Origin of the sequence: Pseudomonas oleovorans subsp. oleovorans, from assembly GCF_002197815.1 — a bacterium.
In the GTDB taxonomy this organism is placed as follows: domain Bacteria; phylum Pseudomonadota; class Gammaproteobacteria; order Pseudomonadales; family Pseudomonadaceae; genus Aquipseudomonas; species Aquipseudomonas oleovorans.
In genome coordinates this window covers 56295-113965 of sequence record NZ_NIUB01000010.1, presented here as the reverse complement: position 1 = coordinate 113965, position 57671 = coordinate 56295, and the positions used below count along the sequence as shown (strand labels likewise).

At 61.9% G+C, this 57671-nt stretch carries 50 protein-coding genes, 1 other RNA gene and 2 pseudogenes (2 of these 53 cut by a window edge); 18 read left to right on the top strand and 35 right to left on the bottom strand.

Going from position 1 to position 57671, the window contains the following annotated elements:
- The 7 genes from PSOLE_RS08235 to PSOLE_RS08205 all read left to right on the top strand — a co-directional run.
- On the top strand, window positions 1–262 hold the 3' portion of the coding sequence (locus PSOLE_RS08235) for a GspH/FimT family pseudopilin (protein ID WP_003459414.1). 257 nt of this gene lie to the left of the window's left edge; only the last 262 of its 519 coding nucleotides appear in the window; its start codon lies off the left edge, out of view; it ends in the stop codon at window positions 260–262.
- Between the two features lie 102 nt (window positions 263–364).
- Complete coding sequence (locus tag PSOLE_RS08230; RefSeq protein WP_074855559.1) at window positions 365–829, top strand: GspH/FimT family pseudopilin; 465 nt, start codon at window positions 365–367, stop codon at window positions 827–829.
- Complete coding sequence (gene pilV / locus PSOLE_RS08225; RefSeq protein WP_003459409.1) at window positions 826–1287, top strand: type IV pilus modification protein PilV; 462 nt, start codon at window positions 826–828, stop codon at window positions 1285–1287. The genes PSOLE_RS08230 and pilV overlap by 4 nt, the downstream gene beginning before the upstream one ends.
- 2 nt (window positions 1288–1289) lie before the next feature.
- Complete coding sequence (locus PSOLE_RS08220) at window positions 1290–2315, top strand: PilW family protein (protein WP_244597251.1); 1026 nt, start codon at window positions 1290–1292, stop codon at window positions 2313–2315.
- Window positions 2316–2329: 14 nt separating this feature from the next.
- Window positions 2330–2788, top strand: a complete 459-nt coding sequence (locus tag PSOLE_RS08215; protein WP_055984721.1) for a pilus assembly PilX family protein — start codon at window positions 2330–2332, stop codon at window positions 2786–2788.
- Between the two features lie 41 nt (window positions 2789–2829).
- A complete protein-coding gene (locus tag PSOLE_RS08210; protein WP_074855555.1) occupies window positions 2830–6651 on the top strand; it encodes a pilus assembly protein in 3822 nt (1273 codons plus the stop codon).
- Window positions 6652–6690: 39 nt separating this feature from the next.
- Window positions 6691–7107 carry a type IV pilin protein gene (locus PSOLE_RS08205; RefSeq protein ID WP_003459398.1) on the top strand — a complete coding sequence of 139 codons (417 nt, stop codon included), beginning with the start codon at window positions 6691–6693 and terminating at the stop codon, window positions 7105–7107.
- A 133-nt stretch (window positions 7108–7240) separates the two neighbouring features.
- Here the strand turns inward: PSOLE_RS08205 and ispH are convergent, their stop codons facing one another.
- The 6 genes from ispH to murJ all read right to left on the bottom strand — a co-directional run bounded on the left by ispH (window position 7241) and on the right by murJ (window position 14659).
- Complete coding sequence (gene ispH, locus PSOLE_RS08200; protein ID WP_074855552.1) at window positions 7241–8185, bottom strand: 4-hydroxy-3-methylbut-2-enyl diphosphate reductase; 945 nt, start codon at window positions 8183–8185, stop codon at window positions 7241–7243.
- Window positions 8186–8323: 138 nt separating this feature from the next.
- Complete coding sequence (locus PSOLE_RS08195; RefSeq protein WP_074855550.1) at window positions 8324–8761, bottom strand: FKBP-type peptidyl-prolyl cis-trans isomerase; 438 nt, start codon at window positions 8759–8761, stop codon at window positions 8324–8326.
- Entirely contained in the window at window positions 8758–9267 is a 510-nt protein-coding gene (lspA, locus tag PSOLE_RS08190) for a signal peptidase II (protein WP_074855549.1), read from the bottom strand. Before lspA ends, PSOLE_RS08195 begins: the two co-directional genes overlap by 4 nt.
- Complete coding sequence (gene ileS / locus PSOLE_RS08185; RefSeq protein ID WP_074855548.1) at window positions 9260–12091, bottom strand: isoleucine--tRNA ligase; 2832 nt, start codon at window positions 12089–12091, stop codon at window positions 9260–9262. The genes lspA and ileS overlap by 8 nt, the downstream gene beginning before the upstream one ends.
- Entirely contained in the window at window positions 12088–13038 is a 951-nt protein-coding gene (gene ribF / locus PSOLE_RS08180) for a bifunctional riboflavin kinase/FAD synthetase (RefSeq protein WP_074855546.1), read from the bottom strand. The genes ileS and ribF overlap by 4 nt, the downstream gene beginning before the upstream one ends.
- Window positions 13039–13117: 79 nt before the next feature.
- Window positions 13118–14659 carry a murein biosynthesis integral membrane protein MurJ gene (gene murJ, locus PSOLE_RS08175; protein WP_074855544.1) on the bottom strand — a complete coding sequence of 514 codons (1542 nt, stop codon included), beginning with the start codon at window positions 14657–14659 and terminating at the stop codon, window positions 13118–13120.
- Window positions 14660–14849: 190 nt separating this feature from the next.
- Between murJ and rpsT the strand changes: the two genes are divergently transcribed.
- Window positions 14850–15128 (top strand): 30S ribosomal protein S20, encoded by a 279-nt coding sequence (gene rpsT / locus PSOLE_RS08170; protein ID WP_003243036.1) that lies wholly within the window; start codon window positions 14850–14852, stop codon window positions 15126–15128.
- Between the two features lie 291 nt (window positions 15129–15419).
- On the opposite strand, the gene PSOLE_RS08165 is transcribed toward rpsT, so the two are convergent.
- Window positions 15420–15707, bottom strand: coding sequence for a PA4642 family protein (locus PSOLE_RS08165; RefSeq protein WP_072423017.1), 288 nt, complete (start codon window positions 15705–15707; stop codon window positions 15420–15422).
- A 172-nt stretch (window positions 15708–15879) separates the two neighbouring features.
- Here PSOLE_RS08165 and dauA point away from each other — a divergent pair, with 172 nt between their 5' ends.
- The gene (gene dauA, locus PSOLE_RS08160; protein ID WP_055983847.1) at window positions 15880–17607 is read left to right on the top strand and encodes a C4-dicarboxylic acid transporter DauA; all 1728 of its coding nucleotides are present in this window, start codon (window positions 15880–15882) and stop codon (window positions 17605–17607) included.
- 141 nt (window positions 17608–17748) lie between these two features.
- Here the strand turns inward: dauA and PSOLE_RS08155 are convergent, their stop codons facing one another.
- A complete protein-coding gene (locus PSOLE_RS08155) occupies window positions 17749–18306 on the bottom strand; it encodes a hypoxanthine-guanine phosphoribosyltransferase (protein ID WP_003459387.1) in 558 nt (185 codons plus the stop codon).
- A 239-nt stretch (window positions 18307–18545) separates the two neighbouring features.
- Between PSOLE_RS08155 and upp the strand changes: the two genes are divergently transcribed.
- Entirely contained in the window at window positions 18546–19184 is a 639-nt protein-coding gene (gene upp / locus PSOLE_RS08150; RefSeq protein ID WP_003459386.1) for a uracil phosphoribosyltransferase, read from the top strand.
- Window position 19185: 1 nt separating this feature from the next.
- Window positions 19186–20448, top strand: coding sequence for a uracil-xanthine permease family protein (locus PSOLE_RS08145; protein ID WP_074855542.1), 1263 nt, complete (start codon window positions 19186–19188; stop codon window positions 20446–20448).
- A 55-nt stretch (window positions 20449–20503) separates the two neighbouring features.
- On the opposite strand, the gene PSOLE_RS08140 is transcribed toward PSOLE_RS08145, so the two are convergent.
- Both PSOLE_RS08140 and PSOLE_RS08135 read right to left on the bottom strand, forming a co-directional pair.
- On the bottom strand, window positions 20504–21517 hold the full coding sequence (locus PSOLE_RS08140; protein ID WP_074855540.1) for a DUF481 domain-containing protein: 1014 nt from the start codon (window positions 21515–21517) through the stop codon (window positions 20504–20506).
- 144 nt (window positions 21518–21661) lie between these two features.
- Window positions 21662–22653: pseudogene (locus PSOLE_RS08135) on the bottom strand (DUF481 domain-containing protein).
- Window positions 22654–22669: 16 nt separating this feature from the next.
- Between PSOLE_RS08135 and PSOLE_RS08130 the strand changes: the two are divergent.
- Entirely contained in the window at window positions 22670–23044 is a 375-nt protein-coding gene (locus PSOLE_RS08130; protein WP_055983859.1) for an MGMT family protein, read from the top strand.
- Window positions 23045–23086: 42 nt separating this feature from the next.
- Entirely contained in the window at window positions 23087–24883 is a 1797-nt protein-coding gene (locus PSOLE_RS08125) for an AmpG family muropeptide MFS transporter (RefSeq protein ID WP_074855537.1), read from the top strand.
- Window positions 24884–24934: 51 nt separating this feature from the next.
- On the opposite strand, the gene PSOLE_RS08120 is transcribed toward PSOLE_RS08125, so the two are convergent.
- Window positions 24935–25762, bottom strand: a complete 828-nt coding sequence (locus PSOLE_RS08120; RefSeq protein ID WP_074855535.1) for a mechanosensitive ion channel family protein — start codon at window positions 25760–25762, stop codon at window positions 24935–24937.
- Window positions 25763–25864: 102 nt separating this feature from the next.
- Window positions 25865–26344 (bottom strand): YajQ family cyclic di-GMP-binding protein, encoded by a 480-nt coding sequence (locus tag PSOLE_RS08115; RefSeq protein WP_017678988.1) that lies wholly within the window; start codon window positions 26342–26344, stop codon window positions 25865–25867.
- A gap of 135 nt (window positions 26345–26479) precedes the next feature.
- On the opposite strand from PSOLE_RS08115, the pseudogene PSOLE_RS08110 reads away from it, so the two are divergent.
- The 4 genes and pseudogenes from PSOLE_RS08110 to PSOLE_RS08095 all read left to right on the top strand — a co-directional run.
- Window positions 26480–27445: pseudogene (locus PSOLE_RS08110) on the top strand (response regulator); the annotation flags it as partial.
- Window positions 27442–28353 carry a putative 2-dehydropantoate 2-reductase gene (locus tag PSOLE_RS08105; RefSeq protein WP_039964328.1) on the top strand — a complete coding sequence of 304 codons (912 nt, stop codon included), beginning with the start codon at window positions 27442–27444 and terminating at the stop codon, window positions 28351–28353. The pseudogene PSOLE_RS08110 and the gene PSOLE_RS08105, both read left to right, overlap by 4 nt.
- A 125-nt stretch (window positions 28354–28478) precedes the next feature.
- A complete protein-coding gene (locus PSOLE_RS08100) occupies window positions 28479–30497 on the top strand; it encodes a HAMP domain-containing sensor histidine kinase (protein WP_074855533.1) in 2019 nt (672 codons plus the stop codon).
- Between the two features lie 3 nt (window positions 30498–30500).
- Entirely contained in the window at window positions 30501–31076 is a 576-nt protein-coding gene (locus PSOLE_RS08095; protein ID WP_074855531.1) for a cob(I)yrinic acid a,c-diamide adenosyltransferase, read from the top strand.
- A gap of 104 nt (window positions 31077–31180) precedes the next feature.
- On the opposite strand, the gene PSOLE_RS08090 is transcribed toward PSOLE_RS08095, so the two are convergent.
- From PSOLE_RS08090 to PSOLE_RS08065, 6 genes are all read right to left on the bottom strand, one after another.
- The gene (locus tag PSOLE_RS08090; protein ID WP_074855529.1) at window positions 31181–31636 is read right to left on the bottom strand and encodes an REP-associated tyrosine transposase; all 456 of its coding nucleotides are present in this window, start codon (window positions 31634–31636) and stop codon (window positions 31181–31183) included.
- 103 nt (window positions 31637–31739) lie between these two features.
- On the bottom strand, window positions 31740–32690 hold the full coding sequence (locus PSOLE_RS08085; protein WP_074855527.1) for a Nudix family hydrolase: 951 nt from the start codon (window positions 32688–32690) through the stop codon (window positions 31740–31742).
- Window positions 32687–33319 carry a glutathione S-transferase family protein gene (locus PSOLE_RS08080; protein ID WP_074855525.1) on the bottom strand — a complete coding sequence of 211 codons (633 nt, stop codon included), beginning with the start codon at window positions 33317–33319 and terminating at the stop codon, window positions 32687–32689. The genes PSOLE_RS08085 and PSOLE_RS08080 overlap by 4 nt, the downstream gene beginning before the upstream one ends.
- Before the next feature lie 132 nt (window positions 33320–33451).
- Complete coding sequence (gene argJ, locus PSOLE_RS08075; protein WP_074855522.1) at window positions 33452–34669, bottom strand: bifunctional glutamate N-acetyltransferase/amino-acid acetyltransferase ArgJ; 1218 nt, start codon at window positions 34667–34669, stop codon at window positions 33452–33454.
- Between the two features lie 159 nt (window positions 34670–34828).
- Complete coding sequence (gene secA / locus PSOLE_RS08070; protein WP_074855518.1) at window positions 34829–37564, bottom strand: preprotein translocase subunit SecA; 2736 nt, start codon at window positions 37562–37564, stop codon at window positions 34829–34831.
- Window positions 37565–37800: 236 nt separating this feature from the next.
- Complete coding sequence (locus PSOLE_RS08065) at window positions 37801–38721, bottom strand: M23 family metallopeptidase (protein ID WP_003459348.1); 921 nt, start codon at window positions 38719–38721, stop codon at window positions 37801–37803.
- A gap of 78 nt (window positions 38722–38799) precedes the next feature.
- Between PSOLE_RS08065 and PSOLE_RS08060 the strand changes: the two genes are divergently transcribed.
- Window positions 38800–39255, top strand: a complete 456-nt coding sequence (locus PSOLE_RS08060; RefSeq protein WP_003459346.1) for a DUF721 domain-containing protein — start codon at window positions 38800–38802, stop codon at window positions 39253–39255.
- A 154-nt stretch (window positions 39256–39409) separates the two neighbouring features.
- On the opposite strand, the gene lpxC is transcribed toward PSOLE_RS08060, so the two are convergent.
- The 17 genes from lpxC to rnpB all read right to left on the bottom strand — a co-directional run.
- A complete protein-coding gene (lpxC, locus tag PSOLE_RS08055; protein ID WP_017678975.1) occupies window positions 39410–40321 on the bottom strand; it encodes a UDP-3-O-acyl-N-acetylglucosamine deacetylase in 912 nt (303 codons plus the stop codon).
- A 111-nt stretch (window positions 40322–40432) separates the two neighbouring features.
- Window positions 40433–41626, bottom strand: a complete 1194-nt coding sequence (gene ftsZ, locus PSOLE_RS08050) for a cell division protein FtsZ (protein WP_017678974.1) — start codon at window positions 41624–41626, stop codon at window positions 40433–40435.
- 42 nt (window positions 41627–41668) lie between these two features.
- Window positions 41669–42916, bottom strand: coding sequence for a cell division protein FtsA (ftsA, locus tag PSOLE_RS08045; protein WP_017678973.1), 1248 nt, complete (start codon window positions 42914–42916; stop codon window positions 41669–41671).
- A gap of 15 nt (window positions 42917–42931) precedes the next feature.
- Entirely contained in the window at window positions 42932–43798 is an 867-nt protein-coding gene (locus tag PSOLE_RS08040; protein WP_017678972.1) for a cell division protein FtsQ/DivIB, read from the bottom strand.
- Window positions 43799–43801: 3 nt separating this feature from the next.
- Window positions 43802–44743 carry a D-alanine--D-alanine ligase gene (locus PSOLE_RS08035; RefSeq protein ID WP_074855515.1) on the bottom strand — a complete coding sequence of 314 codons (942 nt, stop codon included), beginning with the start codon at window positions 44741–44743 and terminating at the stop codon, window positions 43802–43804.
- Entirely contained in the window at window positions 44740–46140 is a 1401-nt protein-coding gene (gene murC / locus PSOLE_RS08030) for a UDP-N-acetylmuramate--L-alanine ligase (protein WP_217639416.1), read from the bottom strand. The genes PSOLE_RS08035 and murC overlap by 4 nt, the downstream gene beginning before the upstream one ends.
- 34 nt (window positions 46141–46174) lie before the next feature.
- Window positions 46175–47245 carry an undecaprenyldiphospho-muramoylpentapeptide beta-N-acetylglucosaminyltransferase gene (murG, locus tag PSOLE_RS08025; RefSeq protein WP_074855511.1) on the bottom strand — a complete coding sequence of 357 codons (1071 nt, stop codon included), beginning with the start codon at window positions 47243–47245 and terminating at the stop codon, window positions 46175–46177.
- Entirely contained in the window at window positions 47235–48443 is a 1209-nt protein-coding gene (ftsW, locus tag PSOLE_RS08020) for a putative lipid II flippase FtsW (protein ID WP_074855508.1), read from the bottom strand. Before ftsW ends, murG begins: the two co-directional genes overlap by 11 nt.
- The gene (murD, locus tag PSOLE_RS08015) at window positions 48443–49795 is read right to left on the bottom strand and encodes a UDP-N-acetylmuramoyl-L-alanine--D-glutamate ligase (protein WP_074855504.1); all 1353 of its coding nucleotides are present in this window, start codon (window positions 49793–49795) and stop codon (window positions 48443–48445) included. The genes ftsW and murD overlap by 1 nt, the downstream gene beginning before the upstream one ends.
- Window positions 49796–50878 (bottom strand): phospho-N-acetylmuramoyl-pentapeptide-transferase, encoded by a 1083-nt coding sequence (gene mraY / locus PSOLE_RS08010; protein ID WP_074855501.1) that lies wholly within the window; start codon window positions 50876–50878, stop codon window positions 49796–49798. It abuts the gene before it with no gap.
- Entirely contained in the window at window positions 50879–52249 is a 1371-nt protein-coding gene (locus PSOLE_RS08005; RefSeq protein WP_074855497.1) for a UDP-N-acetylmuramoyl-tripeptide--D-alanyl-D-alanine ligase, read from the bottom strand.
- Window positions 52242–53705 (bottom strand): UDP-N-acetylmuramoyl-L-alanyl-D-glutamate--2,6-diaminopimelate ligase, encoded by a 1464-nt coding sequence (locus tag PSOLE_RS08000; protein WP_074855495.1) that lies wholly within the window; start codon window positions 53703–53705, stop codon window positions 52242–52244. Before PSOLE_RS08000 ends, PSOLE_RS08005 begins: the two co-directional genes overlap by 8 nt.
- Complete coding sequence (locus PSOLE_RS07995; RefSeq protein ID WP_074855492.1) at window positions 53705–55432, bottom strand: peptidoglycan D,D-transpeptidase FtsI family protein; 1728 nt, start codon at window positions 55430–55432, stop codon at window positions 53705–53707. The genes PSOLE_RS08000 and PSOLE_RS07995 overlap by 1 nt, the downstream gene beginning before the upstream one ends.
- Window positions 55429–55722, bottom strand: a complete 294-nt coding sequence (gene ftsL / locus PSOLE_RS07990) for a cell division protein FtsL (protein ID WP_003459318.1) — start codon at window positions 55720–55722, stop codon at window positions 55429–55431. Before ftsL ends, PSOLE_RS07995 begins: the two co-directional genes overlap by 4 nt.
- Window positions 55719–56660: a 16S rRNA (cytosine(1402)-N(4))-methyltransferase RsmH gene (gene rsmH, locus PSOLE_RS07985; protein ID WP_088339304.1), complete on the bottom strand. Its 942-nt coding sequence runs from the start codon at window positions 56658–56660 to the stop codon at window positions 55719–55721. Before rsmH ends, ftsL begins: the two co-directional genes overlap by 4 nt.
- 2 nt (window positions 56661–56662) lie before the next feature.
- Entirely contained in the window at window positions 56663–57118 is a 456-nt protein-coding gene (mraZ, locus tag PSOLE_RS07980; RefSeq protein WP_074855485.1) for a division/cell wall cluster transcriptional repressor MraZ, read from the bottom strand.
- A gap of 308 nt (window positions 57119–57426) precedes the next feature.
- Window positions 57427–57671: RNase P RNA component class A (gene rnpB / locus PSOLE_RS07975), an RNA gene on the bottom strand; it runs 103 nt beyond the window's last position.

Sequence of the window (57671 nt, the reverse complement as noted above, 5' to 3'; positions counted from 1 at the left end):
CTTCGTTGATAGCAACCAGAACGGACGCCTGGATGACGGTGAAACGATCTTGCGCACCGTGCAGATCAGTCCACCATACAGCTGGCACTGGTCCAACTTCCGTAGCCAGAACCATATCGCCTTCAAATCAAACGGCATGACTCACAGCCTCAACGGTACCTTCACACTGTGTCGCGAGAACACGGCAGAGCGCGCCATTGTGATCAACGTCGCAGGTAGAGCGAGACTTGAATCTCCCCCTGACGATGGCCGCTGCGAATGAACGACCACTCAGCCGGACGAACCAACCGGATATCCCTCTGCGCCTGTCTTGGCAAACTGCAAATTGCGATCATTTGCTGGCCGAAAACCAGCGAGACTCGCCATGCGCCTTACCCGAGGCTTCACTTTGATCGAATTGATGGTAACGATTGCCGTATTGGCAGTCGTGATAAGCATTGCCGCGCCCTCCTTCAGCAACATCCTGCAGGAAAACCGCAAGCTGCAAGGCGCGCTGCAACTGGCGCGCTCCGAGGCGGTGAAACGGCGCAAGGACATCACCATCTGTCGTCGCAACGCCGCCGGTAATGGCTGCCAGAACGGTACCGACTGGGCAGGCGGCTGGATCATCATGGCAGGCAATGTTGTTATCAAAAGCTGGGATGGCGTGGCCAGCATGGCCGTTGCAGGCCCTGATACAGGCCTGACCTTCAGGCCAAACGGTATGACTTCGGCAGCGGCGGCTACCGTATTTTCCGTCAACGCCAGCACTTGCATAGACCAGCAGAAACGCCGCCTAGAGGTTTCCGTTATTGGCACAACCAGCACAACCAAGGTGAACTGCTCATGACAGGATTGACCCATCGTGCGCAAATAGGCGCGACCCTGATCGAAGTGCTGGTGGCGATCGTAGTGCTCTCCATTGGCCTGCTCGGCCTGGCCGGCCTGCAGGCGACCAGCATCCAAGCCAACCAGGGAGCCTATTATCGTTCTCAGGCTTCGATATTAGCAGCAGATATCACTGATCGCATGCGTGCAAATCGCAAAGCAGCCCAGGCTGGCGCCTACAACCTCAGCGCCCTTACCAGCGCCTATACGGCAACGACAACTCGCAAGGATAAGGACTTGAGTGAATGGATTCCCCTTGTCGCGAAACTGCCCAACGGCAAGGCCCGGATAGAAAGAGACAACGCTACCGGCCTCGTGACCATCACCATCAATTGGGACGAAAGCCGTAGCGCGATCAAGAAGGCCGATGGCACCGCGGCAGATGCAACCGCCAATTTCGTTTACCGAACAGAGATATGAGAATGCGCACAGCCTATTTACAACGCGGCCTTTCGCTTATCGAGCTGATGATCGCGATGGCTCTAAGCCTGCTGCTAATGCTGGGCGTACTGCAGATCTTCCTGTCCAGCAAGCAAACTTACGCGGCCAATAGCGCACTGTCCCGGGTGCAGGAAAGCGGTCGTTTCGCGATGGATTTCATTACCTATGATCTGCGCAATGCGGGATACAAGGGCGAGTGTTTTACCGATGCAGTCGGCAGTTCGACTGATGACCGGCTGAATATCAATAATGCGATAAAAGGCTGGGAAGCGCAGACTGGTCTGCCAACCTGGCCCGAGAATATTGGCACCAATAAAGAAGTGGGCACTGACAGCATACTGATCAAACATGCGGCAACCAGTGCTGGGGCTTTGGGCACTACAGATATTCCTGTCAATGCTTCGAGCATCACTATGGCCAGTACCAACGGTGAGGCCAAGGAAACCAACGTACTGATCAGCAACGCACTAGGTTGCGACATGTTCCTGAGCGGCAATGTCACGGCGACCGCAATCGTCAAAGACAGTAGAGGAAACCTCAGCCGATCCTATACACCAGCCATCACCAAAGTATTGGTATTTCAAAGTAACCAGTACTACGTCAGGAAGGGAGAAAACGGCAAGCCTCCCTCACTCTGGCGGACTAGCTGGCGGAAAGGCACCAGCACTCCCTTGACGATGGAGTTGATCGAGGGTGTTCAAGATCTGCAGTTCGAATATGGCATCAGCACTGGTATTGGCGAAAACCGTGCAATCGCCAATACCGCGTTCGTAAAAGCCAACGCGGTAACCGACTGGAATAATGTGGCAGCAGTAAAGGTACGACTCCTCGCGCTTAGTAACGAAGCCAATATATCACCCGACCTTCAGGTTTATGACCGGGAAAAGGGTTTGATTTGCAAGAAGGGTGACAGCACCTGCACTGCCGCCAACAGCATCGATATTCCCGATCGCCGACTTGGCCAAGTTTTCACGGCCGTCGTAAGCCTGCGCAATAAATTGCCATGAACAGGGGCCCGTTTATGAATACCAGAAAACAAGACGGGGCCATTTTGATAGTGGCATTGATCATGTTGCTGCTCGTCACCATTATCGGTCTGGCCAGCATGCGCGGAACCTCGCTGCAGGAGCGCATGGCCGGCAACCTTCGCGACCAAGAGTTGGCGTTACAAGCCGCAGAAGCGGCTCTGCGCAGGGGCGAAGCCCGTGTAACGACTAAATTCGAAGCCAATACCCTCAGCACCCTCTCGGTTGCGGACGAAGATGGAAGCTACGCCGACTTCCCTGGCGTAGCCAAAGATCCAACCTATACCCTCCGGCAACTGGCCACTCTACGAACCAGTACCGAAATCGGCGTTCCGACCGACGAGGAAGGCACCATCGTACGTATTACCGCCACGGGCTATGGCATGGCGAAAGATGATGCTAGTACCCCCAGCACTACGAGCGAATTGAGCTCCGTATTTCTGGTTGAGCAATGAAACGCTCAGCCCCTCTCCAAATTTCATGTGGAGCCCCCAACATGAATCGCCTTGCGATTACCCTCAAAGCAGCCAAGACGACAACAGCATTTCTGCTGACGAGTGGCATATTGATTTCAGCGCCCGCCTACTCTGCTGAAGTGTCCCAAGTTCCGTTGCTGCTAGGCGGCGGTAGCGTGCCTGGCAATCTGGCGCTGGTGCCTTCGGTTGAGTGGCCCACATTGGTCAGTGTCGCGAACTTGGGCAGTTATAGCTCGAACAACATCTATGTCGGCTATTTTGACTCGAACAAGTGCTACACCTACAACAAAACCGAAGAATGGTTTGAGCCAGGCACAAACAATTCCGCCACGAATAGAAGGTGCGGCGGCGCCTTTCAATGGAGCGGTAATTTTCTTAACTGGGCAGGTACGCCAACTATCGACCCATTTCGCAGTGCGCTCACTGGTGGCTACAGGGTCAGAGATGAGAATAATCTGACAGTTCTCAGCAAGTCGAGAAACCCTGGTTACGACGCAGGCAACCGTCTCAGTGATACCCAAGGCCGAGTACCTACCGGTGAAATTCAGGGAGCAACGCCCGCGGACTCAAACTGGAGTAACTTCAATATTCGCCAGCAAGGACTGGGCACCTACATTTACTTCTCCAACTGGAGCGACAAGCTCTGGGACGACGCCAACTCCATTCTTGAGCAAACTGACTATGACCCTAACGTTAAGGCACAATTCAACAACGGGAGACTTGTCACCAACTATGGCAACCGCCCTAACCTGAAAAGCGTTTACCGGATAAACATGCGCGTCAAAGTTTGCGTGTCGGACCGACTGGAGGCGAACTGCGAGCTTTACCCTAATGGCAACTACAAACCAGAAGGTCTACTGCAGCAGTACTCGGGCAATCTGAGGTACAGCGCCTTCGGTTATCTTAATGACCCATCGTCCACCCGCGACGGTGGCGTGCTGCGGGCGAACCAGAAGTTCATTGGCGACAAAAAGATCACACCCAACGTTGGCGAGGAAAGTAACGCCGCAGCCAGAGAATGGGACCCACAAACAGGGATCCAGGTCAGAAACCCGGACGGCATTACCAGCGCCATGGGCGTGACTATTGCTGATAGTGGAGTACTGAACTACATCAATAAATTCGGCCAGCTGAATAGCAACGACTACAAGAGTAACGACCCGGTCAGCGAGCTCTACTACACCGCCATGCGCTATTTCAGGGGACTTGGCCCTGTTGCGGCCTACTCCAGCCAAAACGGCGCCAATACCAGTACACGCACACGTTGGGCAGACAATTTCCCAGTAATCACTACCTGGCAGGACCCCGTCCAGTACGCATGCCAGAAAAACGTGATCCTTGGTATCGGCGATGTCAATACGTGGAGGGACAAGAACCTGCCCGGAGCGACTAGTAGTTTTGAGAAACCGAGTAAACCTAGTGAAGTCAGTAGCGACACGGCACTCAATGACGATACGCCAATGGATGTTGTGCGCGCTACCCAGACGCTCTTCAATCTCGAGGGTATTACCACCAGCGCCTCGGCCCAAGACTTTACCGGGCGTGGCAACTCGGCTTATATCGCAGGGCTAGCCTATCTGGCCAATACCTCCGATATACGTCCAAGCATAGCGGGCAAGCAAACCATCTCCACTTTCTGGGTGGATGTGCGGGAAAATCAGTTCTTGGAACCAAAGAATAAAAACCAGTACTGGCTGGCAACTAAATATGGTGGTTTCAAAGTACCCGACAACTTTGGTGACCCCTACGCGCGAAGCACTGCGCTGCCAGAAGCCTGGTGGCACACCACTACGGACATGCTGGGTGATAACTACCCGCGCCCCGACAACTTTTTCGTCGCCAGCGATGCTACGCGCATGGTTGAAAGCCTGAAGATCGCTTTCGCGAAGATTGCAGAGGAAGTGAACAGCACCACTACCACTCTCGCAACCAACTCAACTCGCCTGGAAACCGATACTGCTGTGTTCCAGTCCTCACTGGACAGCAAGTTGTGGAGCGGCGACCTGCTGGCCAAAAAGGTCAACACCAATGGCACGGTTGAGGCAGATGCGGCTTGGAGCGCGGCAACTGCACTCGATGCAATGAGCACCGGTAACCGCAAGATTTTTACGCCGGTACCTCTGGTTAACGCCAGTGCAGCCGGCGACGGCACGATCAGCACCAGCGCCACCGCATTCACTTGGAATAATGGAATAGGCACCGCTCTTAAAAGCCTGCTTCACACAGACAGTGAGCGGACTGCAGGCGATGCAACCAACGCGGAGAGACGACTCGAATTCCTGCGTGGGGATCGTAGCCGGGAGCGTACTGCTTCAGATCAGAGCAAGCAATTTCGCCAGCGTGCGAGCCGTTTGGGCGACATCATCAACTCTGATCCTCAGTTCGTCGCAAATCAGGATTACGGCTACACTCGCCTGACGGGTAGCAGTTGGACAAGCGCGCGAAATGCTTACGCACAGTTCCGTAGCCATAATGCCAACCGCACACCCATGGTAGTGGTTGGCGCCAACGACGGCATGCTGCATGGCTTCAATGCCAGCATGGCGGAGAATGGTAATGGTGGTCAGGAGCTTTTCGCCTTTATTCCCAACGGCGTGTTTGCCAACTTGATCAACCTGACGAGCCCGACGTACTCCCACCGTTATTATGTAGACGGCACTCCGCGCGTTTCCGATGCCTGGCTGGGAAATAGCTGGAAAACCATCGTCGCCGGCACTACCGGGGCAGGGGGGCGCAGTGTGTTCGCTCTAGACATCACGGAGCCGACCAATATGTCGGCCAGTAAATTTCTCTGGGAATTCAGCCATCCGGATATGGGCGCACCGATTGGCCAACCAGCCATCGTGGCATTGCCCAACGGCAAGTTTTCGGTCGTAGTTACCAGCGGCTACCGGAGCACCGAGCAGAGCACGGCGAAAATCTGGTTCCTTGACGCTGCCAACGGCAGCGTGCTGAGAACCATCACCCTCAATACCACTGGTGACCTGGGCTCTCCACTGCTGACGGACCTGGATGGTGATCAGGTGGCCGACCGTCTGTACGTTGGTGACACCAAAGGCAATCTGTGGCGCATCAATCTGAGTGATGGTAATGCCAGCAATTGGTCAACACCTAGCGCTCCGTTCTTTGTTGCCACTGACGGCAGCACCCGACAACCGATAACAGCCCCACTGGCATCGACCTTCAATGAAAAAGGTCAACACATGGTGCTGTTCGGCACAGGTTCCTACATGAACGTTGGCGACAATGAAATTTCCGACTCGCCGCCCATGCAGAGCTTCTACGCGATCATTGATGACGGCACCACCGTAACCAGATCCCAGTTGCTCGCTCAGGAGATTCTCTCGGAAGTCCAAGCCAATAACTTCCAGGGGCGCGCGCTCAGCAACAACAACCTGACCAACCAGAAAGGCTGGTATTTGGATTTGGCATGGAAAGCTAGCCGTGGCGGCGCAGGGGCTAAAGGTGAGCGGGTAATTTCCAAGGCCACATTGCGTTCGGACAGGGTCATCTTCACCAGCATGACGCCGTCGCGAGACCCCTGTAAGGCAGGTGGTACAAGCTGGGTCATGGCGCTGAATCTCTCCAGCGGGTCTCGGCTCAATTACACCTACTTCGATACCAACAACGACGGCAGCCTGAGTGAGGCTGACAACATCACCATAGGAGATGAGAAAATTCCTGTTTCCGGGATCTCTGACCCTGATATCGGCGTGATCAAAGGCGCTACCCCTCTCTACCGATGGCTGTGCTATGCAGGCTCAGCGGGAGCCGCACCGCAATGCATTATGGTTGCAGGGTCACAACGCTATGGACGCCATGCCTGGCAGGAATCGCGATGACAGCTACTCAACCTCGTACGCACACAAGAGATAAGTGCAATGAACAGGAATAAAGGGTTCACCTTAATCGAACTGATGATCGCGGTTGCCGTCATTGGCATTCTCGCGGCGATCGCGTACCCGTCTTACCAAGAACATGTGCGCAAAGGCAAAAGGGCCGATGCGCAGGCTGCCCTTATGGAGCTCTCCCATTTTATGGAGCGCTACTACACAGCCAACGGTAAATATCTTAAAGCTGACGGCACTAAACCAGACTTGCCTTTTACAAAAGCCCCGAAAGACGGTGCAGCAGAAAATTACGGGCTCACTTTGAGCGCGGTGGATGCATTCAGCTACACGCTCACAGCTACCGCAAAAAACTCAATGGCAGACGACAAATGCGGAAATCTAACGCTGACAAACACCGGCGTCAAAAACAGCAGCAAAGGAAATATGGCAGACTGTTGGCGACGCTAGAGCAAAACAATCACCCATATCGTGGCAACCAGATTGAGCCGTAGGACCTACTGCTTGCCTGTTACTGCGTCTCGCAGCTTCTTCAGCTTGGCTGAAGAAGCTGTTCGTGTCGTTCCTAATCATGAGGCACGATCTAAACTTGCTTCACCCGCAACTCCTTCGGCATGGAGAACGTAATGTTCTCTGGCCTACCGTCCAGCTCCGTCTCTCCTTCTGCGCCCCAGGTGCGCAGTTGCTCGACCACGCCACGTACCAGTACTTCCGGCGCGGAAGCGCCCGCGGTGATGCCGATGCCACTCACGCCATCGAACCACTCACGCTTGAGATCTTCGGCGCCGTCGATCAGATAGGCCGGAGTCCCCATGCGCTCGGCCAGTTCGCGCAGGCGGTTGGAGTTGGAGCTGTTCGGGCTACCGACCACCAACAGTACATCGCAGTCGCTGGCCAGCTGCTTGACCGCGTCCTGGCGGTTCTGTGTGGCGTAGCAGATGTCGTCCTTGCGCGGGCCGCCAATGGCGGGAAACTTGGTGCGCAGGGCGTCGATTACCTTGCTGGTGTCGTCCATGGACAGGGTAGTCTGGGTGACGAACGCCAGATTTTCGGGGTTGCGCACCTGCAGATCGGCGACGTCCGCCTCGTCTTCCACCAGGTAGATGGCGCCACCGTTGCTGGCGTCGTACTGGCCCATGGTGCCTTCGACTTCCGGGTGGCCTTCGTGGCCGATCAGGATGCACTCACGGCCCTCGCGGCTGTAGCGCACCACTTCCATATGCACCTTGGTCACCAGCGGGCAGGTGGCGTCGAATACCTTGAGGCCACGACGCGCCGCTTCATCGCGCACGGCCTTGGAGACGCCATGGGCGCTGAAGATGACGATGACGTCGTCCGGCACCTGATCCAGCTCTTCGACGAACACCGCGCCACGGGCACGCAGGTCTTCGACCACGAATTTGTTGTGCACCACTTCATGGCGTACATAGATCGGCGGGCCGAAGACTTCCAGCGCGCGGTTGACGATTTCGATGGCGCGATCGACACCGGCGCAGAAGCCTCGGGGATTGGCGAGTTTGATATGCATGCTGGCTGTCTCGGTATTGATCGGGGATCGCACGACGCTATGGTTCGATCCCGGAAAGGTACAGCCTGCGCGGGATAAGCACAGGCTGCAACAAGAGCTTCGCGGCTGAAGCCGCTCCTACAAGAGCGGCAGCACGGGCTAGAGCGCCTTGACCTCGATGATTTCTACATCGAAGTCCAGCACCTTGCCGGCCAGCGGATGGTTGAAGTCGATGGTGACCTGCTTGTCGTCGAACGCCTTGACCACGCCTGGCAGCTCGGTATTGGCGGCATCGTTGAAGATCACCAGCAGGCCTTCGGAGAGCTCCATGCCCTCGAACTGGCTGCGCGGCATGATCTGCACGTTCTGAGGATTGGGCTGGCCGAAGCCCTGCTCCGGTTGTACCTGCACGCTGCGCTTGTCGCCAGCCTTGAAGCCGTACAGTGCCTGCTCGAAGCCGGGCAGCAGGTTGCCATCGCCGACCTTGAAGGTGGCCGGCTGCTTGTCAAAGGTGCTGTCGACCACATCGCCGTTTTCCAGCTTGAGGGCGAAATGCAGGGTCACTTCCCTGTCCGGACCGATGCGTACGTCTGTCATTGCGCAGCCTCCTTCACGGACTTGTCGCTCTTGAACATATCCAGCGCCAGCAGGATGGCGCCAATGGTGATAAAGGTGTCGGCCAGGTTGAAGGCCGGGAAGAACCAGCGGCTCTGCCAATGCACCAGAATGAAGTCGACCACGTGACCAAGCACCACGCGGTCATACAGGTTACCCAGCGCACCACCCAGGACCATGGCCAGCGCCACGGCCAGCAACGTCTCGTGACGCTTGAGGCGCTTGAGCCAGACTACTAGCACGACGCTGACGACGATGGCGATGGCGGCGAAGAACCAGCGCTGCCAGCCGGCGGCATCGGCCAGGAAGCTGAATGCCGCGCCGGTGTTGTAGGCCAGGGTCCAGTCGAAGTAGCCCGGAATCACTTCGATACGCTGATACATGCTCAGCGTGCCCTCGAAGATGTCCTTGGTCACCCGGTCGGCGACCAGGATCAGCAGGCTCAGCAGCAGCCAGGGCAGATGCCCGAAACGCGAGGACTCAGGCATGCTTGCGCACCTCACCTTCGCCTTCGATGTTGCTCACGCAACGGCTGCACAGCTCCGGATGATCAGCATGACTGCCGACATCAGCGCGGAAGTGCCAGCAACGGCCGCACTTGGCGTGGGCGGATTTGAGGATCTTCAGCTTCAGACCTTCGACCTCGGTCACCACCGCATCGGCCGGCGCGTCGGCCAGCGGTGCGGTTTGCGCCGCCGAGGTGATCAGGGCGAAACGCAGCTCGTCGCCGAGCTTGGCCAGGTCAGCCTGCTTGGCGTCGTCGCAGAACAGGGTGACCTCGGCCTGCAGGCTGGCACCGATGGCCTTGGCCGTGCGCAGGTTCTCCAGCTCCTTGTTGACCGCGGCCTTGACCTCCATGACGCGATCCCAATAAGCGCGATCCAGCTCGAAGCCTTCCGGCAGGCGCTGCAGGCCGGCATACCAGGTACTGAGCATGACGGACTCGTTGCGTTCGCCCGGCAGGAACTGCCAGATTTCCTCGGCGGTGAAGGCCAGGATCGGCGCGATCCAGCGTACCAGCGCCTCACTGATGTGGAACAGCGCGCTTTGGCAGGAGCGACGCGCCACGCTGTCGGCGGCGGTGGTGTATTGACGGTCCTTGATGATGTCCAGGTAGAAGCCGCCCAGCTCCTGCACGCAGAAGTTGTGCACCTTGGAATAGACGTTCCAGAAGCGGTAATCGGCGTAGGCCTCGATGATCTCTTCCTGCAGGCGCAGGGCTGCGTCCACCGCCCAGCGGTCGAGGTCGAGCATCTGTTCGGGCTGCAGCAGATCCTTGGCCGGATCGAAGCCATTGAGGTTGGCCAGCATGAAGCGCGCGGTGTTGCGGATACGGCGGTAGGCATCGGCGCTGCGCTGCAGGATCACCTTGGACACGGCCATCTCGCCGGAATAGTCGGTGGAGGCGACCCACAGGCGCATGATGTCGGCGCCCAGGCTGTCGTTGACCTCCTGCGGGGCGACCACGTTGCCGAGCGACTTGGACATCTTGCGGCCGTTCTCGTCGACCACAAAGCCGTGAGTCAGCAGCGCCTTGTAAGGCGCGTGGCCATCGATGGCGCTGCCAGTCAGCAGGGACGAGTGGAACCAGCCGCGGTGCTGATCCGAACCTTCGAGGTACAGATCGGCGCGCGGGCCGTCGGTGTGGCCCATGCCGTGCGAGCCACGCAGCACGTGCCAGTGCGTGGTGCCGGAGTCGAACCACACGTCCAGGGTGTCGTTGATCTTGTCGTAGTCAGCCGCTTCGGCGCCAAGCAGCTCGGCGCCGTCGAGTTTGAACCAGGCTTCAATGCCCTCTTGCTCGACACGCTTGGCCACTTCTTCCATCAGCTCGACGGTGCGCGGGTGCAGCTCGCCGGTAGCCTTGTGCAGGAAGAACGGGATCGGCACGCCCCAGTTGCGCTGACGCGAGATGCACCAGTCGGGACGACCGGCGATCATGCTGTGCAGACGCGCCTGGCCCCAGGCCGGGACGAACTGGGTCTGCTCGATGGCGGCCAGCGCGCGCTCACGCAGGGGAGCGCCCTGCTTGGGCTGGGTGTCCATGCCGACGAACCATTGTGCGGTGGCGCGGTAGATCAGCGGCGTCTTGTGGCGCCAGCAGTGCATGTAGCTGTGCTGGATCGGCTGATGCTTGAGCAGCGCGCCGACTTCGGCCAGCTTCTCGACGATGGCCGGGTTGGCCTTCCAGATGAACTGGCCACCGAAGAACGGCAGGTCCGGGGTGTAGACGCCATTGCTCTGCACCGGACTGAGAATGTCGTCGTTGCTCATGCCATAGGCTTTGCAGGTACGGAAGTCGTCCTCACCATAAGCCGGCGCCGAGTGGACGATACCGGTACCGGCGCCCAGCTCGACGTACTCGGCCAGGTACACCGGCGAGAAACGCTCGTAGAACGGATGACGGAAGCGGATCAGCTCCAGTGCGGCGCCGGGGGCGGTAGCGATCACCTGACCTTGCAGGCCGTAGCGCTGCAGGCAGGATTCGACCAGCTCCTCGGCCAGCAGCAGCAGGCGCTCACCGGTGTCGACGAGGGCGTAGGTGAACTCCGGATGTACGTTGAGCGCCTGGTTGGCCGGGATGGTCCAGGGCGTGGTGGTCCAGATGACGATGGCGGTCGGCTTGCTCAGCTCGCTCAGGCCGAAGGCGGCGGCCAGCTTGTCTACGTCTTCGATCGGGAAGGCGACGTCGATGGCATCGGATTTCTTGTCCTGATACTCCACCTCGGCCTCAGCCAGCGCCGAGCCGCAGTCGAAGCACCAGTTCACCGGCTTCAGCCCCTTGAACACGAAGCCCTGCCTGACCATCTCGGCCAGGGCGCGGATCTCGCCGGCCTCGTTGGCAAAGTCCATGGTCTTGTACGGATTGTCCCAGTCGCCGAGCACACCGAGGCGGATGAAGTCGGCCTTCTGCCCTTCGATCTGCTCGCCGGCATAGCTGCGGCAGCGCTCGCGGGTCAGGTCGGCCGGCTGATTCTTGCCGAAGGTGGTTTCGACCTTGTGCTCGATCGGCAGGCCATGGCAGTCCCAGCCCGGCACGTAGGGCGCGTCGAAGCCGGCCAGGGTCTTGGAGCGGGTGATGATGTCCTTGAGGATCTTGTTCACCGCATGACCGATGTGGATGCTGCCGTTGGCATAGGGCGGGCCGTCGTGCAGGACGAACTTCGGCCGATTTTCGCCAATCTTGCGCAGCTTGCTATACAGGCCAATCTCGTTCCAGCGCTGCAGGGTCTGCGGCTCGCGTTGCGGCAGGCCGGCCTTCATCGGGAACTGGGTATCGGGCAGGTTCAGCGTAGCTTTGTAGTCGGTCATTTCGGGCTCTTCATCAGCGGGTGGCTCTGCCAATAATCACGGGCAGCGGCGATATCGGCGGCAATCGCCGCCCTCAAGGCCTCCAGCGAGGCGAAACGCTGCTCATCACGCAGCTTGTGGTGGAAAGCCACCGAGAGACGCCGGCCATACAGATCGCCGGCAAAATCCAGAAGATGCACTTCCAGATGGGCGCTGCCGTCACCGGCAACGCTGGGGCGCACGCCGATATTGGCGACGCCCGGTTGAATCACGCCATCGATTTCACAGCTCACCAGATAAACGCCGGTCAGCGGCACCTTGCGCCGCTTGAGCTGGATGTTGGCAGTGGGCGCATCGAGCTGGCGACCGAGCTTCTGCCCGTGCAACACCCGCCCGGCGATACGAAACGGCCGCCCGAGCAAGGCTTCGGCCAGTTCGAAATCGCCATCGGCCAGCGCCTGACGCACGCGCGTGCTGCTGACCCGGCCACCGAGCACTTCGACCGTGGTCGAAGCATCGACGCTGAAGCCGTGGCGCTGGCCGGCAGCCTGGAGAAATTCGAAATCCCCTGCACGGTCGCAGCCGAAGCGGAAATCGTCGCCGATCTCCAGTTCCTTCACGCCCAGGCCTTCGACCAGCACACGCTGGACGAACTCGGCGGCCGACAACTCACGCAAGCGGCGGTTGAAGGTCAGGCACAGCACCATGTCGACGCCTTCAGCGGCCAGCAGGGCGAGCTTGTCACGCAGACGGGTCAGGCGCGCCGGCGCCGTGTCCGGGCCGAAGAACTCACGCGGCTGCGGCTCGAAGATCACCACGCAGCTGGGCACGGCCAACTCCGCCGCGCGCTCACGCAGGCGCGCCAGGATGGCCTGGTGCCCACGATGAACGCCGTCGAAATTACCGATGGTGACCACACAGCCCCGCGCCTGGGGCTGCAGGTTATGAAGACCTCGAACCAGCTGCATAGCACGCTTCTTGTTCACAAAGTGGTCGATTATACGCACAGCAGGCCATGCACAACAGGCATCGCGATGCGTGAAACCGCTACAGGGCCCGCCGGGCAAAATCGCGCGGACGGAAGCCCAATATCAGCAGCATGCCGAAGTAGGCGACCAGCCCAGCGGCCACCAACGCGCCGAGACGCAACAGGCGCACGAGCATTTCCCCTTCCGCCCAGGCTGGCATGACCTGCAGCAACCCCAGCAACACGACAACCATCACCGCCACCGCGACCACCAGCTTGAGCAGAAACAGCCCCCAGCCCGGCAGCGGCTGGAAGATATCGGCACGACGCAGTTGCCAGTACAGCAAGCCGGCGTTCAGGCAGGCCGCCAGGCTGATCGCCAGCGCCAGGCCGACGTGCGCCATGTCCAGACCGAAGACGAACAGCGCGTTCATCACCTGGGTCGCCAACAGGCTGACCACAGCGATCTTCACCGGCGTTTTGATGTTCTGCTGGGCGTAGAAGCCCGGTGCAAGAATCTTCACCAGAATCAGTGCCAGCAGGCCGACCGCATAGGCCATTAGCGCCTGCTGGGTCATCAGCGAATCGTTGGCGGTGAATTTGCCGTACTGAAACAGCGAGACCACCAACGGCTCGGCGAGAATCGCCAGCGCCAGGGTGCAAGGCAGCACCAGCAGAAAGCACAAACGCAGCCCCCAATCGAGCAGGCGGCGGTACTCGTCACGATTCTTGCTCGCATAGGTTTTCGATAGCGCCGGCAGCAGGATGGTACCCAGCGCCACGCCCAGCACGCCCGAGGGCAACTCCATCAGGCGGTCGGCGTAATACATCCAGGACACCGAGCCAGCCACCAGAAAGGAGGCGAAGATGGTGTTGATGATCAGCGAGATCTGGCTGACCGAGACGCCGAAGATCGCCGGCCCCATCTGCTTGAGCACGCGCCACACGCCCAGGTCGCCGAAACTCAGGCGCGGCAGCACCAGCATGCCGATCTTCTTCAGGTGCGGCAGTTGCCAGAGCAACTGCGCCAGGCCACCGACCAGCACCGCCCAGCCCAGCGCCATGATCGGCGGGTCGAAATAGGGCGTCAGAAACAGCGCGAAAACGATCATGCTGACGTTGAGCAGCGTCGGCACGAACGCAGGCACCGAAAAACGGTTCCAGGTATTGAGCACGGCCCCGGCCAGCGATGACAGGGAGATCAGCAATATATAAGGAAAGGTCACCCGCAGCAGATCGACGGTCAGCTCGAAACGCTCGGCCTCATCGGCAAAACCCGGTGCCGTAGCCCAGACGATCCAGGGCGCTGCGAGCACGCCGATGGCCGTGACCAGCGCCAGCACCAGGGTCAGCAAACCAGAGACGTAGGCAACGAAAGTGCGCGTGGCCTCCTCGCCCTGCTGCATCTTGTACTCGGCCAGGATCGGCACGAAGGCCTGCGAGAATGCCCCTTCGGCAAAAATACGCCGCAGCAGGTTGGGCAGTTTGAAGGCCACCACGAAGGCGTCCGACGCCACTCCGGCCCCGAAGGTACGGGCGATGATGGTGTCGCGCACGAACCCCAGCACGCGCGACACCATGGTCAGTGAACTGACGGCAGCCAGGGACTTGAGGAGATTCATGGGGTATTTCGACTTCCATAAAAAGGTGCAGTAGCGGACAATCGCCACCCAACGAAGGCGTCGAGTGTAGCGAGCCACCACTGGTCAGGCCAGCACAGGAAAGCGTCATCAGACTTGACAGCAGGCAGATGGATCGGCATGATTCGCGGCCTTATTTGTCGTAACCCCCCAGTTTTCGAGGAGCTTGACGGTGGCCAACTCACCTTCTGCCAAAAAACGCGCCAAACAGGCTGAGAAGCGCCGTAGCCATAACGCCAGCCTGCGCTCGATGGTTCGTACCTACATCAAGAACGTAGTCAAGGCTATTGCTGCCAAAGATCTCGAGCTTGCCAAAACCGCTTACACTGCAGCCGTTCCGGTCATCGACCGCATGGCTGACAAAGGCATCATCCACAAGAACAAAGCCGCTCGTCACAAGAGCCGCCTGAACGCGCACATCAAGGCGCTGGGCGAAGCTGCTGCCGCTTAACTGCGACAGGTTCTTGAAAAACCGGCCCTGGAGGCCGGTTTTTTATGGCTATGTCCCTGTTAACTGTTGCTAGGGTTCCAAGGAAGGCCGGGAGCCTTGTAGGGTGGGCTTTAGCCCACGCCAACCACCGTTGGTGGGCTAAAGCCCACCCTACGGGCCTTTGCACCCACTCCCAACACTTAGCGCAGACATAGCCTTTTTTATTGCCCTAAATTCAAGTCCGCAGCCGTGCACCCATAAAAAATGCCCGCCTCCTTGCGAAGTGCGGGCATTTCTCGAAAACAGCGAAGATCAGCCGCGAGCAGCCTTGATCACTTCGATGTAGGGCTCGGCATTACGCTGATCCTGAATCAGCGCGATGAAATCATTGCCCTGCGCATCGGTCGCCGAGAGGTCGTAGCCTGCAGCAACGAAGAAACCCACAAAGCGCTCGAAATCATCGATACGCAGACCGCGATAAGCCTTGACCAGCTTGTGCAGCGAAGGCGGTGTGGCGTCCGCTGGTTCCACCGCAAGGAACAGCTTGATCGAGTCATCGCTGATTTCTTCGCCAATCACCTGCTTCTTGTCTTTACGCATCGCCCGCTCCCGCCAGCATTACAGAGGGCCGGCAGTGTACCGCCGCGCCGCGCGCGGCTCAACGCGTAGCCGGGCAGGCTAACACGCGAACAATCGACACGACAGCCGACCTAGGTCATGCCGCGCCCAGTGAACTGGCTCCTATAATGCGCCAAGCCATTAGGAAGCCAGCATGTCACGTCCATCGTTACCGCTGTTCGCCGCCTGGCGCCAGACGCTGCGCGCCGGCTACTCCTGGAAGGCCCTGCGCGGCGACCTGAGCGCCGGCCTGACGGTGGGCATCATCGCCATTCCGCTGGCCATGGCGCTGGCCATCGCCGTGGGTGTGGCGCCGCAGCATGGGCTCTACACCGTGCTGATCGCCGCACCGCTGATCGCCCTGTGCGGCGGCTCGCGCTTCAATATTTCCGGCCCCACCGCCGCCTTCGTGGTGATTCTGCTGCCGATCACCCAGCAGTACGGCCTCGGTGGCTTGCTGCTGTGCACGCTGATGGCCGGGCTGATCCTGATCAGCCTGGGCCTGCTGCGCGCCGGACGTCTGATCGAATTCGTGCCCTACCCGGTGACCCTGGGCTTCACTGCCGGTATCGGTATCGTCATCGCCGTCCTGCAGATCAAGGATCTGTTCGGCCTGCATCTGGCCGGCGCGCCGCAGCATTTGTTGGAGCAGGTGAATCTTCTGCTGCGCGCCCTGCCCAGCCTGCAGCCCGGCGATACCCTGGTTGGCGCGGTGTGCCTGGCGACGCTGCTGATCTGGCCACGCCTGGCGCCGAAAATTCCCGCACATCTGGTAGCCCTGGCGGTCGGCGCATTGCTGGCACTGGCTCTGGAACGCCTGGGACTGCCCGTGGCGACACTGGGCGAGCGCTTCAGCTATCAACTCGATGGTATTGAATACCCCGGTATCCCGCCCTTCCTGCCGAGCCTGGCGCTGCCCTGGAACCTGCCAGGTCCTGACGGCCAGCCGCTGGTATTGTCCTTCGAGCTGATTCGCCAGCTGCTCGCCCCGGCATTTGCCATCGCCATGCTGGGCGCCATCGAGTCGCTGCTGTGCGCGGTGGTGGCCGACGGCATGACCGGCAGCAAGCATGATCCCAACGCCGAATTGATCGGTCAGGGCCTGGGTAATCTGGCCGCGCCGTTCTTTGGCGGCATCACCGCCACCGCCGCCATCGCCCGCACGGCAGCCAACGTGCGGGCCGGGGCCTTTTCGCCGATGGCGGCACTGGTTCACGCCGGCGTGGTGCTGGCAGCGATTCTGCTGCTCGCGCCGCTGTTCAGCTACCTGCCGATGGCGGCGCTGGCCGCGCTGCTGCTGATGGTGGCGTGGAACATGAGCGAACCACACCATGTTGCCCACACCCTGCGCATCGCCCCACGCGGCGATGTGCTGGTGCTGCTGACCTGCCTGTTGCTGACGGTGCTGTTCGACATGGTGCTGGCCGTGGGCGTTGGCCTGCTGCTGGCAGCCGGACTGTTCATCAAACGCATGAGCGAGCTGACCGATACCGCTGCGCTGAGCCGGCAGCAACGTCAGGCCCTGCAGGATTTGCCCGAGCACGTGCTGGCTTACGCCATTCGCGGCCCGCTGTTCTTCGGCGCGGCAGAAAAGGCGCTGAGCGTGCTGCGCCGCTTCACCCCAGGGGTGCGCGTGGTGATCGTCGATATCAGCGCCGTACCGCTGCTGGACATGACCGCCATCGCCGCGCTGGACAATGTGCTGCGCGACTATCGCCAGCAGGGTGTGGCGCTGATCCTCAGCGGCCCCACCGCGCAGGTACGCCTGCAACTACGGCGCGCCGGCGTGCGCAGCCGCGAGGGCGAACTGGCTTATGCGCGGGATCTGCCGCACGCGCGGGAAAAGGCATTGCGCTGGTTGGGAGAGACCCCGAAGCTGTGACCGGATTTCATCCGGCCTTCGCACCCGACGGCGATCTGTAGGAGCGGCGCCCCGCCGCGAAGCTGGGCGACACTGACATCAACAGCTTCGCCCCGGGGCGGGGCTCCTACGGAAAGCAGGTGTGTGAACCTGGTATCAGGCTTACAGCCCCTTGACCGCGTAGATGCCGGCGGCGTTGCGCCAGTAGCCCTTGTAGTCCATGCCGTAGCCGAAGATGTAGCGGTCGATGCACTGCAGGCCCACGTAATTGGCCTTCAGGTCCGGACGCGCCTTGCGCTCGTGCTCCTTGTCGATCAGCACCGCCGTGTGTACGGCACGCGCGCCGGCATGGCGGCAGAAATCGATGATCGCACCCAGGGTATGCCCTTCGTCGAGGATGTCGTCGATGATCAGCACGTCGCGGTCGATGAACGACACTTCCGGCTTGGCCTTCCAGAACAGCTCGCCACCGCTGGTTTCGTTGCGATAACGGGTGGCGTGCAGGTAAGACGCTTCCAACGGGAAGTTCAGCTTGGTCAACAGCTTGCCGGAGAAGATCAGCCCACCATTCATCACGCAGAACACCACCGGGTTGCGCTCAGCCAGCTCGGTGTTGATCTGGCTGGCGACCTTGTCGATGGCCGCTTCCACCTCGGCTTCGGTGAACAGACAGTCGGCTTCCGCCATGATTTGGCGAATGTGCGCGAGATCGGCGGACATGATGGGACTCTCTCTTGATCGGACTGATGAATGGCGGCGAACAGCCTGAAAGCTGATCGAACCGTCAAATAAAAGCGGGCAAAGGTACAGACCCTGGCAACGCTTGCCAAGTATCGACTGACCAGCGTAGCCGATGCACGGCGCGGGGTGGCGTGACTCATCAGTCACCCACCACTTGGCATGAGCAATGCTTTAATCTAACGCGATTTTTCCCAGAGCCCCGTTGGAGATCCCAGCCCATGCCCACTCGCGAGATTCGCCACCCGCTGATCCGTCACAAGATCGGCCTGATGCGCCGCGCCGATATCAGCACCAAGAATTTCCGTGAGCTGGCCCAGGAAGTGGGCGCCCTGCTGACTTATGAGGCCACCAACGACTTGCCGCTGGAAGCCTACGACATCGAAGGCTGGGCGGGCACCGTTCAGGTGGAGAAGATCGCCGGCAAGAAGATCACCGTAGTGCCCATCCTGCGTGCCGGCATCGGCATGCTCGACGGCGTGCTCAGCCTGATCCCGGGCGCCAAGGTCAGCGCCGTGGGCGTGGCGCGCAACGAGGAAACCCTGGAAGCGCACACCTATCTTGAAAAACTGGCGCCGGAAATCGACTCGCGCCTGGCACTGATCATCGACCCGATGCTGGCCACCGGCGGCTCGATGGTCGCCACCATCGACCTGCTGAAGAAAGCTGGCTGCAAGGACATTCGCGCCATGGTGCTGGTTGCTGCCCCCGAGGGCATTCAGGCGGTCGAGCAGGCGCACCCGGACGTGACCATCTTCACCGCCTCCATCGATCAGCGCCTGAACGAGCATGGTTACATCATCCCAGGCCTGGGCGATGCCGGTGACAAGATCTTCGGCACCAAGCAGAAGGACGCCTGACATGTCGCAAACGGAATTCAACGATCCGCTCTGGCGCCAGGGCATTTCCGGCGCGCAGATGCTGTTCGTGGCCTTCGGCGCCCTGGTGCTGATGCCGCTGATCACTGGCATGGACCCCAACGTCGCGCTGTTCACCGCCGGCATCGGCACCCTGCTGTTCCAACTGGTGACCAAACGCCAGGTGCCGGTGTTCCTGGCTTCGAGTTTCGCCTTCATCGCGCCGATTCTGGCAGCCAAGGGCGAGTTCGGCCTGCCGGCAGTGATGGGCGGCGTGATCGCCGCCGGTCTGGTCTACATCCTGCTCTCGGCGCTGGTCAAACTGCGCGGCCCGAGCTTCATCGACCGCCTGCTGCCACCGGTGGTGATCGCCCCGGTGATCATCTCCATCGGCCTGGCGCTGTCACCGGTGGCGGTGAACATGGCCATGGGCAAGGCTGGTGACGGCAGCGTCGAACTGGTGCCGTACAGCACCGCGATGATGATTTCGATGCCGGCGCTGATCACCACTTTGCTGGTGGCGGTGCTGGGGCGCGGGATCTTCCGCCTGGTGCCGATTCTTGCCGGTATCGCCGTTGGCTGCGCCATCGCAGCGGTGCTCGGGGTGATCGACACCAGTGCCGTCGATCAGGCGGCCTGGCTCGCCGTACCCAACTTCGTCACCCCGGAGCTGCACTGGGGCGCCATTCTGTACATGGTGCCGGTCGCCCTGGCGCCAGCCATCGAGCATATCGGCGGTGTGGTGGCGATCGGCAACGTCACCGGCAAGAACTTCGTCAAGAAGCCAGGCCTGCACCGCACCCTGCTCGGTGACGGCCTCGCCACCTCGGCAGCCGGCCTGTTCGGTGGCCCGCCCAACACCACCTACGCCGAAGTCACCGGCGCAGTGATGCTGACCAAGAGCTACAACCCGAAGATCATGACCTGGGCTGCAGTTTTCGCCATCGCCCTGGCCTTCATCGGCAAGTTCGGCGTGGCCCTGCAGAGCATTCCGGTACCGGTAATGGGCGGTATTCTGTGCCTGCTGTTCGGCTCGATCGCCGTGGTCGGCCTCAACACACTGATTCGTCACCAGGTCGACCTGTCCGAAGCGCGCAACCTGATCATCGTCTCGGTGACCCTGGTATTCGGCATCGGCGGCATGGTCATCGGCGGTAAGGAATTCGCTCTGTCGGGGATTTCCCTGTGCGCCATCAGCGCGCTGCTGCTCAATCTAGTGCTGCCGGGCGGTGCCGGCTGGCGCAAGCGGGACGCAGAAGAAGCCTGATTACGCCGCCCAACAAAAAGCCCGCGACGATCGCGGGCTTTTTGTTGGCACCGGCTTACCAGCCGACGCCGAACCCCAGGGTGTAGCGAGTTTCGTTCAGATCGCCCTCGGCACCGCTGACGATATCTTTCTCGGCCTTCATGTTCAGCGACGCCCAGTCGGTCACCTTGTAACGCAGGCCGACTTCCGCATCGAGGCTGTAGTCCGCCGCGCCACTGAGCGGACGACCGACCTCACCGACAGTGAACAGCTCGACGGTCTTGCCGATCAGATAGCGGTTGTAGTCCCACTTCACGCTCATCGCATAGAAGCGGTCCTGCTCGCCATTGCTGTAGCGGTAATCACTGCGGTTGGCCAGGGTGGCGAGGGAGAACGACCCCAGCTCGTCATCCCAGAACTGGTAACCCGGACCGGTACCCAGGGTGCGCTGACGCTCCACCTCTTCGATACGGTCGCGCTTGTACTCGAAGCGCCCCTGCCAGAACCATTTCTCCGTGAGGAAACGGTCAAGGGCATATTCGGCGCTCCAGTTATCGGTACTGACGACGTCGTTTTTCAGCTCGCGGTTGTAATCGGCCAGCGCGTTATGCCGCCACAGGCCATGACGGGCCTGGGTCTTGATGCCGACATCGTAGTCGTCGGAGTCGCGCTCACCGCGCTTGTAGTCGAGACCGAGGTCGATGTTGCCCTTCCAGGTGAAGTCCTCCACCAGCGGCTTGGGCTTCATGATCTGCTCGATCTGCGCCAGCTCGATGGTTTTCGGCGAGTCGCCATTGGCCAGTGTCACCTTGCCCGGCTCGGCGGCCAGCAGCGATTTGGCACGCTCGCCATCCACCGGGCCAAGCTTGACCAGCAGCTCATGGTCGCTTTGCAGGGTGGCGATTTTCTTCCAGCTCAGCGGGATGGAGCCGCCGTAGTCGGTTTCCAGCAGCAGTTTGCTGCCGTCGAAGAAGCGGATGGTGCCGGAGAGACGGTCACCGTTCTTCAACCAGACGATGTCGGCAAACGTGGCGGAACTGCACAGAGCGATGCTCAGGCCTAGCAGGGACAGCGATGTAGAGCGCGACATAAGTTGGGTAATGGCGTTGGTGGGCGAAAGCCGGGCATTATCCGCAACCCCGGCGCCAGAGCAACAACTGACCGGGCCGAATACCCAGAGTTCAGCTTTTTCCGTCGGGCGGCGTGCCGTTGGGCAGCGCACCGCCCGACGGCATCACCACCCCACGCCGATACCGATCAGATAATGCCGATCCGAAACCGTCTGCCCTGGGGCACGCAACTGATCCAGCTCGTACAAAAGCGATAAGCGCGCCCACTGGTTGAGGCGGTAGCGCAGGCCGAATTCGCTATCGAGCACGTAGTCGATTTCTTCGATATGCGGGATCTGCAACTGGGCATTGGCATAGAACTCCAGCCGCGTACCCCACAGCAGGCGCTTGTAATCCAGCTCCAGCGAAGTGGTATTGAACGCCAGATCGGCAACATCCGACTCCAGACGCACGCGATTGAACTGGCCGATCAGGTCGAAACGTCCCAGTTCGTCATCCCAGAAGCGATAACCGGGGCCGGTACCGACGATGCGCTGGCGATCGACAGTCTCGAATTCGTCCTCGGCCTGCTCCACGCCCACCCGCCAGAACCAGTGTTCGGTGAAAAAGCGATCGAGGTCGTACTCCAGTTCCCAGTTGTCCTCGACCTTTCTGTCGTTCTTGGTTTCACGCTCCAGCTCGCCACTGAGCACATGGCGCCAGCGCCCATGTTCGACACGGGTATTGCCCTTGAGCTTCCATTCGTCGACATCATTCTGGTTACGCTTCATGTCCAGTTTGGCATCGAGGTTGCCTTCCCAGAGACGGTCCTCCAGCAAAGGCCGCGGTGGCACCAGGCGCTTGATCTGCGCCAGCGGCAGGGTGTATTCGCGCTCGCCTTGCACCCGTACCATACCGCTACCAGCCGCCGACAACCTTTCGCTGCGTTCGTTGTCGAAGCCGCTACGGCGCACCAGCAGGGGTTTGTCCGAGCTGAGGGTATCGATATCCTTCCAGTCGATCAGCACCTGGCCGGCATACTTGGTCTTGAGCGCCAGCTTGCCGCCGTCGAGCAGGATGATCTCACCACTGAGTCGATCACCGTTGTCCAGCCAAACGGTATCGGCCCAGAGCGGGCTGCCAGGGTAAAAAGGAATAAGGCGATCAGTACGCGCATGATAAGGACGAACCCTATGGGCAATACGAAACCGCCAGAGTCTGCATGGCAGGCCCCACCACCGGCAAGCGTCGAGGCGCGTCGCGAAGCGCTGTACCTGGTATTGGCACAGGTGCCGGAAGGCAGGGTCGTCAGCTATGGCGAACTGGCCCAGTTGGCCGGCCTTGGCCGCGCTGCACGTTGGGTTGGTCGTACGCTGAGCCAGTTACCGAATGGCACCACGTTGCCCTGGCATCGGGTGATCGCCGCTGGCGGACGCCTCAGTCTGGCTGCCGGCAGCCCTTCCGGGGCCGAACAACGGGCGCGCCTGCGCGCAGAGGGCATCAGCATCCTGAACGAACGTGTGGATATGCGCCGTCACGGCTGGCGTCCGATGGAGCACAGCAGTTAGAGTGCGCCTACCAAGACTCCCCCCTGCCCAGATTCGAGCCTGATGCCACGCAAATCCTGGCGAGAAGCCCTCGCCACCTACGCCAACCCCGCCACACTGGCGCTGCTGCTTCTGGGCTTCGCCGCCGGCCTGCCCTACATGCTGGTGTTCTCGACCCTGTCGGTCTGGCTACGGGAAGCCGGAGTGGCGCGCGAAACCATCGGTTTCGCCAGTCTCATCGGCCTGGCCTACGCCTTCAAGTGGGTGTGGGCGCCAATGCTCGACCAGTGGCGCCTGCCATTGCTGGGCAAGCTTGGCCGGCGCCGCTCCTGGCTGGTGTTGTCACAAGGTCTGGTCGCCATCGGCCTGATCGGTATGGCGCATTACGACCCGCAAACGCACCTGTCTTCGCTGATCGCCCTCGCCGTACTGGTGGCCTTCGCCTCAGCCACCCAGGACATCGCCGTCGATGCCTATCGCCTGGAAATTCTCGGCGACGAGCATCAGGCTGCGCTGGCCGCTGCCTACATGACCGGCTACCGCGTCGCCGCGCTGCTGGCCACGGCCGGCGCGCTGTATTTCGCCGAAGGTTTCGGCTCGACCGCCAAGGACTATCAGTTCAGCGCCTGGACCGGCACCTACATGGTTTTCGCCCTGCTGATGTTGCCAGGCCTGCTCACCTCCATCTGGATGCGCGAGCCGCCAGCACCGCCGCACATCAATGTCGCGCCACCCAAGCACGGTTTTTTCCACCAACTGCTGGCGATCAGCGCGGTCATCGTGCTGATCATCGCCGTGCCGACCATGTTCATCCAGTTCTACCAGAGCGACCTGGTGCCGATGCTACTGGGTGACGTCAGCATGCAGGAGCTGCTCTACAGCGACCGCGCCTTCCTGCGCGCCATGCTCTACAGCACCCTGGCCTGCGTGTGCGCCTCCGGGCTGTTCTGGGGTGGGCTGGCGCCGGTGCTGAAAACGGCAGCGGCAAGGTATGGATTCTTCCATCAGCTGCTGTCCGTGCTGCTGCTGATCATCCTGCTGATCGCCATCCCGGCCATGGTCACCCAGTTCTACGAAAGTGACCTGATGCTGGTGTTCCAGGGCCAGATAAGCCTGCAGGAGCTGCTCTACTACGACCGCGCCTTCCTGCGTGCACTGCTCTATACCCTGCTCACCGGCCTGTCCATCTCCAGCCTGTTCTGGGGCGGCATGGCCCCGGTGCTGACGCCGATCAACGACTTCATCGTGCGCTATCGCTGGCAGGCGCTGCTCTTGCTGAGCCTGATTGCCACCTATCGCCTGTCCGACACCGTAATGGGGGTGATGGCCAACGTCTTCTATATCGACCAGGGCTTCACCAAGGAGCAGATCGCCAGTGTCAGCAAGATTTTCGGCCTGGTGATGACCCTGCTCGGCGCCGGGGCCGGCGGCCTGCTCATCGTGCGTTTCGGCATCATGCCGATTCTCCTGATCGGCGCGGCCGCCTCGGCGGCCACCAACTTGATGTTCATGCTGTTGGTGGGCATGGGTCCGCACCTGAACATACTGATCGTCACCATCAGCTGCGACAATTTCAGTGCAGGCTTGGCTACCTCGGCGTTCGTGGCCTATCTGTCGAGTCTGACCAACCTGAAATTCTCGGCCACCCAGTACGCCCTGCTCAGTTCCATCATGCTGCTGCTGCCGCGCCTGATCGGTGGTTATTCCGGCGTGATGGTGGAAAGCCTCGGCTACGCCCACTTCTTCCTCGCCACGGCGCTGATGGGGATACCGACACTGCTGCTTATCATCATTCAGTGGCGCCGCGACAAACGCCAAGCGCGGCCTGAGACGACACCGTCTGCTGTCGAGCAAGCCTGACACCAGGCAGAAAAAAGCCCCGGATCGACCGGGGCTTTTTTGTGGTGAGTGTCAATCAGCCTTGGCCAGATGCACCACCCGCTGCGGGAACGGAATACCAATACCCGCCTCGGTCAGACGCTCCTTGGCCAGTTCGGTGAACTCGAAGGTCACCGGCCAGAAATCACCAGTCGCCACCCATACGCGCAGCGAGATGTTCACGGCGCTTTCACCCAGCCCGGTCACGAATACCACGGGCGCGGGGTCAAGCTGCACACGCGGGTCCTTGGCGATATCAAGCAGCACTTCACGGGCACGCTTGATATCGCTGGAGTAGTCGATACCGATATTGATATCGGCGCGCCGACGCGGCTCACGCGAGTAGTTGGTGATATGGCCGTTGGACAGCGCGCCATTGGGCACGATCACCACCTTGTTATCCGCCGTTTTCAGCGTGGTGTGGAAGATCTGGATGCTATCGACGCTACCGGAGACACCCTGTGCCTCGATCCAATCACCAGCCCGAAACGGACGAAACAGCATGATCAGCACGCCACCCGCGAAGTTGGCCAGGCTGCCCTGCAGCGCCAGGCCGATGGCCAGACCCGCCGCACCGATCATGGCGATGAACGAAGTGGTCTCCACACCGATCATCGACGCCACGCTGATCAGCAGCAGAATGCGCAGCACGATGCTGACCAGGCTGCTGATGAAGCTGCTCAACGCGCGGTCCACCTTACGCGCTGCGAGCATGCTCTCGATGCTCGACGTCAGCCGGCTGATCAGCCACCAGCCGATCAGCAGAGTGATCACTGCCAGGGTCAGCTTGCCGCTGTACTCCAATACCACCGGCAGCCAGGCCTCGGATATTTTCACCAGTTCCTCGACGTTCATCTCCATAGGGTGCTCCTGTTTCCCATACATGAAACGAAACCGCCATGGCATGCCATGGCGGTCAAAATGCTATCAACCTAGCCTGCGACGCCGCAGCGCCACAAAGGTTCAATCGCGGAAGTTGTTGTACTGCAGCGGCATGCCGAACTCATGACCACGCAGCAGGGCGATGGCTTCCTGCAGGTCATCGCGCTTCTTGCCGGTGACACGCACCTGCTCGCCCTGGATGGCGGCCTGCACCTTGAGCTTGGCGTCCTTGATGTGAGCGACGATCTTCTTCGCCAGCTCCTTGTCGATACCTTCGCGGAAGGTGACTTCCTGCTTCATCACCTTGCCCGAAGCGTAGGGTTCCTTGGTTTCCATGCACTGGCAGTCGATCTTGCGCTTGATCAGGCTGCTGCGCACGATGTCGAGCATCTGCTCGAGCATGAACTCGGCTTCGGCGGTCAAGGTCAGCGCCTTGTCCTTACTCTCGATGCTGCATTTGCCACGCAGGTCGAAACGGCGGTCGAGCTCCTTGATGGCATTGTCGACCGCATTGGTCAGTTCGTGTTTGTCCAGTTCAGACACGATGTCGAACGAAGGCATGAGTGGGCTCCTGATGGACGGCGCGATCCTCTTCACGGAGTGAACGCGCCTGACTTGACGATAACTATGGCGGCCTCATTATAACCAGTCTGATAAACGCCGTTTGGCGTCCTTCCCTCCTGCCTGCGAGCCAGTACCATGCCCAACCCCCATCTCAGCATCCTGGTGGTGGACGACGCCAAGTTCTCCAGCGCCATGATTGGCCGTGCACTGAGCCAGGCTGGCTACCAGGACGTGCGCTTTGCCAGCAGCGCCAGCGAAGCCCTGCAGCAGCTGGAGCAGCGCCCGGCCAGCGTATTGCTGGCCGACTGGCTGATGCCCGAGATCGACGGACTGGAACTGACCGCGCGGGTGCGTCAGCTGGACGAGACCGCCGACCATTACACCTACATCATCCTGCTGACCGGCAAGGAAGGCGAAAACGTCCTGGGCGAAGCCTTCGACCGCGGCGTCGATGACTTCATCAGCAAGGCGGCGATGAACGAACAACTGGTGCCACGCGTGTACGCCGCCGATCGCCTGTGCAACACCCTGCAACGCCTGCTTCACGAAAACCGCATGCTGACGCAGAACATCGCCAGCCTGGAGCGACGCAATCTGGTCGATCCACTCACCGGCCTGGGCAACCCGCGCTATCTGCGCCAGAAGCTCACCGACAGCCTGCGCCAGATCGAATCGCGCGGCGGCGCCGTGTGCTACCTGCTGATCGGCCTGCAGGACGCCGGTCAGCTGCGCAACCAGTACGGTGACCGCTTCTTCAACGAACTGCTGCATGGCGTCGCGCGACGTCTGCAGCAGCTTGTCAGACCACTGGACGTGCTGACGCGCCTGGATGACAACCACTTCGGCCTTATCACCCTGCTCGAAGACCTGCACGAGTGCTCGCCGAGCAGCTTCAAGCGCCTGCACGAAGGCCTCAACTTCAAGGCGTTCAAGACCAGCGAAGGTTTCATTACGCTGAAAGCCGGCATCAGCCTGGTCGGTCTGGATGCCAAGGCGCTACCCACCGATACCGAACAACTGATTCAGCATGCGCAGAATCTGCTACCAGAGTCTTACGCCAGCGGCCGGGTCGCAGCCATGCGCCTACCTCTGCCGTGACCTGGCACATCCTCGGCGCCGGCAGTCTCGGCAGCCTCTGGGCAGCACGCCTGGCCCGTGCCGGCCTGCCAGTCAGGCTGATCCTGCGCAACCGGCAACGCCTCGAAGCCTATCGCCAGGCCGGCGGCCTGACGTTGGTCGAAGCGGGCCAGCCCATGCAGTACGCCATTCCTGCAGAATTGCCACAAGCGGACACGCCCATCCATCGCCTGCTGCTGGCCTGCAAGGCCTATGACGCGCAAAGCGCGGTGGCGACCATCGCCGGACGTCTTGCCCCGGGCGCCGAGCTGCTGCTGTTGCAAAATGGCCTGGGCAGCCAGGATGAAGTTGCCCAACGCCTACCCAAGCAACGTTGCCTGTTCGTCTCCAGCACCGAAGGGGCTTTTCGTCCCGCCGATTTTCAGGTGGTGTTCGCCGGCAATGGCCACAACTGGCTGGGTGACCCGAGCGATCCCCAGCCACCAACCTGGCTGGACGAGCTGCAGCGCGCGGGCATCGCTCACCAGTGGAGCCCGGATATCCTCACGCGCCTGTGGCGCAAGCTGGCGCTGAACTGCGCGATCAACCCGCTCACCGTACTGCACGACTGTCGCAATGGTGGCCTGACCGAGCACCCTGCCGAAGTCGCCACCCTGTGCGCCGAACTCGACGAGCTGCTGCAACGCTGCGGCCAGCCCGCAGCCGCAGAGAATCTGCATGAAGAGGTACAGCGCGTGATCAGCGCCACTGCGGCGAACTACTCCTCCATGCACCAGGACGTTGCACAGGGACGTCGCACCGAGATCAGCTATCTGCTTGGCTACGCCTGCGCAGCGGCGCAGCGTCATCAGCTGCATGTGCCGCACCTGCAGCATCTGCAGCAGCGCCTGCTGAGCCACCTGCGTGAACGGGGTTTGCCTCTCGCTTGAGTACGCAGGGCGGGTGCAACCCATCACTCGCAGCTTGGCGGGTAGCACCCGCCCTACACAGGCAGTAGGCAATGGCCTGACAGCCGCGCTAACCTGCCGTCCTCACTCGCCACAACGATACCCTCATGAGACTGCGTCAGCGCCTCGAAAACCTGCCAGTGGGCCGCAAACTGCTCGCCGCACTGCTGGTGTTGCTCGCCGCCGTGATGCTGGTGGCCAATCTGGCTTTCATCAGCGCAGCCTACTGGATCACCCAGCAGAGCATGGCGCCACAGGCCCTGCACACCCTCGGCCGGCTTATCGCCAGCCCGACACTGAGCAAGGAAGCCTTGCACTCGTCCGCCTCGGCCGAGGCCCTGCTCAAACGCCTGGACGATTACGCGCCCCTGCGTGCAGCGATTATCTACGACAGCAATGGCAACAGCCTGGCACAACTGCAACGCGGCGAAAAACTGCAGCTACCGCAGCAACTGAGCCAGCTGCAGAACTGGCGCGAAACAGCCTTTCGCACCAACCTGCTGGTCGATCTGCCCCACCCCAGCGGTCGCCCCGGCGCCCTGCTGCTGGTGGCGTCCAGCGAATTGCCTGGTGCCTTCTATACCGGCACCCTGACCGCCAGCCTGGTGATTCTGGCGTTCAGCGTGCTGCTGTGGTTGCTGGTGGCCAGGCAGATCAAACGCCTGGTGACCAAACCCATTCGCCGTCTGGAAGAACTGTCACGCCAGGTCACCCGCGAAGAGAACTATGCGCTGCGCGCCAATCGCGGCAATCAGGACGAGATCGGCAGCCTGGCCGATGCGTTCAACACCATGCTGATGCGCATGGAAGCGCGTGAGCAGCAGCTCAAGCGTGCCCGCGACGACGCCCAGCAGGCCTTCGATCAGGCGCAGAGCCTGGCCGAGGAGACCCGCCACTCCAACCGCAAGTTGGAGCTGGAGGTGCAGGTGCGCAGCAAGATCGAGAAGAAACTCACCGGCTTTCAGAACTACCTCAACAGCATCATCGACTCCATGCCTTCGGCGCTGATCGCTCTCGACGAACAGCTCTACGTCACGCAGTGGAATCAGGAAGCCAGCGCCCTGTCCGGTACGCGCCTGGAAGAGGCGCTGAACCAACCGATATTTCTCGCCTTCCCGCCACTCAAACCCTTTCTCGCGCAGCTCAAACGCACCGCCGAGCAGCATCGCGTGGAGAAGATCGAGCGCGTTACCTGGCACAAAGACGAAGAGCCCCACCATTACGCCCTGACCTTCTACCCACTGGTGGGCGGCGCCGGCCGAGGCGTGGTGATCCGTATCGACGACATCACCCAGCGCCTGGCCCTGGAGGAAATGATGGTGCAGTCGGAGAAGATGCTCTCCGTCGGCGGCCTGGCGGCGGGCATGGCGCACGAAATCAACAACCCGCTCGGCGCCATCCTGCATAACGTGCAGAACATCCGCCGGCGCCTGTCGCCGGGTCTGGAAAAGAATGTCGAACAGGCCGAACAGGCCGGCGTCAGCCTGGAAGCCATTGAGCACTACATGGAGGCACGCGAGATACCGCGCCTGCTCGACGGCATCCAGCAGGCCGGCCAGCGCGCCGCCAAGATCGTCAGCCACATGCTCAGCTTCAGCCGCCGCAGCGACCGCCAGCTATCGCCCTGCGATCTGCCGGCGCTGATCGACCAAGCCCTGGAGATCGCCGGTAACGACTTCGACCTGACCGACAGTTTCGACTTCAAGACCCTGGAGATCGTGCGCCAGTTCGACCCGCTGCTGGGGCCTGTGGCCGGCACCGCCAACGAACTGGAGCAGGTGCTGCTCAACCTGCTGAAGAACGCCGCCCAGGCCATTCACCAGCGCGACGAGGATACCGAGCCCGGCCGCATCATCCTGCGCACTCGGCAGGCCGGCAACTGGGCAGAAGTACAAGTGGAAGACAACGGCACCGGCATGAGCGAGGCGGTGCGCAAACGCATCTTCGAACCCTTCTTCACCACCAAGGAGGTGGGCCAGGGCACCGGACTCGGCCTGGCGGTCTCCTACTTCATCATCACCAACAATCACAAAGGGCAGATGGAAGTGCACTCGACGCCAGGCCAGGGCACCTGTTTCACCCTGCGCCTGCCGCTGGCCTCGCTGCCCGATCACACAGGACTCTGAGACATGGGCTTTCGCCTCTCGAAGATCTACACCCGCACTGGCGACAAAGGCGAAACCGGGCTGGCCGACGGCCGCCGGGTCGGCAAGGATCACCCACGCATCGAGGCCATCGGCGAACTGGACACGCTCAACAGTCAGCTCGGCCTGCTACTCGCCGAACTGGATGATGCCGCCACGACCTGGCCGGCACTCAAGGAGATCAGCGAGGTGCTGAGCCCCTGCCAGCACCGTCTGTTCGATCTCGGGGGCGAACTGGCATTGCCCGAGTACCAGGCCTTGCAGCAGGTAGAAGTGCAGCGCCTGGAGACGGCCATCGACAACTGGAACGAAGAGGTCGGCCCACTGGAAAACTTCATCCTGCCTGGCGGCTCCAGGCTGATCGCCCAGGCCCACGTGTGCCGCGCCCTCGCGCGCAGCAGCGAGCGCCGCTGCCAGCACCTCAACGCCGTCGAGCCGCTACGTGGTGAGGGCCTGGCCTACGTCAACCGCCTCTCCGACCTGCTGTTCGTCGCCGCCCGCCTGATCGCCAAGCGCCAGGGCATTGCCGAGGTGCTGTGGAAGGCGGCAGACAAGCCGTAGCTCGCGACCTCACATGTAGACGGAGGGTAGGAGCGAGGGGGACGCCTAGTTCTCTGCTCGCAAAGCTTCTTAGACTCGCCGATGTTCGCGAGCAGAGCTCGCTCCTACAGAAATACGGCGTCCCACAAGGGATAATTGGCCAGTTGCGTTACCAGGCCGCTCCGCAGCGGGTTGGAGATGATATAACGAGCGATGTCACGTACATCATCCTCCCGGCGTAAAGCCCGGTCATGGTAGCCGGACTGCCAGACCTTACCGCTGCGTTGCAAGCGCTGATTGATTGCCTTGGCGCTGCGCGACTTGACCTGCTGCAACAGCTTCTCCAAGTCGCACTGCCCCAGTTGAAGCAACCAGTGAAAGTGATCCGGCATCACAACCCAGCACAACGAGGTGGCGAGGTCTTGCTCCTCAGCAAGACGTAATTCGTCGATCAGCAGCCGTCCCACAAAAAAGTCGTGAAACCAAGGTTGTCTACAGTGGGTAACGGCTGTAATCGAATAAATGCGGCCAGATTCAGAAAAACGACCGCTGCGCAGATGAGACGTATGGTAATGGGGCATTCCTTGCCTCCTGCCTGCATGCAACCTCAGGTATAGACCGTAGGAGCGAGCTCTGCTCGCGAAGCTTCTTAGACTCGCCGATGTTCGCGAGCAGAGCTCGCTCCTACAGGGTGCTAGCCGGCCAGAACGCGCGAATACCGGCCACGCCCTGGGCGCCAACCTGCCAGGCACGTTCGATATCGGCCGGGCCTACGCCACCCAGCAGATATGCCGGCAGGTTGCAATGGGTCAACATCTCGCTTGCGGCGTCCCAGCCCAGCGGCTGCGCCTCGGGATGAGTCGCGGTCGCCTGCACAGGGGACAGGGTGACGAAGTCCACGCCCATCTGCGCGGCCAGCGCCAGCTCATCGGCATTATGGCAAGACGCCGCCAACCAGCGGTCGTCAGGGAACGGGCGGCCGCCAGCGCCGTACTTGCGCAGCTGTTCGGCCGTCAGGTGCCAGCCAGCCGCGGGAAAATCGCCCAGCCACTCCAGCGGTCCCTTGAGCATCAGTTGCGCCTTGCCGGCACACAGGCCCTGCACGTCGACAGCCAGGTCGCGGTATTGCGGGTCGAACATGTTCGGCGCGCGCAGCTGAATCAGCCTTACCCCCTGCGCCAGAGCACTGCGGATGCCGGCAAGCAGCTCACTCGGCTCCAGGCCGTCCGGAGTAATCAGGTAACGCTCGGGCAGGCGCGCGGCGGCGACTATGGGTTTGTTGGCGGCGGGAAATTCGTACTCCAGCAACTGCCGTTCGCTGACCCAGGCCAATGGCTGGCCCTCGGCACCATGCGGCTCGCCACTGAAGGCGGAGACTTCCCAGACGTCCAGCAACACCTGCTTGTCCGGGTAATCATGACGAATCTGGATCAACGGGCGCGCAGCCTGCGGACGAATGCCCAGTTCCTCCTGCAGTTCACGATCGAGGGCAACCCGCACCGCCTCACCGTCCTCCACCTTGCCGCCGGGAAACTCCCACAGACCGCCCTGGTGTTTGTCATCGGGTCGCCTGGCGATCAGGATGCGTCCATCGACACCCCGAATCACCGCTGCTGCGACATGCACACGCTTCACCCCTTTACCTCCTGCAATGCTGCCTGATACCAGCGCCGGAACGCCGGCCAGCGGTAGATGGTTTCGACATAGGCCGCTGCCGTTGTCGGTAGCGCCACATGATAACTGCGCAGACGCGCGGCGACCGGCGCATAGAAGGCATCGGCAATGCTGGCCTGACCGAACAGATAGTTGCCTGAAGTGGCGAAGCGCTCGCGGCAATCGGCCCAGATCGCGCAAATACGATCGATATCCGCCTGCGCCGCGTCCGGCAGCTCGGTCAGTGCCTTGTCACGCGCCAGATCCATCGGCAGGTGGCTGCGCAGAGCGCTGAAGCCACTGTGCATCTCCGCACAGACACTACGCGCCAAGGCGCGGGCCTGGCGATCCTGCGGCCACAGCTGCGCCTCGGGGTAGCACTCGGCCAGATATTCGGCTATCGCCAGGGAATCCCACACCGGTCCCTGTTCAGTGAGCAGCACAGGCACCTTACCGGTGGGGGAATGACGCAGCAGTTGCACACGGCTGTCAGGCTGATACAGACGCACCAGCACTTCCTCACATTCCACACCGGCCAGCTCGACCGCCAGAGCGGCGCGCAACGACCAGGATGAATAGTTCTTGTCGCCAATCACCAGTTGCAGTGCCATCTCGCGCGTCCTCGCCTACGTTCCTGGAAATACCCCGAAGTCGATCGACGTTAAAAGCCCGCCCCCCCGAATAGCAAATTCCCGCGCGTCATGGGGTCATGAGGCGCGGGAATAATGGACGGCCGGGACTAATCAGGTGCGGTATTCGGCGTTGATCTTGACGTACTCGTGGGACAGGTCGGTGGTCCAGATGGTCTCGCTGCAGGTGCCGCGGCCCAGCTCGATACGGATGGTGATTTCCTCACGAGCCATCACCGCCGCACCCTGCTCTTCGGTGTAGGTGGTCGCACGGCAACCCTTGCTGGCGATGCAGACTTCGCCGAGAAACACGTCGATCTTGCTCACATCCAGTTGCGGTACGCCAGCATAGCCGACAGCCGCGAGGATACGCCCCCAGTTGGGGTCGGAGGCGAACAGCGCGGTCTTGATCAGCGGCGAATGGGCCACCGCGTAAGCCACGTCCAGACATTCCTGATGCGTGCCGCCACCGTTGACCTGCACGGTGACGAACTTGGTCGCGCCCTCACCGTCACGGACAATGGCCTGCGCCACCTCCATGAATACCTCGAACACGGCCTGCTTGAGCTTGGCGAACAACTCGCCGGAGGCCTCGGTGATTTCCGCCAGGGCCGCCTGCCCGGTAGCGATCAGCATGCAGCAGTCGTTGGTAGAAGTATCGCCGTCGATGGTAATGCGGTTGAACGACTTGTTCGCCGCGTCACGCACCAGATCCTGCAGCACGCCCTGCGCGACCTTGGCGTCGGTGGCGATGTAGCCGAGCATGGTGGCCATGTTCGGCCGGATCATGCCGGCGCCCTTGGAAATGCCGGTCACGGTGACGGTGACGCCATCGTGCTGGAACTGCCGGCTGGCGCCCTTGGGCAGGGTGTCGGTGGTCATGATGCCGGTGGCGGCAGCTTCCCAGTTGTCAGCCTTGAGATCATCCAGCGCGGCCTGCAGCGCGGATTCGATCTTCTCCACCGGCAGCGGCTCGCCGATCACACCGGTGGAGAACGGCAGCACGGCGCTTTCAGTTACACCGGTCAGCTCGGCCAGACGCGCACAGGCACGGCGCGCACGGGCCAGACCATCGGCGCCGGTACCGGCGTTGGCATTGCCGGTATTGGTCAGCAGATAACGCACTTCACCACCCAGGCGCTCGCGGGTAATCAGTACCGGCGCCGCGCAGAAGGCGTTGGTGGTGGTCACCCCGGCGATCCGCGAACCTTCGGCGCAGCGCATCACCACCACATCCTTGCGCCCGGGACGCTTGATGCCGGCCGAGGCGATGCCCAGCTCGAAACCGGGAACCGGGTGCAGGGTAGACAGCGGGCCAAGACCAACAGCCATAAGGTGAGCTCCTTGTGAGACGTTGCCGACCGCCAAGCGGTCTGAAAGATAGTAAAACGCCGCGAACGGCAGGGCCGTCGCGGCGTCATCGAGGGCGGCGACAGCATAGCCGAAGCCCTCTCTACTGCAAGCGCCTTCAGCGGCGCGCACCTGCCATGATCAGCCGATCTGACCGTGGCAGTGCTTGTACTTCTTGCCCGAGCCGCAGGGGCACGGTTCGTTGCGACCGACCTTCGGCTCGGCGCGTACTGGCGCTGCAGCCACAGCGACGTCGCCCTCTTCGCCATTGCTCTCTTCAGCCGCCAGGGCCGAAGCGTCAGCGTGCTGGAACTGCATGCGCTCGGCCATCGCTTCAGCCTCGCGACGCAGTCGGGCTTCTTCTTCGGCCGGATCTTCGCGACGGACCTGAACATGACTGAGCACGCGGATGGTGTCGCGCTTGATCGACTCCAGCAGCTCCTGGAACAGGGCGAAGGACTCGCGCTTGTATTCCTGTTTCGGGTTCTTCTGCGCGTATCCGCGCAGGTGGATGCCGTGGCGCAGGTGGTCCATGGTCGACAAGTGATCTTTCCACAGGTCATCCAGCACGCGCAGCAGAATCTGCTTCTCGAAGGTACGCAGGGCTTCGGCGCTGGCCTGGGTCTCCTTCTCGTTGTACGCAGCCAGCAGCTCGACAAGGATGCGCTCACGCAGGGTTTCTTCGTACAGCTTGTCATCTTCGTCCAGCCACTGCTGGATCGGCAGCTTGATGCCGAAGTCGCTCTGCAGGGTGGCTTCCAGGCCAGCCACGTCCCACTGCTCCGGCATCGACTGCGGCGGGATATGGCTGTTGATCGCTGCGGTCAGCACTTCCTCGCGGAACTCGGCGATGGTGTCGCCAACGCTCTCGGCAGCCAGCAGGCTGTTGCGCATGTGGTAGATCACCTTGCGCTGCTCGTTGGCCACGTCGTCGAATTCGAGCAGTTGCTTGCGCATGTCGAAGTTGCGGCCCTCGACCTTGCGCTGGGCCTTCTCGATGGCGTTGGTGACCATGCGGTGCTCGATGGCCTCGCCGGACTGCATGCCGAGGGCCTTCATGAAGTTCTTCACCCGATCCGAGGCGAAGATGCGCATCAGGTTGTCTTCCAGCGACAGGTAGAAGCGGCTGGAACCCGGGTCACCCTGACGGCCGGCACGACCGCGCAGCTGGTTGTCGATACGCCGCGATTCGTGGCGCTCGGAGGCGATCACGTGCAGGCCGCCAGCTTCGATCACCTGCTGATGGCGCTTCTGCCACTCGGCCTTGATCTGCGCGATCTGCTCGTCGGTCGGGTTCTCCAGTGCCGCAACTTCCACTTCCCAGTTGCCGCCAAGAAGGATGTCGGTACCACGACCGGCCATGTTGGTAGCGATGGTCAGCGCACCCGGACGACCAGCCTGGGCGATGATCTCGGCTTCCTTGTCATGGAACTTGGCGTTGAGCACCTTGTGCTCGATGCCTTCCTTATTCAGCAGCTGGCTGACGTATTCGGAGGTTTCGATGGTTGCGGTACCCACCAGCACCGGACGGCCCTGAGCCTGGCACTCCTTGATGTCGGCGATGATCGCCTGGTACTTCTCTTCCTGGGTCAGATAGACCAGATCGTTGAAGTCCTTGCGCGCAACCGGCTTGTTGGTCGGGATCACCATCACGTCCAGACCATAGATCTGGCGGAACTCGAAAGCCTCGGTATCGGCGGTACCGGTCATGCCGGACAGCTTGTTGTAGAGACGGAAGTAGTTCTGGAAAGTGGTCGAAGCCAGGGTCTGGCTCTCGGCCTGAATGTTCACCCCCTCCTTCGCTTCGATGGCCTGGTGCAGGCCCTCGGAGAGGCGGCGACCCGGCATGGTACGACCGGTGTGTTCGTCGATCAGGATCACCTGGCCGTTCTGCACGATGTACTCGACATTGCGATGGAACAGCTTGTGCGCACGCAGGCCGGCGTAAACGTGAGTCAGCAGACCGAGGTTGTGCGCGGAATAGAGGCTTTCACCTTCGGCCAGCAGACCGGCAGCGGTGAGCATCTCCTCGACGTACTGGTGGCCGGCTTCGTTGAGCTCGACCTGACGCGATTTCTCGTCGATCTTGTAGTGACCTTCCTGAGTCACCACGCCTTCCTCTTCCTCGATGTGCTGCTTGAGGCGCGGGATCAGCTTGTTGATCTCGATGTACAGCTTGGAGCTGTCTTCGGCCTGACCGGAAATGATCAGCGGGGTACGCGCTTCGTCGATGAGGATGGAGTCGACTTCGTCGATCACGGCGAAATTCAGCTCACGCTGGAACTTGTCTTCCAGGCTGAAGGCCATGTTGTCGCGCAGGTAGTCGAAACCGAATTCGTTGTTGGTGCCGTAGGTGATATCGGCGGCATACGCGGCGCGCTTCTCTTCCGGCGGCTGAAAGGGGGTGACGATACCCACGGTCAGGCCGAGGAACTCGTACAGCGGACGCATCCAGTTGGCGTCACGACGGGCCAGGTATTCGTTGACCGTGACCACATGCACGCCCTTGCCGGACAATGCGTTGAGGTAGACCGCCAGGGTACCTACCAGGGTCTTGCCCTCACCGGTACGCATCTCGGCGATCTTGCCTTCGTGCAGGGTCATGCCGCCGATCAGCTGCACATCGAAATGGCGCATGCCCATCACCCGCTTACCGGCCTCACGGGCCACGGCAAAGGCTTCGGGAAGCAGCTTGTCGAGGGTTTCGCCCTGAGCCAGACGCCCCTTGAACTCTTCGGTCTTGCCACGCAGTTGCTCGTCCGAGAGGGCGATCATCTGCTCTTCGAGGGCGTTGACGGCCTGCACCGTCTTGAGCATACGCTTTACTTCACGCTCATTCTTGCTTCCGAAAAGTTTTTTCAACAGAGGCGCAAACATATCGACAGGGTCTTCCGGCGAATGGATGGAGGTCGGCGCAAATCGCGACCTGGCAGCCGGCATGGCTGCGGGCGAAGGGGGCATTCTACCCGGAAAAGCCGGGGAGGAAAGTGACGTTGTCAGCCCATTGCTGCCGTGTGATGGCGCAAACCGGGTATCCCCGGAGAACCAGGTACACGGCGTAATATTTTATATGAGGCTCAATACTGGCAATTCAAGGGCGGCGCGAAAACCGCTCACTCGACGCCACTGGCACGTGCGATATACAGCGACGGGTTGACCTGCCGGCCATCCTTGCTGACCTCGAAATGCACGTGATAACCGGTGGAGCGCCCACTGCGACCGACCTTTGCAATGGTCTGGCCACGCTGCACCAGATCACCGATCTGCACGGTATTGCTCTGGTTGTGCGCATAGAGCGTGACGTAGCCATCGGCATGGCTGACTTCCACGGTATTGCCGTAGCCGTTCTTCCTGCCGGAAAAGGTCACTACACCAGCGGCAACCGAAACCACGTCACTGCCAGGTTTGGCCGCGAAATCGATGCCCTTGTGGACACTGGCGCGGCCGGTCAGCGGGTGTACACGACGGCCGAAAGGTGACGACACATAACCTTGCAAAACCGGACGACCAGACAGTGTTTCCGCTTCACTCAGGCGGAGCTCGCCAAGCAGTTGCTCCAGCACTTCCAACTGCTGCTCGCGACTCTCCACGCGCAGTGCCAGCTCATCCAGGGCGTTCATGAAAGGCGGCGGCGCATAGGCCGAAGCCCCCAGCGGATCTTCCGCTCCGCCCTGACCGACACTGAGGGAGAAGTCGAACTCACCGGCGTCCAGTTCCGCCAGTTCGGTGAGGCGCTCACCCAGGGCATCGAGACGGGTGAGGCGCGCCTGCAAATCCGCCACGTGTACGGCAAATGCGTCGAGCTGACGTTGCGCGTCCTGGCGCACGGCGCCGACCTGTTCGCGCTGCTGGTCGAGCGCTTCGACCAGCGAGGTGTCGACCACCGGCTCGGCAGTCAACCACTTGGCGCCCATCGCAGCACCGGCAGCAAGGCTCAGGACCAGCAGCAGGACAGCCGACAGCAGCAACCAGCGCAGGTCCAGATTGATCGTTCGCGCCGAACCGTGACGGCTGTTGAGCAAGATGATATGCATGGCTTCCCCTTTTCGCAGAACACAGGCCGGCAGCACGCTCTGCTACCATGACGGCTCTGCAATTTAAGGCTTCCTGCCATGACGTTTCGTCCCTTGCCGGCCCAGGCACCCGCTAAGCTGTTACGCGAAGCCAAGCCCCTGAAAGCGCTGTTCGGTCAGGCGCAACGCCTTACCCACCTGCAGCGTCTTGTCGATAGCCAGCTGCAGCCTGCTGCCCGGGAACACTGCCATGTAGCGTCCTGGCGCGACGGCTGCTTGCTATTGATCGTGACCGATGGCCACTGGGCAACACGCCTGCGTTATCAGCAAAGAAGACTGCAACGACAACTACAGGCACTCGAAGAATTCGCGACCTTAACGAAAATCATGTTCAAGGTGCAACCTCAAGGCGGCCAGAATCGTGGAACCGGTCGCACCTTGCACTTGTCCAATTGCGCCGCACAAAGCATCCAGGCAACGGCCGAAGGCATCAGCGACCCCAGGCTACGCGCGGCACTCGAGCGCCTGGCCAGTCATACGCAGAAAGACCAATAAGCCCCCGCTCCGCTCGTCGGTAAAACTCGTTTCGACGCAGGTGCCAGACAAATGGCGCCAGAGACGATCGCCTCAAATCCCACTCCACTGAGCGACCGATCATAAAAAAGGCCACCCGAAGGTGGCCTCAATTGAAGCTGGAAAGAGAGTGCGCTTACACCGCCGCAACAGGGCGCATGTAAGAGATCGGTGCGAGCTTGGCGTCCTCGAAGGTCACCATTTCCCAGGCATCGGTCTGTTCGATCAACGTGCGCAGCAAACGATTGTTCAGCGCGTGACCCGACTTGAAGCCTTTGAACTCGCCGATCAGGCTGTTACCCAGCAGGTACAGATCGCCGATGGCATCGAGAATCTTGTGTTTGACGAATTCGTCCTCGTAACGCAGGCCGTCTTCGTTGAGCACACGATATTCGTCGACCACGATGGCGTTTTCCACACTGCCACCGAGTGCCAGGTTCTGCGAACGCAGGAACTCGATGTCACGCATGAAGCCGAAGGTGCGGGCCCGGCTGACTTCCTTGACGAAAGACGTGCTGGAGAAATCCACACTGGCGCTCTGCGTACGATTGCGGAACACGGGGTGATCGAAGTCGATCTCGAAGCTCACCTTGAAGCCGTCGAAAGGTATGAAGGTGGCGCGCTTGTCGCCCTCCTCCACCGTTACCTCACGCAGGATGCGGATGAACTTCTTCGGCGCTTCCTGCTCCTGCAGGCCAGCGGATTGAATCAGGAATACGAAGGGACCAGCACTGCCATCCATGATCGGTACTTCGGACGCGGAGAGCTCGACGTAGGCGTTATCGATGCCCAGGCCTGCCATGGCCGAAAGCAGGTGCTCTACCGTATCCACCTTGACATCACCATTGATCAACGTGGTCGACATGGTGGTTTCACCGACATTCCCGGCCAGCGCGCGGATTTCCACGACGGGGTCGAGGTCGGTACGACGAAACACGATACCGCTGTCCACCGGAGCCGGCTTCAGGGTCAGGTAAACCTTCTCCCCCGAATGCAGGCCAACGCCGGTGGCACGGATGATGTTCTTCAGGGTGCGTTGTCTGATCATGGCTTGGCCGCTATATCGCTAGTTGCGAACTGTTTTCAACAATGGTCGGGAATGATAGCAGAACCGACCTTTGCTGAACACCAATCACCCATATACTCCTGATAAATTCCATCAATCAGCCTGGCGACGCAGGAAAGCCGGAATATCCAGGTAATCGAGGTCATCCTGGGTATTGAGCTTGGCTGCAGTGGCCGCACCGCCATGGCTCTGGCGCTGCACGGTGGGACGCTCGTAGTCCTTGTAGTTGACCGACTGCTCGCTGCGCGGCTGCGCGGCAGGCTGCTGGGCAACCGGCTGGCTGACGGCGACCTGAACGGTGTTGTCGACCACCTTGACCGGCTTCTCCATGCGCGCGCCGAGGCCGGTAGCGACCACGGTGACGTGCAGTTCGTCGCGCATGTCGGCGTCGATCACGGTGCCGACCTTGACGGTGGCGTGCTCGGAAGCGAACTGTTCGATGATGTTACCCACGTCGGAGTACTCACCCAGCGACAGGTCCGGACCGGCAGTGATGTTCACCAGAATGCCGCGCGCACCCTGCAGGTTGACGTCTTCCAGCAGCGGGTTGCGGATGGCCGCTTCAGTGGCTTCACGCGCACGGTTCGGACCGCTGGCGCAGCCGGTGCCCATCATCGCCATGCCCATTTCGCTCATCACGGTTTTCACGTCGGCGAAGTCGACGTTGATCATGCCCGGACGCTTGATGATGTCGGAAATACCGCGCACGGCGCCGGCCAGCACGTCGTCAGCCTTGGCGAAGGCGGACAGCAGGCTGGCGTCCTTGCCGAGGATGGTCAGCAGCTTTTCGTTGGGGATGGTGATCAGCGAGTCGACGCTCTCGGACAGCGCACGGATGCCCTCATCGGCGATGACCATGCGCTTCTTGCCCTCGAACGGGAACGGGCGGGTGACCACGGCCACGGTGAGGATGCCCATTTCCTTGGCCACTTCGGCGATCACTGGCGCAGCGCCAGTACCGGTACCGCCACCCATGCCGGTGGTGATGAACACCATGTCAGTGCCTTGCAGCACTTCAGCGATGCGCTCGCGATCTTCCAGCGCGGCCTGACGACCGACCTCCGGATTGGCGCCAGCACCCAGGCCTTTGGTCACGCCCGGGCCGAGCTGCAGCACGGTACGCGCGCCGATGTTCTTCAGCGCCTGCGCATCGGTGTTGGCGCAGATGAACTCGACGCCCTCGATGTTGCTGACCGCCATGTGATTGACTGCGTTGCCGCCGCCACCACCGACACCGATTACTTTGATAACCGCGCTTTGCGGAATGTTATCTACTAGTTCGAACATGATCCCTCTCCTTCCTTTCTAGTTGTAACGCCTACTGCAAATTTAGAAATTGCCTTGCACCCAACGCTTGATGCGTTCGAGTACCGGGGTTTTGTTTTCGTCCTGGTAAGGACTGCCCACCGACATGGAAATGCCGTCGTTCTGCTTCTGCAGCCCATACAACAGCAAGCCCACACCGGTGGAATAAATCGGGTTGCGCACCACGTCGCCCATGCCCTTGACGCTGTGCGGTACGCCCAGTCGAACCGGCATGTGGAAAATTTCCTCGGCCAGTTCCACCGCGCCTTCCATCTTCGCCGTGCCGCCAGTCATGACGATGCCGGCCGGAATCAGGTCTTCGTAGCCGCTGCGGCGCAGCTCGGCCTGCACCAGGGTGAACAGCTCGTCGTAACGCGGCTCGACCACTTCGGCCAGGGACTGGCGCGAGAGGTCGCGCGGCGGGCGATCACCGACGCTCGGCACCTTGATGGTTTCGCCGGCGCCGGCCAGCTTGGCCAGGGCGCAGGCGTAGCGGATCTTGATTTCCTCGGCGTACTGAGTCGGCGTACGCAGGGCCATGGCGATGTCGTTAGTGACCTGGTCACCGGCAATCGGGATCACCGCGGTGTGGCGAATCGCGCCTTCGGTGAAGATGGCGATATCGGTGGTGCCACCGCCGATGTCCACCAGGCACACGCCCAGTTCCTTCTCGTCCTCGGTCAGTACCGAATAAGCGGACGCAAGCTGCTCGAGGATGATGTCGTCGACTTCCAGGCCGCAGCGGCGCACGCACTTCTCGATGTTCTGCGCGGCATTCACAGCGCAGGTGACCACGTGCACCTTGGCCTCCAGGCGCACGCCGGACATGCCCAGCGGCTCGCGCACGCCCTCCTGGTTATCGATCACGTAATCCTGGGCCAGGGTGTGCAGTACGCGCTGATCCGCCGGGATGGCCACGGCCTGCGCGGCGTCGAGCACGCGCTCGATGTCGGCCGGGCTCACTTCACGATCACGGATGGCGACGATACCGTGGCTGTTCAGGCTGCGGATGTGATTGCCGGCCACCCCGACGAACGCCGAGTGAATGCGGCAACCCGCCATCAGCTGCGCCTCTTCCACCGCGCGCTGGATCGAGGCCACGGTGGACTCGATATTGACCACCACGCCCTTCTTCAGCCCGCGCGACGGATGGGTGCCGATACCGACGATTTCCAGCTGGCCGTCGGCCGTCACCTCGCCCACCAGCGCCACCACCTTGGAGGTGCCGATGTCCAGGCCAACGATCATCTTGCCGCTCTGCGCGCTATTCATTAGTCCAGCCTCTCCTCAATTCACTTTCTGCTCGGCCGCAGCCGGCTCCACCGGCTCACGCCAGGCCACGGCCAGGCCGTTGGCATAACGCAGGTCGATGCGCGCGATGTTCGCGCTCTGATCGATCAGTTCCCGCTCATAGATGGCGGCGAAACGACGCATTTTTTCCACCACGTGATCACGTCCCAGCAGGATGTCGATGCGCTGGCCGCTGGCGTTCTCGGTGGCCGAGAGGAACCAGCTGCCGCGCTCGCGCAACTGCAGCCCGACCACGGTGAAGCCCATCGGCCGCAGCAGTTGGCTGAGCATCTGGTACTGCTGCATCACCTTCGGCTGTGCCCGCTTTGGGCCGGACAGCTGCGGCAGATGCTGGTAGTTGTCCAGCTCCTGTGGCGCGAACGCCTGACCCTGGTTGTTGAGCAGCGCCTCGTCGCCCCAACGGGCGATGGGCAGTTGTTCCTCCAGACGCACGTCGATCTGATCCGGCCAGACACGACGCACTTCGGCATGGGCGATCCAGGGCATGCGCTCGAGCTCCTCGCGCATACCGCGCAGGTCGGCGCTGAAGAAGCTCGCCTCGATATACGGCGCGATCCGCCGCTGCACCGCCTGCTGACTGACATAAGCCAGATCACCCTGCACGCTGATGCGGGCGATCGGGCGGTCGGCGTAGGGCAGCAGACGCAACGCCCCCTCGTAGGCGCCAAAGCCCAGACCAACCAGCAGCAGCGGCCAGAGCAGCCGTCCCACCCAGGAGAAATCCGCCTTGGGCATGCGCAGACGCATCGGCTCCTTGGCCACCAGACGGCTGGCGCCACGCGGCGCGGGCTTGCCGCGTTGCGGAGCCCTCAGCGAGTCCTGATGACGCAGAGCGATGCTCATCGCTTAACCCCTCGCCTCGACGCTGTCAGCCAGGATCGCCAGCACCAGTTGCTGGAAATCCAGACCGGCAGCACGCGCGGCCATCGGCACCAGGCTGTGATCGGTCATGCCCGGCACGGTGTTCACTTCCAACAGCCAGAACTGGCCGCTGGCATCCTGCATCACGTCGGCGCGCGCCCAGCCCTGAGTACCCACAGCCTCACAGGCACGCGCAGTCAGTTCTTTCAGTTCCGCCTCTTTCTCGGCCGAGAGGCCGCAGGGAATGCGGTACTGGGTGTCATCGGCCAGGTACTTGGCGTCGTAGTCGTAGAAGGTATGCGGCGTGCCCAGGCCAATGGGCGGCAGCACTTGGCCACGCAGCACGGCGATGGTGTATTCGGGGCCGGCGATCCACTGCTCGACCAGCACCTGGCTGTCGTAGCGCGCGGCGTCCTGCCAGGCAGCGATCAGCGCCTCGACGCTGTCGACCTTGGCCATACCGATACTGGACCCTTCATGCGCCGGTTTGACGATCAGCGGGAAGCCCAGTTCGGTGGCAGCAGCCTCGCAGTCAGCCCGCGAGGTCAGCACGGCGTGGCGCGGCGTCGGCAGGCCGAGGCTGTGCCAGACCTGCTTGGTGCGCAGCTTGTCCATGGCCAGCGCCGAGGCGAGGATGCCGCTGCCGGTGTAGGGGATGCCGGCGCACTCGAGCAGGCCCTGCATGGAGCCATCTTCGCCACCGCGGCCGTGCAGCACGATAAAGGCGCGGTCGATCTTCTCGCTGGCAAGGCGCTGCAGGAAATCATCCCCCACGTCGATGCCGAAGGCATCCACACCGCCCGCCTGCAGGGCGCTGAGCACCGCGTTGCCGGATTTCAGCGACACCTCGCGCTCGGCGCTCTTGCCGCCGAACAGCACGGCGACGCGGCCGAAGGCCTTGGGATCGAGGGTACTGTGCAAACTCATTTCGACTCCCCCACGAACAGCGGGTGTTTGATCAGTTGCGGTGCCACGGCGCCGATATCGCCCGCGCCCTGGCACAGCAGGATGTCGCCGGCACGCAGCAGCGGTTTGAGCAGCGGCGCCAGGTCGGCGCCACGCTCGACATAGATCGGATCGAGCTGGCCACGCTGACGGATGCTGTGACACAGCTGGCGGCTGTCGGCACCGGGAATCGGCTCTTCGCCAGCCGGGTAGACCTCTACCAGCAGCAGCACATTGGCTTCGCCGAGCACCTGCACGAAGTCGTCGTACAGATCGCGGGTACGGCTGTAGCGGTGCGGCTGGTAGACCATCACCAGGCGACGCTCCGGCCAGCCGCCGCGTACGGCCTTGATCACCGCGGCCACTTCACGCGGGTGATGGCCATAGTCGTCGACCAGCATCACGCTGCCACCGTCCACCGGCAGTTCGCCGTAGACCTGGAAGCGCCGGCCGACACCCTGGAAGCCCGACAGCCCGGCGACGATGGCGGCATCGTCGATGCCTTCGTCGGTGGCGATGGCGATGGTGGCCAAAGCATTGAGGACGTTGTGGTTGCCCGGCATGTTCACCGACACGTCGAGCGGCTCGCAGTCCGGGCGCAGCACGGTGAAATAGGTACGCATGCCTTCCTGGCGCACATTGATCGCGCGCACGTCGGCGTCTTCGGCAAAGCCGTAGGTCACGGTCGGACGACCAACCTGCGGCAGCAGCTCGCGCACCACCGGATCATCCACGCAGAGCACGGCCAGGCCGTAGAACGGCAGGTTGTGCAGGAACTCGATGAAGGTCTTCTTCAGCCTGTTGAAGTCGCCGCCATAGGTACTCATGTGGTCGGCGTCGATATTGGTGACCACCGAGACCATCGGCTGCAGGTGCAGGAAGCTGGCGTCGCTCTCGTCGGCTTCGGCGATCAGGAAGCGGCTGGAGCCGAGCTGGGCATTGGTGCCGGCGGCGTTCAGGCGACCACCGATGACGAAGGTCGGATCGAGACCGCCAGCGGCGAACACCGAGGCCAGCAGGCTGGTGGTAGTGGTCTTGCCGTGGGTGCCGGCCACCGCGATGCCGTGGCGGTAGCGCATCAGCTCGGCGAGCATCTCGGCACGCGGCACCACCGGAATGCGGCGCTCCAGGGCGGTAGCGACTTCCGGGTTGCTGGTGTTGACGGCGCTGGATACCACCAGTACGTCGGCCTGCTCGGCGTTCTCGGCAGCATGACCGATGAAAATCTTCGCACCGAAGCTTTCCAGGCGCTCGGTCACCGCCGAGGCCTTGAGATCGGAGCCGGATACTTCATAACCCAGGTTGAGCAGCACCTCGGCGATGCCGCACATGCCCACACCACCAATCCCGACGAAATGGATGCGGCGGATACGGCGCATGCGCCGCACTTCGGCCTTGACCGCAGCGGGAGACTTAGCCACGCATCACCTCCTGGCAGATATCGACCACCGCGCGGGTGGCATCGGGCTTGGCCAGGCGACGCGCGGTGGCGCCCATGACATTGAGTTTTTCCAGGTGCATCAGAACCTCGGTGAGCTGCGCGGCAAGCGTGTCCGCGTCAGTGGCATGTTGCGGGAGAAGGACGGCGGCGCCCTCCTTCGCCAAATATTCGGCATTGCGGCTCTGGTGGTCGTCGATGGCGTGCGGCAAGGGCACGAGAAACGACGGCAGCCCCGCTGCGGCCAGCTCGCTGACGGTCAGCGCACCGGCGCGGCAAACCACCAGATCGGCCCAGCCATAAGCACGAGCCATGTCCTTGATGAAAGGCGCGACCTCGGCTTCGACCGCGGCATCGCGATAACGCTCCGCAGTGATGTCGGCATGTTGTTTACCGGCCTGGTGGAACACCTGCGGACGTACATCGGCAGGGATTTTCTCCAGCGCGGCCGGCAGCAATTTGTTCAGCGGCTCGGCGCCCAGGCTGCCGCCCAGCACCAGCAATTTCGGTTTGCGCCCGGCCAGCGGCTCGCGCGGCGTTTCCAGGAACAGCTCTTCACGCACCGGGTTACCGGTGGTGCGCCGTTTGTCAGACGCTGCGAAGGTGTTCGGGAAGGCCTCGCAGATACGATTGGCGATACGCGACAACAGGCGATTGGCGGTACCGGCGACGGCGTTCTGCTCGTGGATCACCAGCGGCACGCCGGCCATACGCGCGGCCAGACCGCCGGGACCGGTGACATAACCGCCCATGCCAAGCACGCACACCGGCTGCAGTTCACGCACGATACGACGCGCCTGCAGCAGCGAACGCAGGAGCTGGAACGGCGCCTTGAGCAAGGACAGCTTGCCCTTGCCACGCAGGCCGCTGACGTTGATCAGGTGCAGTGGCAGTCCTGCCTGTGGCACCAGCTCGTTCTCGATGCCACGCGGCGTGCCCAGCCAGTGCACGGCGTAACCACGGGCCTGGAACTCGCGAGCGCAGGCCAGCGCCGGGAATACGTGACCACCGGTGCCGCCGGCCATGATCAGCACATTACCGCGCATGGCTGACCTCCTCGGCAAAATCCGCTTCGGTGAAATCCACGTCCTCGTTACCCAGGATGTTGCGCCGCTCCCACTCGATACGCAGCAGCAGCGCCAGACTCACGCAACAGATCACCAGCGACGAGCCGCCGTAGCTGAGGAACGGCAGGGTCAGCCCCTTGGTCGGCAACAGACCGGTGTTCACGCCGATATTGATCAGGAACTGCCCGATCCACAGGAAAGCCAGACCATAGGCGACATAGGCGGAGAAGAACTGCTTGGCCCTCTCGGCCCACAGACCAACGTACAGCGCACGCACGCTGACGAAGACGAACAGCGCCAGGGTCGCCAGCGCGCCGACGAAGCCCAGTTCCTCTGCCAGTACCGAAAAGACGAAGTCGGTGTGCGCTTCCGGCAGGTAGAACTGCTTCTGAATGCTGTTACCCAGACCGACACCGAACCACTCGCCGCGGCCGAAGGCGATCAGCGCCTGGGTCAGTTGATAACCGGAGCCGTACTGGTCGGCCCAGGGATCGGTAAAGGTGATCAAACGCTGCAGACGGTACTCCTGGGTCTGCACCAGGACGAACACCGCGCCAACCGCCAGCGCCACCATCAAGCCGAAGCGCAGCATGCCGACGCCACCGAGGAACAGCATGGCCATGGCCGAACCCATCATCACCACGGTGGCGCCGAAGTCAGGCTCCAGCAGCAACAGGCCTGCCATTGGCAGCAGCACGACGAAAGGCTTGAAGAAACCGGCCCAGCTCTCGCGTACCTCTTCCTGACGCCGCACCAGGTAACCGGCCAGGTAGACCACCACGAACACCTTGGCGATCTCCGACGGCTGCACGTTGAAGGCGCCGAAGCCGATCCAGCGCCGCGCACCGTTGACCTCGCGGCCGATGCCCGGCACCAGCACCAGCACCAGCAGGGCGAAAGCCGCCAGCAGCATGATCCAGCCGTAACGCTGCCAGATGCTCATCGGCACCATCAGCACCACGCCAGCGGCACCGAGACCGATCACCAGGTAAATCAGATGGCGAATCATGTGATAGAGCGGGCTACCGGTCTGCGCCGCGGCCACTTCCGAAGACGCCGAAGCGATCATCACCAGGCCGAGGCCGAGCAGGCCCAGGCAACCGGCCAGCAGCGGGAAGTCCAGATCGAGGCCACGACCCAGTAGCGGCGAGGGACGAATCTGCAGGAAGGACAGCATCAGACGAGCCCCTCCACAGCCTGGGCGAACAGGCGCCCGCGTTCTTCGAAGTTCTTGAACATGTCCAGGCTGGCGCAGGCCGGCGACAGCAGCACGGCATCACCGGCCTCGGCCAGCTCGCTGCAACGCTGTACGGCTTCTTCCAGGCTCGCTACTCGCACCTGCGGTACGGCGTCACCCAGGGTGTCGGCCAGACGCTGAGCATCACGACCGAGCAGCACCACTGCACGGCAGAAACGTGCGACCGGAGCCTTCAGCGCGGTGAAATCTGCGCCCTTGCCGTCGCCACCGGCGATCAGCACCAGCTTGCCGGCGATGTCCGCACCGAGACCTTCGATGGCCGCCAGCGCGGCACCGACGTTGGTGGCCTTGGAGTCGTCGTAGTAATTCACCCCGGCACGCTCGCCAACCCACTGGCAGCGGTGCGGCAAACCGGCGAACTGGCGCAGGGTGGCGAGCATGGCCTCCATCGGCAGGCCCACGGCATGACCGAGCGCCAGCGCCGCCAGGGCGTTGGATTGGTTGTGCGCGCCACGAATCTTCAGCTCACTCACCGGCAGCAGCGCTTCGAAGCGAAACGCCAGGGATTTTTCGCCATTCTCTTCGAGCAGGCCAAAGCGTTTGAAATCAGGTTTGCCCAGACCGAATTCCCAGCAGGTCACCTGGTCGGCGATCAGCGGGCGCGACAGCGCGTCGTCGCGGTTGATCACCACCTGACGGGCGCCACGGAAGATCCGATGCTTGGCCAGGTGATAGGCCGGTAGACCGCTGTAACGGTCCATATGGTCTTCGCTGATGTTCAGGCAGGTGGCCACTTCGGCGTTGAGCTGATCGGTGGTCTCCAGCTGGAAGCTGGACAGCTCCAGCACGTACAGCTCGACATCGTCAGCCAACAGATCCAGCGCCGGCGTGCCGAGGTTGCCACCGACGGCGACGCGCTTGCCCGCGGCAGCGGCCATTTCACCCACCAGGGTGGTGACGGTGCTCTTGGCGTTGGAGCCGGTGATGGCGACGATCGGTGCCTTGGCGTGGCGGGCGAACAGGTCGATATCGCCGGACAGCTTCACTCCGCGGGCGGCGGCTTCAGCCAGCGCCGGAGTCGACACCGCAAGGCCCGGGCTCACGTACAGCTCCGAGGCACGGCAGAGGAAATCCACGCCCAGCTCACCGCAGCGCACTTCCACCTGCGGGTAGTCACGCTTGAGCGTCTCCAGCTCCGGCGGGTTCGCGCGCGTATCGGCCACGGCAAAGCGCACGCCCTGCTGCGCCAGGAAGCGCACCAGAGACATGCCGCTCTTGCCGAGGCCGACAACGATGCGGAACTGGTCGGAAGCGATCAACGACACACTCAATTACCTCAGTTTCAGGGTGGCCAGGCCGATCAGCACGAGAATCACGGTGATGATCCAGAAACGGACGATCACGCGCGGCTCAGGCCAGCCCTTGAGTTCGAAATGGTGGTGGATCGGCGCCATGCGGAACACGCGCTTGCCGGTCAGCTTGAAGCTGACGACCTGGATGATCACCGACAGGGTTTCCATGACGAACACGCCGCCCATGATGAACAGCACGATTTCCTGACGAACGATCACGGCGATGGTGCCCAGCGCGGCGCCCAATGCCAGCGCCCCCACGTCACCCATGAACACCTGCGCCGGGTAAGTGTTGAACCACAGAAAGCCCAGGCCGGCGCCAACCAGCGCGGCACAGAACACGATCAGCTCGCCAGCGCCCGGCACGTAGGGAATCAGCAGGTATTCGGCGAAGTTCACGTTGCCCGACAGGTAACAGAAGATGCCCAGCGCACCGCCGACCATGACCGTGGGCAGAATGGCCAGGCCGTCGAGGCCGTCAGTGAGGTTCACCGCATTGCTGGTGCCGACGATGACGAAGTAGGTCAGCACCACGAAGCCGGCGCCCAGAGGAATGGCGACGTCCTTCAGCAGCGGCAGGATCAGGGTGGTCTCCACCGGGCTCTGCGCAGTCATATAAAGGAACACGGCGGCAGCGAGGCCGAACACCGACTGCCAGAAATACTTCCAGCGGCTCGGCAGACCCCGCGAGTTCTTCTCGATCACCTTGCGGTAGTCATCGACCCAACCGATGGCGCCGAACAGCAGCGTCACGGCCAGCACCACCCAGACGTAGCGGTTGGACAGGTCGGCCCAGAGCAGGGTGCTGACGGCGATTGCGGTCAGAATCAGCGCACCGCCCATGGTCGGCGTACCCTTCTTCGACAGGTGCGATTGCGGGCCATCGTTGCGCACGGCCTGGCCGATCTGGCGCACCTGCAGGGTGCGGATCATCCACGGGCCGAGCCACAGCGACAGCGCCAGGGCGGTGAGCACGCCGAGGATGCCGCGCAGGGTCAGGTACTGAAAGACCGCGAAGCCCTTGTGGAACTGTTGCAGGTACTCCGCCAGCAGCAGCAGCATTTAGTGAATCTCCCCAGATACGCCACACAGCGCCACCACGACCTTGTCCATGGCTGCGCTGCGTGAACCCTTGATTAGTAGTGTGCTGCCGGCCTGTTCGGCGCGAAGCGCTTCGATCAGCTCGGCTTGATCGACGAAGTGACGGCCTTTTGAGCCAAACTCCTCGACCGCAAAACGCATCAGCGGGCCAACGGCATACAGCGCATCGACCTTGCCCGCGGCATGGCGGCCGACGTCGCGATGACCCTGTTCAGCCCACTCGCCCAGCTCGCCCATGTCTCCCAGCACCAGGACGGTGCGACCGGAGAAGGCGGCGAGTATATCCACCGCCGCGCACATGGACACCGGGTTGGCGTTATAACTGTCATCGATGACTCGCACGCCGTTCGGCGCCAGCTGCGCTACGGCGCGGCCCTTGACCGGTTGCAGGCTTGCCAGCCCTGCGACCATGGCGACCAACGGCATGCCCAAAGCATGAGCGGCAGCACAGGCCGCCAGTGCATTGGCCACGTTGTGCTCACCGAGCAGGTTGAGCTGAATGCGCGCGCTACCGACCGGGCTACGCAAGGTGAAACTCTGGCAGCCACGCTCGTCGCAGGCCAGATCGCTGCCGTGGAAGTCGGCGCGGGTGTCGCGCAAGGCGAAGCTCAGCACCTTGCGTCCGGTAGCGCGGCGCTGCCAGGTGATGAAAGCCTTGTCATCCAGATTGAGCACGGCCACGCCATCGTTCGGCAGGCCTTCGAGAATCTCGCCCTTGGCCTCGACGATCTTTTCCGGACCGCCGAACTCACCCACATGGGCATTGCCGGCATTGGTGATGATCGCCACCTGCGGCCGGGTCAGGCTGACGGTGTAGGCGATCTCGCCGACATGGTTGGCCCCCAGCTCGATCACCCCGGCGCGATGCTGCGGCGCCAGCTCCAGCAGGGTCAGTGGCGCACCAAGGTCGTTATTGAGATTGCCACGAGTGGCCAGTACCGCGCCGCCTAGGCCGGCACGCAGAATGGACGCGAGCATTTCCTTGACGCTGGTCTTGCCACTGGAACCGGTCACGGCAGCCAGCGGGCCGGTAAAGGCCTGGCGGTTCAGCGCACCCAGTTGACCGAGCGCCAGACGCGTGTCGGCCACCAGCAATTGCGGCAACGGTGCATTCGCCACCTCACGCTCGACCAACGCGGCGACTGCACCCTTGGCGGCGACGTCGGCCAGATAATCATGACCGTCGAAGCGTGGGCCGGTCAGCGCCACGAAAAGCTGACCCGCAGCGATGGTGCGACTGTCGGTGCCAACGGCGGAGAACGCCACATCGGCGCCAATCACGCGAGCGTTCAGGTCGGTGGCGACGTCGCTGAGCAACCAGGGCTTAAGCATGCGCTGCCTCCCAGGCCGCCAGGGCCTTGTTCGCTTCGATCAGATCGGAGAACGGCTGACGCACGTCCATGATTTCCTGGTAATCCTCGTGCCCCTTGCCAGCCAGTACCAGCACATCGGCGGCTTCAGCCTGGGCAATCAGCCGCGCGATGGCATCGCCACGGCCGTGAATGAACTGCACCTGCTCCGGCGCTTTGAAGCCAGCGCGGATATCGGCAACGATCTGTGCCGGCTCTTCCGTACGCGGATTGTCATCGGTCACCCACACCGCATCGGCCAGCCGCTCGGCAACCGCGGCCATCAGCGGGCGCTTGCCGCGGTCACGATCGCCGCCGCAACCGAACAGGCAGACCAGACGCCCTTCGACGTGCGCACGCATGGCTTCGAGAACTTTCTCCAGCGCATCCGGGGTGTGCGCGTAGTCGACCACCACCAGTGGCTTGTCGCCGCCACCGAGACGCTGCATGCGGCCCGCTGGTCCCTGCAGTTGCGGCAGGACCTTGAGAATCTCGTCGAGGCCGTAGTCCAGCCCCAGCAGAGCGCCGACCACCGCCAGCAGGTTGCTCAGGTTGAAACGACCGAGCAGATTGCTGCGCAGCATGCCTTCGCCGCGCGGTGTCACCAGGCGTGCACGCACGCCGTGATCATCGAAGTGTGCTTCGATGCAATAAACGAAGGCGCTGGCATCGCTGAGGCTGTAGCCGATCAGGCGTGACTCGTGCGTTTGCGCGGCTAGCTCACAACCAAAGGCGTCATCGAGGTTGATCACTCGGCAACGCAGGTTCGGCCAGGCGAACAGCTTGGCCTTGGCTGCGCCATAGGCCTCCATGCTGCCGTGGTAATCGAGGTGATCGCGCGACAGGTTGGTGAACACCGCCACGTCAAACTCCAGCGCCGCGACGCGGCCCTGGTCCAGGCCATGGGAAGAGACCTCCATCGCCACGGCGCGGGCGCCGGCCTGCTTGAGCGAGGCCAGGGTGGCCTGCACCCCGACCGGATCGGGAGTGGTGTGCTTGCCCTGCTCCAGCGCGCCATGGAAACCGGTGCCCAGGGTACCGACGATGCCACAACGCTGACCGAGCAGATCCAGTGCCTGAGCCAGCAACTGGCTGACGCTGGTCTTGCCGTTGGTACCCGTAACACCGATCAGGTGCAAAGCCCGGCTCGGCTCACCGTAGAAGCGCCCGGCAATCGCCGAAAGCTGGCCGGCCAGCCCCTTGACCGGCACCAGCACAGCACTTTCAGCATGCATGGGTGCAGCGCCTTCGGCTTCGAAGGCCACTGCCGCGGCGCCGCGCGCAATGGCATCGGCGATATGTACGCGGCCATCCTGCTGGGTACCTGGCACGGCCAGGAACAGATCACCCGGACGCACCTTGCGGCTGTCCAGAGTCAGTTCCCGAATCAGCACGCTGCTCTCGGCAGCTGGCAACAGTTGATTGAGTGGCATGGGCATCAGTTACGCCCTCCCTGGCCAACGGCCGCCATCTTCTGCTCGGGCGGCGGCAGATTGTCTGGCGCGATGTTCATCAAGCGCAGCGAACCTGCCATCACCCGGCTGAACACAGGTGCGGAAATCAGGCCGCCGTAGTAGGCACCCTTGCCTGGCTCGTCGATCACCACGACCAGCGCAATACGCGGGTCCTGCGCCGGGGCGAAACCGGCAAACAGAGACCGGTAGGAGTTGGTCTGGTAACCCTTGGCGCCAGCATTGGTCTTGCGCGCGGTACCACTCTTGCCGGCGACGTGGTAACCCGGAACCTGGGCGCGGAACACGCCTCGCGGCGCCTCGACCACCTGCTGCAACATGCCCTGCAGGGTCTTGGCCACGTCGGGCGACATGACCTGCATGGTGCCCGGCTTGCTGTCCACGCGAATCATCGACAGCGGCGTCATGCCGCCGCCGTTGGCCAGTGCGGCATAGGCATGCGCCAGTTGCACCGCAGTCACCGAGAGGCCATAGCCGTAGGACAGCGTGGCGGTTTCCGCCTGGCGCCACTGGCGGTGATTGGGCAGATTGCCAACCCGCTCACCCGGGAACCCGAGGCCGGTATCGCGACCGAAACCCAGGTTGCTCAGCACGTGATAGATATTCTCTCCACCCACGTCGAAGGCGATCTTGCTCATGCCGACGTTGCTGGAATTGATCAGGATACCGGTCAGATCCAGCGCCGGGCCCTGTGTGCGGGAAACGTCGCGAATGCTGTAGCGGCCGATCTGCAGGGTGCCATTGCCAACCTGAACGATGTCACTGGGCTTCCAGCGACCGGTCTCCAGCGCAGCGGACATCGACAGCGGCTTGATGGTCGAGCCGGGCTCGAACACATCGATCATGGCGCGGTTGCGCATGGCTGCCGGGGTCAGGTTGCGACGGTTGTTCGGGTTGTAGGTGGGATGGTTGACCATCGCCAGCACTTCACCGGTCTTCACGTCGACCATCACCAGGCTGCCGGCCTTGGCATCGTTTTCCAGCAGTGCATTGCGCAATTCACGATGGGCCAGGTACTGCAGGCGCAGATCAATGGACAACGCCAAGGCTTTGCCAGCCTTGGCGTTCTGCGCAACCTGGACATCCTTGATCAACTTGCCACGCCGATCCTTGAGCACCTGGCGCTTGCCCGGCACGCCGGCCAGCCAGTCTTCATAGGCCAGCTCCATACCTTCGCGACCGCGGTCGTCGATGTCGGTGAAGCCCACCACATGGGCCGCCACTTCGCCGGCCGGATAGAAACGACGGAATTCTTCGATGGCATAAACGCCCGGTACCTTGAGATCCAGCACGCTCTGCCCCTTGTCGGGGGTCAGACCACGCACCAGATACATGAACTCGCGTTCCTTGTTCTGCTCCAGGCGGGCGGCGAAGCTAGCGGGATCCTGGCCGAGCGCCGCAGCCAGTGCCGGCCACTGCTGACGCCCCGCCTGCAGCTCCTTGCCATTGGCCCACAGCGTAGTGACCGGCGTGCTGACGGCCAGCGGCTCGCCATTGCGGTCGGTGATCAGGCCACGGTGCGCAGGAATCGGGATATGCCGCACGCTGCGCGCATCACCGTGGGCCTTGAGGAAGTCATGGTCGAGCACCTGCAGATCGAGCATGCGCCAGGCAATGGCGCCGACCATCAGCGCCAGCAGCACCAGCACCAGGCGGAAGCGCCAGGGATAGAGTGCGCCTTCGAGGCCGATCATGGACGCACCATGCGCACGGCGGCCGGGTCGGGGATGTGCATCTTCAGCTGTTCGCTGGCCAACGCTTCGATGCGATTGTGCGCGGTCCAGGTGCTCTGCTCGAGAATCAACCGACCCCACTCGGCCTGCGCCTTGTCGCGCACGCTCAGCTCGCCGTACAGCTCATTGAGCAGCTGACGGTTCCAGTGCGCGCTGTAGGACACCGCCAGCGCAGAAACCAGAATGGCAATAAACAGCAGCAGCATCAGAAAGCTGCCGCTGGGCATGGATTTGATCAGCCGACGGCTCACCGCAACTTCTCCGCGATGCGCATCACCGCGCTGCGCGAGCGCGGATTGGCCTTGAGTTCGGCGTCGCCAGCGTAGACCGGCTTGCCAATCAGCTTCAGGCGCGGCTCGAAGGCTTTCGGGATGATCGGCAGGTCACGTGGCAGCTTGTCCGCCTCGCCCTTGGCCTGACGCTTCATGAACTGTTTGACGATACGGTCTTCCAGCGAGTGGAAGCTGATCACTACCAGGCGGCCACCGACTTCCAGCGTTTCCAGCGCCGCTTCGAGGCCGCGCTCGAGATCACCCAGCTCGTTATTGATAAAGATGCGAATACCCTGGAAAGCACGGGTCGCCGGATTCTTGCCCTTTTCCCAGGCCGGGTTGGCCTCGGTCAGCACCTTGGCCAGATCAGCGGTGCGAGTAAAAGGCTGCTCGGCACGGCGCTGCACCACGGCGCGCGCCATACGCTTGGCGAAACGCTCTTCGCCGTAATCCTTCATCACCCGGGCGATTTCATCTTCGTCCGCCGAGGCAATCCAGTCAGCGGCACTCACGCCGGCATCAGGATTCATGCGCATGTCCAGCGGGCCGTCATTGAGGAAGCTGAAGCCACGCTCGGGGTCGTCCAGTTGCGGCGAGGACACACCAAGATCCAGCAGAATGCCGGAGACCCGACCGGAAATGCCGCGGACAACAGCCTCATCGCCAAGTTCCGCAAAACTGCGCTGCACAACGACAAAGCGGCCGTCTTCGGCCGCCAATGCTTCCCCGGTGGCTATCGCCAGGGGATCCTTGTCGAACCCCAACAACCGCCCGCCTGGCCCGAGCTTCTGCAGGATCAGCCGGCTGTGTCCGCCACGCCCGAAGGTGCCATCCATGTAGCAGCCATCCGCGCGCACAGCCAGCCCCTCGACGGCTTCGTCGAGCAGCACGGCGATATGGCGGAAACTATCAGTCATGGTCACAGGATCAGATCACGCAGGTCATCGGAAAGGGCACCGGGCTGCTTGATGGCAGCGAGGTCGGCTTCGGCTACGGCATTCCAGGCATCTTCATCCCAGAGTTGAAACTTGTTCAGCTGACCGACGAGCATCGCTCGCTTGTCCAGCTTGGCGTATTCGCGCAAACGCGGCGGTACCAGGAAGCGGCCACTGGCGTCCAGCTCGAGATCGACGGCATTACCGATCAGCAGACGCTGCAGGCGGCGGTTCTCTTCACGAAAGGAGGCCAGCTCGCGCAGCTTGCTCTCGATCAGCTCCCACTCGGCCAGGGGATAAACGCAAAGACAGGGGTCGACGGCGTCGATGGTCACGATGAGCTGGCCACTGCAACGCGCAACGAGCTCGTCACGATACCGACTCGGCATCGCGAGGCGCCCTTTGGCGTCGAGACTGATGGCGTTAGCTCCGCGAAACACGGCTGCGCTTCCCCTGTAATTAGCTTTCCATGCCCAAAAAAACCCACTTCGTGCCACTTCTTACCACTTGCGCACACTATAGGAACGCGCACGCCCCACCGTCAAGGCGCTCCAGAAGGGAAAAATCCTTACAGGACGGAGATTTAGCGAACAAAAGCAAGGGGAAAAGGGATGCCGGAACCGGCTTTGGACAGATAAATTTCAACCATTCCAGCCAGCTGAAATTCGAACTTAAAGTAATTTGTTAAGAGTAAGAATTTTTCGGTATCAGCCGGGAGGGAGATAGAAGCACAACGTGAGAAAGGAAGGAGGAGAGTCGATCTGTAAGCCGGGTTCTGTCGAGGACAGTCATTCCTCTACGGCGTACATCACTGCACGCCTTTAGCAACCTACCCGGTTCCAGCGCGGGCCACGCCGATGGAACCCTATTTGGTCTTGCTCCGAGTGGGGTTTACCTAGCCACGGACTGTTGCCAGCCGTGCGGTGCGCTCTTACCGCACCTTTTCACCCTTACCGGCGCCGAAACGCTTAGGCGGTTATTTTCTGTGGCACT

What these genes read in the sequence shown, in the direction of transcription:
- PSOLE_RS08230 (WP_074855559.1), top strand. Translation starts at nt 365, where the DNA reads ATGCGCCTTACCCGAGGCTTCACTTTGATCGAATTGATGGTAACGATT.
- pilV (WP_003459409.1), top strand. Translation starts at nt 826, where the DNA reads ATGACAGGATTGACCCATCGTGCGCAAATAGGCGCGACCCTGATCGAA.
- PSOLE_RS08220 (WP_244597251.1), top strand. Translation starts at nt 1,290, where the DNA reads ATGCGCACAGCCTATTTACAACGCGGCCTTTCGCTTATCGAGCTGATG.
- PSOLE_RS08215 (WP_055984721.1), top strand. Translation starts at nt 2,330, where the DNA reads ATGAATACCAGAAAACAAGACGGGGCCATTTTGATAGTGGCATTGATC.
- PSOLE_RS08210 (WP_074855555.1), top strand. Translation starts at nt 2,830, where the DNA reads ATGAATCGCCTTGCGATTACCCTCAAAGCAGCCAAGACGACAACAGCA.
- PSOLE_RS08205 (WP_003459398.1), top strand. Translation starts at nt 6,691, where the DNA reads ATGAACAGGAATAAAGGGTTCACCTTAATCGAACTGATGATCGCGGTT.
- ispH (WP_074855552.1), bottom strand. Translation starts at nt 8,185, where the DNA reads ATGCATATCAAACTCGCCAATCCCCGAGGCTTCTGCGCCGGTGTCGAT.
- PSOLE_RS08195 (WP_074855550.1), bottom strand. Translation starts at nt 8,761, where the DNA reads ATGACAGACGTACGCATCGGTCCGGACAGGGAAGTGACCCTGCATTTC.
- lspA (WP_074855549.1), bottom strand. Translation starts at nt 9,267, where the DNA reads ATGCCTGAGTCCTCGCGTTTCGGGCATCTGCCCTGGCTGCTGCTGAGC.
- ileS (WP_074855548.1), bottom strand. Translation starts at nt 12,091, where the DNA reads ATGACCGACTACAAAGCTACGCTGAACCTGCCCGATACCCAGTTCCCG.
- ribF (WP_074855546.1), bottom strand. Translation starts at nt 13,038, where the DNA reads ATGCAGCTGGTTCGAGGTCTTCATAACCTGCAGCCCCAGGCGCGGGGC.
- murJ (WP_074855544.1), bottom strand. Translation starts at nt 14,659, where the DNA reads ATGAATCTCCTCAAGTCCCTGGCTGCCGTCAGTTCACTGACCATGGTG.
- PSOLE_RS08165 (WP_072423017.1), bottom strand. Translation starts at nt 15,707, where the DNA reads ATGCGTAAAGACAAGAAGCAGGTGATTGGCGAAGAAATCAGCGATGAC.
- dauA (WP_055983847.1), top strand. Translation starts at nt 15,880, where the DNA reads ATGTCACGTCCATCGTTACCGCTGTTCGCCGCCTGGCGCCAGACGCTG.
- PSOLE_RS08155 (WP_003459387.1), bottom strand. Translation starts at nt 18,306, where the DNA reads ATGTCCGCCGATCTCGCGCACATTCGCCAAATCATGGCGGAAGCCGAC.
- upp (WP_003459386.1), top strand. Translation starts at nt 18,546, where the DNA reads ATGCCCACTCGCGAGATTCGCCACCCGCTGATCCGTCACAAGATCGGC.
- PSOLE_RS08145 (WP_074855542.1), top strand. Translation starts at nt 19,186, where the DNA reads ATGTCGCAAACGGAATTCAACGATCCGCTCTGGCGCCAGGGCATTTCC.
- PSOLE_RS08140 (WP_074855540.1), bottom strand. Translation starts at nt 21,517, where the DNA reads ATGTCGCGCTCTACATCGCTGTCCCTGCTAGGCCTGAGCATCGCTCTG.
- PSOLE_RS08130 (WP_055983859.1), top strand. Translation starts at nt 22,670, where the DNA reads ATGGGCAATACGAAACCGCCAGAGTCTGCATGGCAGGCCCCACCACCG.
- PSOLE_RS08125 (WP_074855537.1), top strand. Translation starts at nt 23,087, where the DNA reads ATGCCACGCAAATCCTGGCGAGAAGCCCTCGCCACCTACGCCAACCCC.
- PSOLE_RS08120 (WP_074855535.1), bottom strand. Translation starts at nt 25,762, where the DNA reads ATGGAGATGAACGTCGAGGAACTGGTGAAAATATCCGAGGCCTGGCTG.
- PSOLE_RS08115 (WP_017678988.1), bottom strand. Translation starts at nt 26,344, where the DNA reads ATGCCTTCGTTCGACATCGTGTCTGAACTGGACAAACACGAACTGACC.
- PSOLE_RS08100 (WP_074855533.1), top strand. Translation starts at nt 28,479, where the DNA reads ATGAGACTGCGTCAGCGCCTCGAAAACCTGCCAGTGGGCCGCAAACTG.
- PSOLE_RS08095 (WP_074855531.1), top strand. Translation starts at nt 30,501, where the DNA reads ATGGGCTTTCGCCTCTCGAAGATCTACACCCGCACTGGCGACAAAGGC.
- PSOLE_RS08090 (WP_074855529.1), bottom strand. Translation starts at nt 31,636, where the DNA reads ATGCCCCATTACCATACGTCTCATCTGCGCAGCGGTCGTTTTTCTGAA.
- PSOLE_RS08080 (WP_074855525.1), bottom strand. Translation starts at nt 33,319, where the DNA reads ATGGCACTGCAACTGGTGATTGGCGACAAGAACTATTCATCCTGGTCG.
- argJ (WP_074855522.1), bottom strand. Translation starts at nt 34,669, where the DNA reads ATGGCTGTTGGTCTTGGCCCGCTGTCTACCCTGCACCCGGTTCCCGGT.
- secA (WP_074855518.1), bottom strand. Translation starts at nt 37,564, where the DNA reads ATGTTTGCGCCTCTGTTGAAAAAACTTTTCGGAAGCAAGAATGAGCGT.
- PSOLE_RS08065 (WP_003459348.1), bottom strand. Translation starts at nt 38,721, where the DNA reads ATGCATATCATCTTGCTCAACAGCCGTCACGGTTCGGCGCGAACGATC.
- PSOLE_RS08060 (WP_003459346.1), top strand. Translation starts at nt 38,800, where the DNA reads ATGACGTTTCGTCCCTTGCCGGCCCAGGCACCCGCTAAGCTGTTACGC.
- lpxC (WP_017678975.1), bottom strand. Translation starts at nt 40,321, where the DNA reads ATGATCAGACAACGCACCCTGAAGAACATCATCCGTGCCACCGGCGTT.
- ftsZ (WP_017678974.1), bottom strand. Translation starts at nt 41,626, where the DNA reads ATGTTCGAACTAGTAGATAACATTCCGCAAAGCGCGGTTATCAAAGTA.
- ftsA (WP_017678973.1), bottom strand. Translation starts at nt 42,916, where the DNA reads ATGAATAGCGCGCAGAGCGGCAAGATGATCGTTGGCCTGGACATCGGC.
- PSOLE_RS08040 (WP_017678972.1), bottom strand. Translation starts at nt 43,798, where the DNA reads ATGAGCATCGCTCTGCGTCATCAGGACTCGCTGAGGGCTCCGCAACGC.
- PSOLE_RS08035 (WP_074855515.1), bottom strand. Translation starts at nt 44,743, where the DNA reads ATGAGTTTGCACAGTACCCTCGATCCCAAGGCCTTCGGCCGCGTCGCC.
- murC (WP_217639416.1), bottom strand. Translation starts at nt 46,140, where the DNA reads ATGCGCCGTATCCGCCGCATCCATTTCGTCGGGATTGGTGGTGTGGGC.
- murG (WP_074855511.1), bottom strand. Translation starts at nt 47,245, where the DNA reads ATGCGCGGTAATGTGCTGATCATGGCCGGCGGCACCGGTGGTCACGTA.
- ftsW (WP_074855508.1), bottom strand. Translation starts at nt 48,443, where the DNA reads ATGCTGTCCTTCCTGCAGATTCGTCCCTCGCCGCTACTGGGTCGTGGC.
- mraY (WP_074855501.1), bottom strand. Translation starts at nt 50,878, where the DNA reads ATGCTGCTGCTGCTGGCGGAGTACCTGCAACAGTTCCACAAGGGCTTC.
- PSOLE_RS08005 (WP_074855497.1), bottom strand. Translation starts at nt 52,249, where the DNA reads ATGCTTAAGCCCTGGTTGCTCAGCGACGTCGCCACCGACCTGAACGCT.
- PSOLE_RS08000 (WP_074855495.1), bottom strand. Translation starts at nt 53,705, where the DNA reads ATGCCCATGCCACTCAATCAACTGTTGCCAGCTGCCGAGAGCAGCGTG.
- PSOLE_RS07995 (WP_074855492.1), bottom strand. Translation starts at nt 55,432, where the DNA reads ATGATCGGCCTCGAAGGCGCACTCTATCCCTGGCGCTTCCGCCTGGTG.
- rsmH (WP_088339304.1), bottom strand. Translation starts at nt 56,660, where the DNA reads ATGACTGATAGTTTCCGCCATATCGCCGTGCTGCTCGACGAAGCCGTC.